Source organism: Sphingobacterium sp. B29, from assembly GCF_001952815.1.
Classification (GTDB): Bacteria; Bacteroidota; Bacteroidia; order Sphingobacteriales; family Sphingobacteriaceae; genus Sphingobacterium; species Sphingobacterium siyangense.
Map to the genome: position 1 here is coordinate 4,671,388 of NZ_CP019158.1, position 57,671 is coordinate 4,729,058.

Consider the following 57,671-nt stretch of genomic DNA (forward strand, 5'->3'; position numbering starts at 1 on the left):
CAAGTCCATTTCGCGCATGGTTATAACTCGTTCCAAGCTCTTCAATATTGGGGAATTTAGCCACTTTACTTCCATGGGTCAATGGCAGCCAGACATCCATATATAGATCTGTATCGCCATTGTTCATGGAGGCTAAGATCATATCTGGCGTAGCCCGCTGGACAATAACATGATATCCCTTTTCTTCCATAATAACTTTTGCGACCTCTGTCATTGCGACCCCTTCGGCCCAGCCATCGACCATACCGATATGAATAATATTTTTATTCCGACCTGTGCTGCATGACGCAAGCAACAACACCATCAGACACAATACCATACTTTTTATTTTCCTCATACTATGCTTTCTTTTTTACAAAGCCCTGCGTGATTCGATCCAAAATAATAGCGAGAATCACAACGGACAAACCACTTTCAAAACCAAGACCAATATCCAAGTTATTAATACCCTCAAGCACTTTTTCTCCCAAGCCACCAGCAGCAATCATTCCGGCAATAACAACCATAGATAAAGACAGTAATATGGTCTGATTGATCCCTGCTAAGATTGTTTTTGTAGCCAAGGGCAGTTCTACTTTAAATAAGATCTGACTATTGGTCGCGCCAAATGAACGTGCAGCTTCAACGATATCTTTTGGAACCGCATCAATCCCTAAAGTCGTCAAACGGACGGCAGGTGGCATAGCGAAAATAATGGTAGCAAAAGCTCCCGGGACTTTACCGATACTAAAAAATAACACCGCTGGAATCAAGTAAACAAAGGCAGGCATCGTCTGCATTAAATCAAGTAAGGGCCGAATGATTTTCGCTGCTAGTTTATTCTTCGCGGCCCACACACCCAAAGGAACTGATATAACCAATGCTGTTAGTGTAGCGACCAACACCAGGGCCAAAGTCTCCATCGTTGCAATCCAAAATCCCATCAGATAGATCAATGTTAATCCCACCAACGTTGTCAATGCAACCCCTTTCCCAGATTTCCACCAGGCTAAACCTGTAAATAATGCGATGATAATAAAAAAAGGTATCGTTGTTAGCACCCATTCCAGTCCAATAATGGATGCATTCCCCGTATTTTTTATCAAGTTAAAAAATGGTTCTAAATGATCTGTCAGCCAATTTACAGCTACAGCGATGTATTGTCCTATATCGATTACTTTATTCATTTCTACTGATTATTTGCTTTCTCTTTTAATTCAATAATTTCTTCTTCATTATACTTTGTCGCTTCGATAATCAACGATGTCTGTGTTACGATCCCCAACAAACGATTATGTTCATTCACCACAGCGATTGGCGACCGGATCTCCGATATCAGGGGCAACATTTCTTCAACGGTCACCTCTTTTGATACTGTTGGAACGGTAGTATGTATAATGGATTCTACGGTAGGTTCCCTACGCTTTGCAGATTGAATGACTTCATTCATGTGAACAAAACCAAGAAAAGTCTCATGAGCATCAACTACAGGGAGAATTTCAATTCCTGTCGACCGCATTTTCCGTAGAGCCCCCTCAGGGCCATCTTTTTTGAAACGTACAACAGTAGGTTTCTCAAACATCAGGGAACCTGCCGAAATGATAGACTTGCGATCCACTTTTTCAACGAAGGCTTTAACATAGTCACTTGCTGGATTTGTCAAGATATCTTCCGCGGTACCGATCTGTTCGATGACACCATCCTTCATAATAGCAATACGATCGCCCAATTTGATTGCTTCATCGAGATCATGGGTAATAAAAACGATCGTCTTTTGTAAATTATCCTGCAACTCCAATAGCTGATCTTGCATTTCGGTTTTAATCAGGGGATCTAGTGCTGAAAATGCCTCATCCATCAGCAATACTTCGGGATCATTGGCAAGTGCCCGAGCCAGTCCAACCCGCTGTTGCATACCACCAGATAACTGAGACGGTAACTGTTGCTCAAATCCACTCAGTCCTACTACATCCAGCGCTTTCTGAGCTTTAGATTCCCGTTTTTCCCGTTCTTCCCCTCTTAGTTCTAAACCAAAAGCGGCATTGCTTAATACGGTATGATGTGGCAACAGACCAAACTTTTGAAAGACCATACTCATTTCTGTCCTACGGACTTCAAGAAGATCTTTATTATTTTTCCCTGTAATATCCTCTCCATTGACAAATACCTTTCCCGATGTAGGTTCGTTCAATCGATTAAGACAACGGAGCAGCGTAGATTTCCCACTCCCTGATAGTCCCATTATAACAAAGAATTCACCCTCGAAGATTTCAAAATTAGCTTTGTTGATTCCGATCGTGCAATCTGTCTTTGCCAAGATTTCTTTTTTGGAGAAACCCTCATTTAGTAATTTCAAAGCTTGCTTCTTCTGTTTTCCGAAAACAAGTACCAAGTCTTCAACTTTTACTTTTACCTTACTAGTTTTATCCATTTTTTAATTTTTTTAAACATAAATAAACCATAAGGGCATGAGTGATCCACTAAGGCCATACGCCTACGCTATTTTCTTACAAATAAAAATATCCCTACAGTTGAGTTCGTTTGATCGAAATCTTACTCTTACAGTTCAATCAACTTATTAACTAACATACTTTACTCTCGGTTCGGTAAGAGCAATGATGAAAAAGAAACTAATCTTTTAAAGACGAAATGCTCCATTCAAAAAGCATCTCCAAAATATACTTCAACAAGTATAACGAACAACCTAGGCTGTGCCAAAGGCACAAAGCCATAGCGGAATAAACTCACGCCATTCTGTCTTTTGACAGTACAAAGGTACGAAAAATAAATTAAACGTCTTTTCCCCACCATATACAACTAAAATACAGATAGTTAAAAAAAACGTCGTTATGTTAAAAAAATACGATCAGCAGGCGAAGGGCTCGACCACTGATCGTATTTTCTAAGGGGTATTATTCTCCCCAGTTTGGATTTTGGATGAGGTTAGGATTTAACTGTCGTTCTTGAACAGGTATTGGATATAAATAGTCTTTCTTTTCATCGAAAACTTTTTTGATATGTGCGTTAATAATCACATTTCCTTTATTTCCATTTTCCAATAAGATTTCCGACCCTAATTTCAATAACTGAATGCCTGAAGCACTAGGCTTGTCACCTTCATAAATCCAAACGTCATCTTTACCATCATTATCTAGATCAAACTTACCTGTACCTGGAAAATACATCCCTTTAAATTGCCTTGTGACCAACTGCCCGCTTTTCCATCTTAAGATATCATCCCAACGGAAAGACTCCATAACCAATTCCACACGTCGTTCTCTTCTTATTTCCAATAGTACCCCCTTCATATCACCAACTACATTCGGATAATCTTTAGCTAAAAATGCATCTGGGTTTGATTTAGCCGCTTGCAGATTTAGATTTGGCATACCTACACGATCGCGTAACAACTTAATTGATTTGTCCAAATCAGCCTGGCTCAATGTACCTAACTCTGCTTTCGCTTCAGCATAATTCAATAAAACCTCGGCATACCTAAAAATAGGCATATCATTTTCAGAACGATTGTAATTATCATACTTTACATCACCTACAAATTTGATCAATTGATATCCCGTTACCGAATTCCCAAAGTTCGGTGCAACAACAGCAGCACCTCCTATACGCTTATAGCCTGGTGTACGTATCGTCTGGCTTAGGCGTGGATCACGACTTAGAACCTCTTCTTTAAACATCATTGTTTGGTAATTCGATTTATCGGTAAACCTCGTTCCATCTTTCATCAGATAAGAATCCACCAAATTTTTATCCAATCCAGGTTTCCCATAGGAAGCCGTGATCGTATAATAATTTACATTGTGCCAAATTTGCAAAGCATCCGAGAATTTCCGCGCTAAAATAACCTCTTGCGGCAAACTATTAACACTATAAAACAACGCACCATAAGAGTCTGTTCCCGCGGCATTGTATACACTGTATTGCGCTCCCTCCATAAGCTTACTGGCTGCATCGGCTGCCTTCTCTAACAAACCGTTTGCATCAGTTAGATTAAATTCTGTGTGATATTTACGAAATGTTCCTTCAAAAAGTGCGACTCGGGATTTTAAGGCCAATGCAGTCCATTTAGTCACTTTTTCATCACTTTTGGTAGCTGATAGATTAGCAATCGCATAGTCCAGATCAGCGAGAATATTTGATACAACCAAAGTTCTAGGATCCCTTGCCTTCTTAAGTTGTTCTTCGTCATTTTGGTCAATGACCTTGTCATACCAAGGCACATCTCCAAAACGTTTCAGTTTATCGAAATAAAAATATGCCCTAAAAAAACGCGCTTCGGCAGCATAAGGCGCAGCAGTTGTTTCTGAAACTGTATTAAAGCAATTTGCCAAAAAGTAATTGATATTACGAAGATTTGCCCAAGTCCATCCACCGCCACTTATCGGAACCTGTCTTTTTCCGGTCAATTCATCATCCAATGTTGTCTTAACGATATTATCGACCGATTCGTTATAAATACCTTCGGCCGAAGGCAGTGCGGCATCGTAAAATGACTTTGTAAATAGTGCCAAATCCTTTTCAGTTTTAAAGGAAGCCTCAGGAGTAACCGACGACTCAGGCAAACGCTCCAAATAATCTTTGCTACAAGCCATCATGCCGCAGCTCAACAATGCATATATATATACTATCTTTTTCATACTATTAAAATGTTAAATCTAGACCAAATGAAAATGTTTTAGAGATTGGATATGATCTTCCGTTGACCTCTTGAGCCGACTGTTCGGGATCGATATATTTGGAACGGAGCTTAGTCGCCGTCCAAATATTTTCACCTGACACATAAACCCGTGCATTGGCCAATTTCACGCGCTTCAGCAAGGCCTGAGGAACCGTATATCCTACGGTTAGATTTTTTAGTCTTATATAAGCTAAATCCTGTAAGTAACGATCCGATTTGACGTTCAAAGATCCACGATCATTTAAGGCAATATAACCTCGTAGCAGTGGATAATAGGCATTTGCATTTTCAGGCGTCCAAATATCTTGTTCAAAATCCTTCGGTACAAAAGAATAATAGGGTCTTGAGTATGGCCCCCAAAACTTATCTGCATTTGCTCCAGGCCACCAATGTTGTCGACCTATCCCCTGAAAGAAAGCCGAGATATCGAATCCTTGCCAATTTGCCCCCAAATTAAAACCAAATGTATAACGGGGTCTGTTATTCCCGATGATAACTTGATCCCCAGGGTTCATCAATGTATTGTCTCCAGCATCAACCTTTCCATCCGGAACTCCATCCTTTCCACCAATGTCAACAAATTTCAAATCTCCAGGATGAAGCTTAGACCAGTCTCCCGGTGCAGCCAACCGTTGTTTGTCCACATAATCCTGATTAACTTTCCAATTGTCAATTTCCGCCTGAGACTGAAAAAATCCATCGGTCCTATAACCCCAAATTTCGCCCAAAGTCTGGCCAACGTAATAGTTACTCAGCAACATTTCCTTATTGTCAAAACGCGTAATCTTCGCTTTGGAATCCGATAGTCCCAATCCAACATTATAGCCAAAAGGTTTTCCATCCAGCTCCAGTTGATCCCGCCAGGCCACAGAAAGCTCCCAGCCCTTATTCTGTAAGTCGCCTGCATTGGTCCGAGGTGAACCGGAACCAAAAACCGCTGGCAATGTCTTACCTGGGATCAACATATCCAACGTATTTCGAATAAAATAGTCAGCAGAAACACTCAAACGATTTCTAAAAAATTCAAGATCTGTTCCAAAATTTAACGTATTCGTCCTCTCCCAGGTTAAATCAGCTGAAATTGGTGTCGGAGCACTCAGGTATTGTGTTTTTGTACCATTGGTTATGTAATTGGACAACCCTGCATTCAACAATTGGATATAACCATACTCAGCAGCCTCTTGCGCATTACCCAATGCCCCATAAGAAACTCTAAATTTAGCTTCATTCAAAACAGGTTTCAGATTTGCCATAAAAGACTCCTCAGAGATCCGCCATCCACCCGAAAAAGACGGGAAAAATCCATACCGCTGATTGGACGGAAATTTAGAAGTTCCATCATAGCGACCATTAACTTCCAAAAGATATTTCCCTTTATAGTTGTAATTCAACCTTCCAAAGTATCCTCGTAGTGCCCATGTATTTGCATTTCCGAGTAGTTGCATCTGACCAGTCCCAAGAGCAAAGTCATTCAGATCCTCTGACAATAGGTTATTATGTGTTCCACCAATTCGTTTGTATCCGGTAGTCTCCTGGTTAAAACCCACCGTAGCCGCCAACTGATGGTCCCCTAACTGCTTGTTATAATTTGCAAAAAGGTTGAGTGAGTGTTTAGGTCGATTGATAATCGTTTCGGTAAACGTATCATTCCCTAGGTAATTGATCACTCCCGGGAAAACAGACCAAGGCGCTACAGTTCTCCTATTCCAATTGTGTATAGGGTTATAGGTAAAGGTGTAATTCCCCGTTAAGGTCAAGTTTGGCGCCAACTGAAATACCGTCTCAAACATATTGATAAACTCATATTTATCCTCGCCTCCTTTTGACTTTCCATGCAACAAATCTGCGTAAATACCATCACCAATATTATAATTGTTCAACTCGGTCCTATATGTTGCTGTACCATCTGGATTCATTGGCACATAAGATGGTAAAGCATGTACCGTTGTCGAAATAAAATTATTGTTATTATCTGGACTTGTCGCCCATCCCGGATAGGTATAATTCTGATAATTGAGCTGGGTATTTGCACTTACTTTCAACCAAGGGGTCACCTGCGCATTTATGCGCGATCGAACATTATATGCATCGAATTTATCTTGGTTAATTTTCATTAGCCCACCTTTTTCATAAAGACGCCCCGACACATAATAATCAATTTTTTCACTACCACCAGAGAAATTCAACGAATGTTCCATCGATGCCTGTGTTTTTCGATACATCTCATTCCACCAATCTGTATTGCCATAATATACATATTGATCTTTTCCATTTCTATTCTGAATCACTACGGAAGGCAGGCTCGGATCTGTTTTTCGTTTCAATAGTTCAGCATAGTCATCTTCTGTATATCCCGTATAACTATTACCAGTGGCACGAATAAAAGCTTCATCATTTAGTTTCGCGGCATCATATCCGCTCGTCATAAAATCTGTCCGCACAGTCAGTCCAGACCAACCAAAATTATTACTATAATTAATGTTCATTTTTCCGGCCTTTCCTTTTTTGGTTGTTACTAGCATAACACCGAATGCCCCTCGAGCTCCATAAATCGCTGCAGCAGAAGCATCTTTTAAAACGGATATCGATTCAATATCACGCGGATTGATAGTATTGATATTACCTGGGACACCATCAATGAGAATAAGAGGTTGTGCATTAGCTGAGTTTATCGAAGCAAAGCCCCGGATATTAACATTCCCTTCCCCTCCTGGCCTACCATTGGTAAATGTAATATTCAAATTTGGTATTGCTCCCTGCAAAGCCTGAGTAGCATTGGCAACTGGACGGTTTTCAAGTATCTTCGCATCAATCTGTGTAACAGCACCCGTTAAGTTTACCTTTTTTTGCTTACCATACCCGACAACAATTACTTCATCAAGCGATTGATCTGTAGAAACCAGCTGAATCGTTAAAGTTGTTGCCTCTACTTTTACTTGCTGTGTTTCAAAACCGATCATCGACAAGCGCAGTGTATGCCCGATTTTCCCTTCAATGACAAAATCGCCATGCTGGTCAGTCTGTGTAGTTTTACCAGTAGTTAAATTAAAAATTGATGCACCTAAGATAGGTTCACCGGTTGCTGTTTTTACAATGCCTCGGATAGGCCCCTGAAATTTGGCAGAAATTTCAACATCTGGAATAGATGTCAGAAAGACAGGTTTGCTCTTGGCCCACGCGCCGAAAGACATCCCAATCATTACAGGAAGTAATACGTGTTTCGTTTTCATGAATTTGGTTTTGTTTTTCTTCGGTTACAAAGAAAGGTTATTTAATATTTGTAAATTATTAATAAAGCATTACTAAACAATTAAACGACAATTGGTTAAATCAGTATTAAGATAATATAATTTTAACACGAAACAGAATGTCTTTTTTAATTTTTTAGCAAAACAAAGCGCCAATTAATTTCATTAAACTAATTAAATAGCTTAAAACCAAACAATTACACAAAAACAGACAAATAATATTTTAAAAAATACAATACGAAATAAAATGTAACATATTTGAAACAAAACAACATAAAAACAAAACAAGACACACCTATATTTAATCCATAAAACACACGAACAATTAGGCTAATTATTTCCTTAGTTTTAATTTAAAACTTCGTCATAAAAGTCATTTATACAAAAAATTCGTTTTCCATCGGTTTCAGCTAGGACCAAAACATACAATTAAAGGTTAAAATTCAGACTGCCGGAATACCGAAAATATCTGTATTTGTTAAGAGCTAGAACAAGAAAAGTATAGTCGGTATCCCTAGCTATCCACCCAATAGATTCCATAAATATCAGGCCTTTAACTCTAATAGAAAATTCTTGCTTCTATTTCTACAACTACGGTATTTCGAAACAAAGGTTCTTAAATCCAACTTTGGTGTTGATCAATTGACTGAAATACTCAAGAAATTATAAGGAATCGCCAGCCGGCAGCCGGTCTCGCAGCCCATATTGTACACATAATCCCTTTACCTTTTCCGCAAATGCCTGTCGATAATAGTTGGGAAGCTTACCGTCCGGACCAAACAATCGTTGGTATTTTTCCACGAACTGTGGATAGTGTTTTTCAACCGCGCGCATAACCAAAGTCCGATTATCACCAGGGTCAGAACCATATAACGCCAAGGTTGCTGGAAAAATATAATTTGCATCAACGGATCGAAAAGTCGAAAACATCTGATCAAGATGAGCTCCTGTATCTGAAATAAATGGTAACAAAGGCATTAAACTTACGCCACTACACAATCCCATCATTCGCGCCTGACTCAATGTACTCAAACGAAGCTCAGGCGATGGTGCACCCGGTTCAAATATTCTGGCAATTTCGGTATCGATTGTCGAAAATGAAAAGGTAATAAAAGCACGATGTGTTAATTTACCTTGCAGATCAAATGGAAGTATTGCTTCAGCATCAATCTGCTTCACCAAATCAAAATCTCTACTGACGAGATCCGATTTGGTGATAATATGCACTGGGAAACGATAATGTAATATAATTTCCAACAATTGCCGCGTCAGTAACTCCGTCTGTTCAAATTGCAGATAAGGATCCGTTGCAGACGACAGTACAATTATTCCATATTGTTTTTTACGGGCACGGAGCGCTAAAGCACGATCCAACAAATCAATCGCGTTCTGTTTGACACTTAGCTTTTCAGCCATATTTACCCCATATTTACTACCCCTGATATAACAATATAGACAGTTAAAAGAGCATCCGCTATAGGGATTTACAGTATAGTCATCAAGAAACCAAGGATCTCTCTGTTTTGTTTTGTTAAGAATGGATTTAGCAATTACACGCTGCATACGGAACTTTACGTTTAATGAAAATCTATCTTATAAAACAGATTTTAACATACTAAGTTAATTCAAAATTACGACTAAGAGACAAAAAATAATTCCATAAAATTATTCGTTTAAATAAATTTCACAAAACTCCTTTCGGCTACATATTCCCTCAATTTGGCGATTTTTATTAGACGCTCTTTATGGAAGTTTGTATTACAAATACAAAGAAATATGACACAAAATACGCAAAGTAAAATATGGTTTATCACGGGCAGTTCGCGCGGATTCGGGAAAATCTGGACAGAGGCAGCGCTCCAGCGAGGCGACAAAGTAATTGCTACCGCACGACGACTCTCTTCCATCGCCTATCTCAATGAGAAATATGGAGACAACGTATTGACACTGGAATTGGACGTTACCGATACAAAAAAAGTAAAAACTGTTGTACAACAGGCATATGATCACTTTGGCCAGTTAGACATTGTCCTTAACAATGCAGGTTACTCTCTGGTTGGAACTATTGAGGAAGCTAGCATGAACGATATTCGAAAACAATACGAAACAAATATCCTTGGACCGGTCGCTGTCATTCAAGCTGTTTTACCATTATTACGTCAGCAAGGATATGGCCACATCTTAGGTACATCAAGTAGCCTAGGCCACGTTACACTGCCTGTAATCGGATACTATTGTTCCTCAAAATGGGCATTTGAAGCAATACACGAAAGCTTAGCACTTGAGGTCAAAGCGTTTGGCATCAGAGTAACCATCATAGAACCCGGAGCCTATGCCACCGAATTTGGAAGTCAGGAATCTCTACAATTTGCTGAAACATTAGATCCCTACCAGGATTTTAAAGCCCAATTTTTTACTGATTTAGGAAAAATGGAGAAAGGTGATCCGAATGCGACCCCAGCTGCAATCTTCAGTATTGTTGACACAGAAAATCCTCCCTTGCGGTTTAATCTAGGAAATGGGAACCTATCTTGGGTAAGTAGTGTGTATGCCGAAAGGATTGCCACATGGAAAGAATGGGATACTGTTTCAGCCCAAGCTCAAGGCGCTTCCAAGTAATCCCTATGTCAATAATTCATTCTCGTTTACATTATCGACTATTGTAAACGAGAATTATGTAAATTCAAAAATGAAAAAAGAACAAAAAGCTCTTCCAAAGATGGAATCCCTATCGGATATTCACCGTGCTTTTGGCCTTCCAACACCGGTCCACCCCTTGGTTAGCATGGTGAATGGCAGCACTCATCAGATTATGCTCAACAATATTCCTCAACCGCATGTATTGAATTTCTACAAAATATCCTACAAACCGAGCATTAAAGGAAAACTCATCTATGGACAAGGTTACTATGACTTTGACGAAGGTGGACTTCTGTTTGCCGCTCCAAATCAAATTATAGGAAACCATGGCGCAAATGAAGGCGAAGTATGCTCACAATATACCCTTTTGATACATCCCGATTTCTTTTGGGGATATCCGCTAGCAAAAAAAATAAAACAGTACGGTTTTTTTTCTTATACCACAAATGAAGCCCTACATTTATCCGAAAAAGAAAAAGACCGAATTATTTCCATCTTCCGACACATCGATGAAGAATTAACTAGCCGAATCGATGACTTTAGTCAAGATGTGATTATTTCCCACATTGAATTACTTTTAAATTATGCCAACCGATTTTATAAAAGACAGTTTATCACACGAAAAGCGATTAATACAAACTTAATAGCCAAACTTGAGGAAATATTGGAAGCATATTTCGCTAACAATATTTCTACCAAACAAGGCATCCCAACGGTACAGTATCTTGCTGATCGCCTACACATTTCAGCTAGCTATTTAAGCGATATGCTCCGTTTGCAGACTGGTGAAAATACCCAGCATTTCATCCATGATAAAATAATTGACAAAGCAAAAGAAAAATTATCCATCACAAACCTATCCGTAAGCGAAGTTGCTTACGACTTGGGCTTTGGCCATCCCCAATCTTTTAACAAGTTATTCAAAGCGAAGACAAATATGTCGCCTTTGGCCTTCCGAAAATCTTTTCCCCAACCAAATAAGTAGGTAAATACGAGAAAAATAAGTGATATAGCACAAATAATTGCAAATATTTCATTTTCAATACCTAATAAAGGCATTTATTCATTACCTTTATACTATTGAAACAAAACTCAACCCCAGCCATGTTTATCGGCGCAGTCAAATGGTTCGACAATAACAAAGGATTTGGTACTCTTGCGTTACCTTCCGGAGAAGAACTCTTTGTGCATATACGCAGGTTTAAAGTTCCTCCAGAACATATTATTCAACCTGGAGAAGTTATTGTTGGCGATAAGAAACCCGACCCTAAAAGGAGCGGTTATCTCGCCCAGAACTGCAGGATTCTCAAAAGGCCCGAAGATTGGAAATTCGTCATCTCGCTCCTCGACAAAGAACACACCGTACTCCTCCCCGACAGCCACGGTCGAGAACAAAAGCATAACTTAACCTCATTAACAGCAAGACAACTTTTAAGAACCCAGCCCAGAGAACATATTGTGGCCATGCTGACCGCTAATTTTGATGTTCATTTTGATAGCTCAATTTTCATTTCCTATGCCGAATTGATCGACAAAAGCATTACTGGTGTTTTTGAGAAAGAAACCGCTTACGATATACTTTCCAAGGTGTTCGAATACTTTGGGAAACATGTCTCACATCAAATTCTATTTCGCGTATGGAAGGAAAGCATGTTTAGGTATATTGGCTATCCGGCGGAAGGCGACTACGAAATTCCTGAGCTTGTATTTAATCTGAATGCCACCGAAATCAATTGTGAGGATCTGGCGAGAATAAACACTTACAGCTTTGGCAAATCTTTTTGCACTGATTTTGTAAATGCTTTATTTGAAGACATAGAAACAATGGACAAAAAGGATATTGAACCATTGTTACCTTATATTGAGTTTTTGGAGAATGAGGATTCTATTGAAAAAATACAGACGCTGCTGCAAGAATAGCTGAAACTATTTAATGCTGTAAAATTAGCATGCAATCCGCCCCAATATAATAAGCGAGATCAGACAAAGAATCTGAACTATTGATTATCCTTCGTATGATAATAATTGAATATCTACGAAGGATAAGTTCTTCACCTAAAGTCCTCTTTATGCGCTATGCAGGTGGTTAAGAATGATTGATCCCCATTCCACCGTCCAAAACAAAATCAGCACCAGTGATGTAAGATGCATGATCACCACTCAAATAAACAACCATTTTAGCGACGTCTTCGGCTGTACCTATCTTTTTGAGTGGAGATTCTGCTGCCAACTTATTCCAAATATTTTCGACAGTCTGCTTGTCATAATTCTTGTTAAGCACATCTGTCCTAGTCGGACCCGGACTCACCGTGTTTACACGAATTTTACGGTTTGCAAGCTCCATTGCCGCTGTTTTGGCGAAGGAATTAACGGCCGCTTTACTCGCTTGGTAAATCGAACTCGCTGGCATATTTAAGGTAGCTACATTAGAAGAAAGAATAACGACAGACGCACCATCGCGAAGTAGAGGGATAAATCTGCTCAATGTAAAATATGAACCTTTTAAATTGATATCCATTACTGCATCAAAATTCGCTTCTGATGCTTCATCAATAAAACCTCCTTCACCTGTAATTCCGGCGTTTATAAATAGGACATCAATATATCCAAACCGATCTTTTATTTCCTGAGCAAGTTTTTCAATATCTTGCAGTATAGCCTGATCCGCCACGTAAGCTGTTGCTCCTATCCGCTCAGCAGCTTGATCAATAGCTTGCTTTCTTCTTCCTGTAATAATAACTTGTGCTCCATTTTTACTAAACTCCTTTGCTGTTGCGAAACCAATTCCACTATTCCCTCCCGTAACTAAGACGACTTTGTTTTCTAAATTTTCCATTGTTCTATTTTTTTGACAAATATATTGGGTATTTGATATACATTTGATACCAGTATAATAGAGTATACCAAAATTACCATGGAAAGAAATCAAGTAGAAGAACTAAGAGCATTACAAGACACCCTGTATTTTATAGGCGGAAAATGGCGTATTCCTATTATCAATTCACTATGCAACGGTAATAAACGGTTTCGAGAAATTGAACGAAGTATCACTGGTATCACTACACGTATGCTGTCCAAAGAATTGAAAGATATGGAACTCAACAAGCTTGTTAACAGAAAAGTCAATCCGGACAGCCCTGTGCTAATTGAATACCTACCGACTGCCTATTGCCGGACATTTGGTAATATCATCCAAGAAATGATTAACTGGGGCCGAGAGCACAGAAAGGTGATTATTGAAGAATCTGTAGAATAGACTTTTGAGCTCTATTCTACAGATTTAAATCGAAGTGCAGTAAGACTGAGTTTATCACCATCGCCCTCCACTAAAGAAACAGTAATTTTGTAACGTCCCGGAGCCTTAAATTTCATCCATCCCCAAGGGTACCAATTATACACAGAAGAGGCCGCTTGCTGATTCTGCACGATCTCCCCAGCCGAGTTTTCGATTTTCCACACCACTCTCCCCTGCCCCGTATAATTGAGATCAATTTGATAATAGCCTGGCTTAACAATGTCTATAGCATACGTTAGTTTACTTTCATCAGTCCATTGCCCTACTTGAACCACATGCTTCCATTCACCGAATTTTTCCATCCAGGATTTTCCAGTTTTATTACATCCTTCAACTTCAGCAAAATCAACAGGCACAATTGTCTCCATGGCCGGATCAACTCCCAACATTTTATCAATAACGGGCATTTCCCGCATAACGACCTCAATGACAGAAACCAATGGATCGGGGGCTACACCTGGCGTATTGATTTTTAACCATTTTCCATCGAACGTGTAATTCAAGGACTTTTTGCCGTTGGAAGTTAAAAGGCTAATCGACTTTATCCCTTTTGTTAGGCCCGGAACAAACAACTTTCCATTGGTCGGCCAATGATAGACCAACAATGAAATTTTACGTCCCTGCACAGTAGCATCTCCCCAGGGTAAGGCATGCCCCCAAGGTGACGCCTGTGCACCATAAACGGTCTCTGGATATTTTCGGATCCAGGCACCCGCACCGCGCAACGCTAAGCTCGCGGGCTCTGGAATAGTCCCGTCGGGCTTGGGGCCGACATTTAACATATAAGTCCCACCTCGACCAACCGTCGACAATGTACGCAATAGGATCTCGCGAGCACTCTTCCAATTATTGTCGTACCAAGCATAACCCCAAGAATCGTTGGTTACATCCACTGCTTCCCAAAGCCCTGGAACATTCTGCCGCGGTACTTCCATATCTCCTAAAGTAGAATAATCCCCGAGCCCATGCCCAACTCGCCCTGACACAAATGCTCCGGGTTGATTTTTATGAACCAATTCAACAAGCTTTTGTGCATATTTCTTGTCCATTCCCCCAGGAGTATCGAACCAGACCAATTCTATCGGTCCATATTGTGTCGTAATCTGATCCACCTCAGGATAACATTTTTCCCAAAAATAATCATCAAATGTTTTCGGCTGACCAGCTGCATTCACCTTGGGGCCTCCATTTCCGCCAGGATAAGTCCAATCCTGATTTTGCGAATAATAGAACCCAAAACCAATTCCCCCCTCTTTACAGGCTTTTGCGAGCTCAATCATTGGATCACGCTTAAAGTCAGTCGCCTCAACAATATTAAAAGAATTCACCTTAGAATGAAACATTGAAAATCCATCGTGATGTTTACTTGTGATCACGATGTAACGCATTCCGGCATCTTTTGCAAGCTGCACAATAGCTTTAGCATCAAAATGATCTGGATGGAAAGAACCCGCAGCAGCCATATAGTCCGCAACAGGGATATTGGCCATGCTCTTGTTCATGAGCCACTCCCCTATGCCATAAAACGTTTTTCCCTTCCAGGTATTTGCCAGCTGCGAATAGATTCCCCAATGGATAAACATCGCATATTTGCCTTCACGGAACAGTTTCCCTCTATTTTGGGCGATCGCTTTATTTCCCCCTTCACCATCCCACATGTGTTCCATCTGTTGCGCTGAAACCTGGTTCACAACCAACCCCGCCAGTACTAGACAAAACAATATCTTTTTAATACCTATTTTTAACATCTTAGACTTTGGGCAGGTTATAACCATTATGATAAACTTTCGCCAGGTACTGGTCGGCATCCTTATCATTGAAACTGCGCTTTTGTTTGTCCCAGAACAATTTCTTTTTGGCCCGATAAGCAATATTTCCCATTTGTGAGAATATCGCAATATGTGCCCCGGCTTCTATCGGAGCATGTAAACCCTCCACGGATTTCTTTCTAACTGCTTCAACAAAATTAACCATATGCTTGTCCAACCCATTATCTTGTGAACGTTGAAAAGAGACAGCATCCATTCGCCCTTTCTCCGGGATAACCTCCCAACCCTCACGATTGACCACCAAGGTACCATTATTGCCAATGAAAGCAACTCCGTGAGTCTTCTGGTAAGGACCCAAATCTATACCTGTTGCCTGCTCCCATTGAACATTAAATCCATCAAACTCGTATACCGTTGTTAAACTATCGGGTGTTTCAGCGGCATCGTCAGGATAAGCAAATTTACCTCCAGCAGCCATAACAGAAACAGGATCTGATACTTTCATTCCAATTAGCGCATAATCCAACATATGTACCCCCCAATCGGTCATCAAGCCACCCGCATAATCCCAATACCATCTAAAATTGAAGTGAAAACGATTGGGATTAAATGCACGTTTTGGTGCTGGCCCCAACCATTTATCATAATGTACTCCCGCAGGAACAGGAGCGTCTGCCTGAACCGGGATGCTCTTCATCCAACCTTGGTAAGCCCAAGCCTTAACAAGACGTATTTTCCCCAATTTTCCGCTATGAACAAAATCCATCGCATCTCTGAAATGTTGTTGGCTTCGTTGCCACTGCCCAACCTGTACAACGCGCTTATGCTTTTTAGCAGCTGCAACCATAATTTCACATTCCCGAATGGAGTTTCCAATCGGTTTTTCGACATACACATCTTTTCCGGCCGCAACAGCATCAACCATTTGCATACAATGCCAATGATCGGGGGTAGCGACAATAACAACATCAACGTCATTTGCTTTTAGGAGGTCTTTATAATCGATGTAAGTCTTCACATTGATATTGCGTTTCTTTAGTTCCTCAGCTCGATTCCCCAAAACATTTTCATCGACATCACATAATGCCGTACACTGCACTCCTGATACCTTCAAGATGGCGTTCAGATTGGACCAACCCATTCCGTTTGTACCGATCAGCCCTACACGAACCGTATCAGCTTGAAAACCGAATACTTTCGTCTGTGCAAAAAGTGCTGATGCAGCCAATAGGCTCGTATTTCGGATAAATTCTTTTCTCTTCATTGTTTAGTTTGGTTTATATTGATATTGTGTATTCATTACTAGGAAGACGATTATCTTGGGATCCCCCCTAGTGAGATTACTAATATAACATTTAGTCTTTAGGATGAAGAATATTAATCCAAACAAAATGGCTGAAATAAAGGACTTTGAATACCGTAGATAATTTCTATATTTGTTAAAAACAAGCATAAAACCATGGACCGAAGAACTTGTCTTTCTCCTCCAGCAAAATAATATAGCGCAATGTCAAACGAATAATGGCTTCCGATCAGGAGCAAATTCGGATGATATAAGGATTAACTATTTATTTAGCTTTTAAATTTCCCTTTATGGGAAAGACATTTCTCTTATGAAAAAATCATATTTAGTACTTCATACCGCAGTACTGCTCGCAGGCTTCACCGGTGTTTTCGGCAAGCTCATTACGCTCAATCAAATACCACTCGTCTGGTTTCGGGTCTTACTTTCAACAATCATCTTATTCATCGTTCTCAAATTATTCAAAATTGAGCGTTTAAAATCCACTAAAGATGCGTTTAAAATTGCGAAAGTCGGCGTACTAATCACTATCCACTGGATATTTTTTTATGGTAGCATCAAGTTTTCCAACATTTCCATTGGCGTTGTTTGCTATTGTCTGACCAGTTTCTTTACCGCTGTATTAGAGCCAATCATCAACAAGAAAAGATTTAGCGCAGTGCAGCTCATGTTAAGTATGCTGACATTGATCGGAATCAGTTTAATCTTTCATTTTGATAGCTCTTATCAACTTGGGATTATTTTGGGTGTAATTTCAACTATTTTTGCGGCTCTATATACCATTTACAACGAGCAATTAGTCAAACAATATGATAGTAAATTGCTCAATTTTTATCAGATGCTTAGTGGCACCATTGTATTGGGATTTGGACTGCCCATTTTCTATTATCTATTTCCTACCGAACGTTTTATACCGAGCTTTTCTGATGGGGTCTATTTAATCTTGCTGGCTTTATTTTGTACAGTTGGCCTTTATGTTCTTTTTGCTGAATCACTCAAGAAGTTATCTGCATTTACGGTCAATTTGAGTTTCAATCTCGAGCCCATCTATTCGATTATCATTGCTTTTTTATTCTTCAACGAAGGCAAACAAGTCAATGCTTCCTTCTATGTTGGACTCGCTCTTGTACTCGTTTCTGTTCTTCTCCAAACGATGCGCTCTATCAGAAAAAAAGCCTAATAATTCCTTATTCCATAGGCAAACATCGCATTGATTGCCTATGGAACCTCTATTTTAACATGAAGAAAAAAATTAATTTTCATCACATTTCTTAGACAGATGGTATCTTTGTCAGACTCGCAATATGTTGTCCGGCTTTCATGCCGGAGAAAATACATCCTCCCAAAAACGTGCCTTCCAGTGCCCGATAGCCGTGCATCCCGCCACCACCAAATCCCGCCACCTCACCCACAGCATACAAGCCCTTTATCACCTCGTCATCCTTTGTTAGTACTTGTGCTTGGAGATTCGTTTTAAGACCGCCTAAGGTTTTCCGGGTCAGTACATGGAGACGTACCGCAATGAGCGGTCCATTTTCTTGCGCCAGGATTTTATGAAGGGCTGCCACTCGGCCTAATTTATCACCACGGTAATTCCGTGTATTCCGGATATAATTCACTTGCGTGTCTTTTGAGAACTTATTATCTACTTCCCGGTCACGCGCTTCAATTTGCGATTTAATTGCTTCATAGTCCAATAAATCCTCCCCTGTCAAACGATTCATACGAGCTACCAGATCCTTTAGATTGTCCGAAACAATAAAATCAGATCCTTTTTCCTTAAAGGCCTCAACGGGCCCGGGAGCATTTTTCCCAAAAATGCGTTTCAAAAATAACCTATAATCCTTGTTGGTAATATCTGGATTCTGTTCTGAACCCGAAAGAGCAAACTCTTTTTTGATTATCTTCTGCGTCAGAATAAACCAGGAATAAGAAAAGCCTGTCTCTTGCAGATGCTTGAGTGTACCCAAGGTATCAAATCCAGGCAAATAAGGCGCAGGAAGTCTGGTACCGCGGGCATCAAACCACAGCGAAGAGGGCCCAGGCAAGATACGGATGCCGTGGTTAGGCCATATTGGATTCCAATTTTCAATCCCTTCCGTATAATGCCACATGCGATCGCGGTTTATCATATGAGCCCCAACCTCTTCCGCAATTCCGATCATTTTTCCATCGACATAGGCGGGAACACCTGAAATCATTTGTGCCGGTGCTTTCCCTAATCGTTCAGGCCAGTTTTCGCGTACCAATTGATGATTTGCGCCGATCCCTCCAGAAGCAATAACGACCTGATCTGCATAATATTCAAACGCTGCAAGAATAGTTCTGTTGGTTGCAACACCCCTTGCTTGGTGATCGTCTGCCAATATATCACCTCCAATTCCAATTACCGCACCATCTTGCGTTAGCAATTTTGTTACGCGATGTCGAAAGCGAAACTGCAGAAGACCTTTTTCCTGCGCAGCATAAGCTTTATCCACAAAAGGTTTCACAACTCCGGTTCCGGTCCCCCAACTGACATGAAATCTAGGAACGGAATTACCATGCCCCGAGGCCGAACCATCACCGCGCTCCGCCCAACCGACCATAAACATCAGCTTTATACCAAGCTTAGCGATGTAGGCAGACTTTTCTTCTGTTGCAAATTTCAAGTAGGCCTCAGCCCATTGTCGTGGCCAATAATCCTCCTCGCGGTCAAACCCGGCAGTCCCCATCCAATCCTGTCGGGCTAGTTCATAAGAATCCTTAATCCCCATGCGACGTTGTTGTGGCGAATTGATAAGAAAAAGTCCCCCGAAGGACCAATAGGCCTGTCCCCCTAGATTTTCTTCCGTTTCCTGATCTACAAGAAGCACTTTCTTACCAGCATTGGTGACTTCCATTGCTGTCGTAAGTCCTGCTAAACCCGATCCAATAATAATCACATCAGGTTTAAATTGTTCTACTTTTTGCATTGTTATTCTTTTACCGAACAGCTATCCCAATAAAAATGTGATTGCTCACAAGACCAACTGCCTTATATAAATTTACTAGTTTGGGCAGGATTGCACAAGAAAAACTTAACAGGAATCCCTTCGTTCTTTCCTTAAAAAAACACTTAATAATATATTATAAAAATAATAGAATAACACAATTTAAATTATTTTAATAATAAAAATCAGGATTATAACTTTGTGCTATCAATCATTCAAATAATAATAAGCGCCATTTCGAACAGATTTATTTGATAAAAAAGTGCATTAGCGTAATAAATAATTTTAACAAGAAATATAAAAAATAAAAAAAATGGAATACAGAAAATTAGGAAAAACAGATTTAGAATTATCAGCAATTACTTATGGAGCTTTCGCCATTGGCGGCAACATGTGGGGCGGAAATGAAAAGAAAGATTCTATTGATTCTGTAAAAGCATCGATCGACAATGGTGTCACTACATTGGATACAGCCCCTTTTTATGGATTTGGTTTAAGTGAAGAAATGATCGGTGCGGCAATACAGGGTTATGATCGGACCAAAATACAGCTATTGACCAAATTTGGTTTGGTATGGGACGGCAGTAACCAAGGAAAAGGTGAATTTTTCTTTGATGCAGAAGAAGCTGGTAAAACTATTCCAGTTTATAAATATTCGTCAAAGACCAGTGTAATTCATGAAGTAGAGAATAGCCTAAAACGCTTACGTACGGACTACATCGATCTACTTCAGATTCACTGGCCAGATAGCACGACCCCGATTTCGGAAACGATGGAAGCCTTGGATCTTCTTTTACAACAAGGTAAGATCCGTGCCGCCGGCGTCAGCAATTATAGTGTCGATCAAGTTTCAGAAGCAAGGAAGAACCTCAACATTGCGAGTAATCAAGTTGGTTACAGTATGCTAAACCGAGGTATCGAACAGGACCTTGTTCCTTATGCAAAGGAAAATGATCTAGGTATCATTGTATATAGCCCTATGGAACGAGGTTTATTAACCGGTAAATATTTTAATACAGGTAAATTAAAAGAAAACGACCACCGCAATGGTTATTTCCAACAATTTGATCTGGCCAAGGTAAAGACTTTCTTGGATACCATCAGTCCAATTGCCACTAACAAAGGTGTAACACTTTCTCAATTGGTATTACGCTGGACCAGTCTACAGCCTGCGATCACTGTGGTTTTGGCAGGTGCCCGAAATGCAGAACAGGCCATAGCAAATGCGCAAGCCATCGATATCACGCTTACCGCCGAAGAACTATCATTTATCAATCTTGCTTTAGCAAAAATTTAACATTCAGCGATGAACAAATTCAATCAGTTGACAGTACTCCTTATGGGTGTACTGTCACTCACAGCATTGCAAAGCAATGCGCAAAATAAAACACTGCTGGTAGAGCCAACAGATCGTACATGGTATCATGCTGCTTAGGATAAGAACGACGAAAACACTATGGTCTTATTGTCGAAAAGTTATCGATAATCTTCATCAGAACCAAGGCTTCCTCAATCGGAGATGGATTTGGCCCGATACCGCGGAAATAATCTACCGTACGCGAAATCATCGGCAATTGAATATTTTCAGGATGATCAAATATAAATTCCTTCTCTCCATCTCTTGTTTTGACAACAACTGAATTTCCAAAAATAGAAAAAGTAATATGCCCAAGGCTTCCTACAATTTCAACCTTATCTACCTGGTTTTCTTTGGCAACATTAAAACACCAACTTCCATTGAAGACAAGCTGATTTTCAAACAAAATGGTTCCTGTGGTCTGATCAGCTACAGCACTTTCTTTATCCTGAATCAAGCTAAAACCATCGTATGAAACCGGCATTCCAAAAAAATAGAGCATCAAATCCAATTGATGTGGGGCTAAATCAAAGAAATAACCTCCTCCCGAAACAGCAGGATCAGTACGCCAATCTCCGCCACCTTTTGTCACTAGGTCGGGCATTCTACTCTGCCATAAACGCAATTGTACCGTCCTTAACTCACCAATTTCACCATTTCCAACAAGCTCCTTAACCTTCAGAAACAAAGGCAATTGCCGCCTATAATGTGCAACTACCAACTTCCCGTCTCTTTCTTTTACTTCCTGCAATAATTTTTCTGCTTCTATCGCATTTAACGTAACGGGCTTTTCAACATAAACAGATTTCCCTCTACGCAGGGCAGATACTGCATACGCGAGATGAGATGACGGTGGCGTTGCTACATAAATCGCATTGAGATCGATATTATCGAGCAAATCGTCCGCGTCTGAATACCACAAGGGTACCTGATGTCGACTAGCATAATCAGCAGCTTTCGTCGCATCTCTTCGCATTACGGCCATTAGCTGACTATTATTTATGCGATTAAACGCTGGTCCGCTTTTTTTTTTCTGTGACATCACCACAGCCGATGATACCCCATACAATTTTAGGATTATCCATAAGTATATTCAAATTATTGCTAAGACTCTGACCAATAATCCCGATATCTGGCCAGCATTACAGTACATACATCGAAGTACTGGTCTGATTTCTTAGGGCTTTTCACGTCCCACAAATCGGTTTTTACCCAAAAGAAAACCGATTGCCCTTTCGATGTTTTTTCTTCGACTATCCGCAGTTTTTAAGGAAGAAATATAGCGGATAATTTCCTTTTGCTTTGATGGAGACAATCCATCGAATACCTGCAGAGCTTCCTTATTTAGTGCAAATGCTGCTTCGAGTTCGGGGTGAGGCAAAATAGTGCGGTCTTCCGGATCAAAAGCGATTGTTACGGCTAAGGTCTCACCGATTCGTTTCGGCGAATTCGACAATATAGCCGTGTTAATGTACAGTCTCCACTCCTCCTTAAACCGCAGCAACGTCTGAACATAATCCTTTTCATTCACTTTTCCTTTCACAGGAATATATCCCTTGTTTATTCCTGCATCCTTAAATAGGTTTTCAAGAATATCCGTAGGAACAAAAACAAAAGGATTGATACCAATAATTTCTAATTGTGCTTCAAAGGCAAACATGATATGATCAATTAGGTGATTAATTATGCTTCAGAATAGTATCGATATGCGTCAATTCATCCGTCGTAAAGTCCAACCTGTCCAGGGCCTTGAGGGAATCAACCAGCTGCTCACTATTTCTCGCCCCTACTAAAACCGAGCTTACGCGTTCATCTTTCAACAACCATGCAATTGCCATTTGTGCCAATGTTTGCCCTCTTTGTACCGCAAGATTATTCAACCGGTCGATCTTCTCCATTAATTCTGGAGTGATCATTTCACTTTTCAAAAAATGTTCTTTCGAAGCACGTGAATCCGCCGGAATGCCGCCGAGATATTTGTTGGTCAGCAGTCCCTGTGCCAAAGGAGAAAAAGCGATCGCTCCGATTCCTTCTGCCTGCAGCACATCCAAAAGTCCCTCCTCAGGTGTCCGCACCAGCATCGAATACTTAGGCTGATGAATAAGGCATGGTGTCCCCATAGCACGCAATAACGCAGCTGCTTTCTGAGCAAGATCAGGAGGATAATTGGACAAGCCTACATAGCAGGCCTTTCCTTGATGAACAATATCTCGCAATGCTGCCATTGTCTCTTCCAACGGTGTATTCGGATCAGGTCGATGATGGTAAAATATATCCACATAATCGAGACTCATCCGTTTTAAGCTCTGATGTAAACTGGCCATCAAATATTTACGGCTTCCCCAATCACCATACGGCCCCGGCCACATGGTATAACCCGCTTTAGTGGAAATTAAAAGTTCATCACGATAGCCCACAAAATCGGTACGCAATAGCTGTCCAAAGTTCTCTTCGGCACTTCCCGGAGGAGGACCATAATTATTGGCAAGGTCAAAATGGGTGATTCCACGATCAAAAGCGGTCAGCAAGGTTTTCCGGAATACAGCTTGAATATCGGTTTCGCCAAAATTTTGCCAAAGCCCCAATGATATGGCTGGCAAGAGAATACCACTCTTCCCACAGCGTCTGTAGGGCATATTCTGATATCGGTTTGGATTGAATGTCACGTTACAAAGTTTATACCTGCAAAATACAAAACTATTTCCAACAGTCCAGCGTATTTCCCGCTTTCGTCTTCTTTCGCAAACCTCTTTTTAACACTATATCATTTAACAGCAGGTCATGTTTCTAACACCAAATCGATTAGCAACAGGTCATGATAACCTTAGGAAAGCAGGCTTCGATGCATAATTCTTTTTGCATAGAAACGTATTTATATTGCATATAAAAAGCAATTTATCTAAGTTTGGTCTTATCCAAAAGCAAAGGGATTAATTAGACATAACATGATTGGCAGATTTTTCAGAAAATTCTATTTACATATTGTCATCTGGACCATATTACTGCTGTTGCCCTTTATAACGTATCTCTACCAGCCGGATAAGATCGCTGATTTCAAAGCCTATTCGGCGTTATCGCATTTAGTAAATATTGTATTCCTGGCTACTCATTTTTACTTGCATTGCTACGTTGTTGCGCCCACCTATTTTTTCGGTCGCAGAAAGATCTTTGTACTATTAATGGCACTTGGGTTTGCCACCTACGTAGCACTGAACTACAGCATAGTTTATTTTAATCCAGATGGAGAGCTTGCTCATCTGACGAAGGAAAATATTCTTTTCGTACGCTTGGTCATCGGCCCAGGCATTATTTACTCCCTTTGTATGATCACGTCTTCAATGATCTTCCTTTACGATGAGCAAGCGCGACAAAAGGAGCTCAACAAACAGATTGCGCTTGAAAAAACAACGGCAGAACTAACAATGTTAAAGCTACAGATCAGCCCGCATTTCCTATTCAATACACTGAACAATATCCGTTGGCTCATTCGTAAACAATCACCAGATTCCGAAGACACTATTGTTAAGTTATCCGAAATGCTACGCTATATACTTTACGAAGTAGACGGCCCCAAAGTCGAACTTTTTAAAGAGATTGACCATATGCGCAATTTTATTGCCTTACAGACCCTTCGTCTTCCTATCCAAGGAAATGTAACACTTGATATCGAAGACAAGGTCAAAAATAGAATGATCCCCCCATTACTCTTCATACATTTTGTGGAGAATGCATTCAAATATGGCGTAGATAGCAAAACAGCTCCACAGATACAGTTTCAATTTCAGGAAACTCCGGGTGGCATTATCTTTATATCCCGTAATAGAATCTTACAACATACAGAACCGCGTCCAAACGAAGGTATAGGACTGACCAATGTACGCAGACGATTACAATTATTGTATCCCAATCGACATGACCTCAGCATCAGAAAAACCGATGTTGGAGATTTCGAAGTCACCCTCAAACTGATGACCGATGAAGATTAAATGTATACTCATAGATGATGAACCCTTCGCACTCAATATTTTAGAAGACGACTTATTGAATTTTGAGCAAATCGAAGTCGTCCATAAATTTAATGCGACGGCCGAAGCGGAAGAATATTTAAAAAATCACGCTATCGATCTGATTTTTCTGGATATTGAAATGCCCGATCAATTGGGCACGCAGTTTATTCGCGAGCTCGCTCCCCGACCCTTGGTTATCTTCACCACGGCCTATCACCAATATGCTGTTGAAGGTTTCGAGCTAAATGCTATTGATTATCTGCTTAAGCCGATCTCAAAAGAACGACTCGCAGCTGCAGTCCGAAAAGTGGAAGAGGGTATGCTGCTCCGTGCAAAACAGCTCCCCGAACAGGATCATATTATCGTTAATGTAGAATATAAAAAGACGAAAATTTTTCTCCATGAAATCAGCTACATCGAAGGCTTGAAGGACTATGTAAAAATATACCTGGTGGACCGTGAATCGCCCCTTCTTACGCGCAGCAACCTCCGTGGAATGGAAAAAATATTACCTACAATAGACTTCCTACGCATACATAATTCTTTTATTGTCAATAAAAATCGTATTGAGCAGGTCGCCCAAAGCAAACTCACCCTACCTGAAACCGCCCTTCCTATCGGTAAAAAATATATCAAAAATATTGAACAGTTTATCTAATGCTACTGCCACAAATTGAATCGATGCAATTATCCGTTCGTCTACACATTGGCCGCTTCGGTCTACAGATGATTGCATAGCTAAAAAATCCTTTTCAAATTTGTGTACTATCGAACAGCCTAATCCGCGTAGCCGGTAGAATAGCAAAGAAAAAATGAAAAGATTTATAGCAATAGCGCTAATGGCAACTGCGGTTGCTTCCGTACACGCTCAAGCCCCTGCAGGTGGTCGTCCTGCTTTCGCCATGTCCGAAAGTCAGCTCTCGGGCCAAATTGTGGACAACAACGGGAAACCTATCTCACAAGCTTCCGTGAATTTATTGAAGGTTATCAAGGATCAAGCTACAGGTAAAGAAAGGGAAATCCTGGTAAAAAGTACCAGCTCTTCAGAAAATGGAAAGTTCAATTTCGCAGCCATTTCACCAAAAGAAAAATGGAAACTAAAAATTAGTTCTGTAGGCTATGCGCCGATAGATCTTGCTGTAGACTATAGCGATAGCAAAACAACAAACAAAGATCTAGGTGCGATCAAATTGGACGATGACAACCGTAAACTCGATGAAGTTACCGTGACTGGCCGCAAGGCACTACTCGAAATGGACATCGACAAAAAAGTCTTCAATGTAGAGAAGAATATCGTTGCAGCTGGCGGTACTGCGATCGATGTACTCCGCAATATGCCTTCTGTACAAGTAGATATCGACGGAAACGTAAAACTGAGAAATGCAGCCCCTACAATTTTTGTCGATGGAAAACCTACAACGCTCACCCCCGACCAGATTCCTGCCGATGTGATCGATAAAATCGAAATTATCACAAATCCATCTGCCAAATACGACGCTTCCGGAAGTATGACCGGTATCCTCAACATTATCCTGAAGAAAAATAAGAAAGCTGGATACAATGGTATGGTCACCTTAGGTGGAGACCGCTTTGGTGGAACCAACTTTATGGGTAGTTTAAATCTGCGTCGAAATAAATTCAATATCTCACTGACGGGAATGAATATGCGCATGCGGACCAACACCGAGGGCGACAGCCACCGTACAAGTACAATTAATGGCATAGAATCAACAGTAGATCAAGATATTGAAGGCAAAACAAAAGGTATGATTACTTTTGGCCGGCTCGGCGTAGATTACGACTTAAGTCCCAAAACAACGCTATCTGTAGCCGGCGTATTGGTTCAGGGTAAATTTAAGCCGAATGAGAACTCGTCGATCTTAACCACCTCTGGCAATAGCGAATCACGCAGCGATCGGATTTCCGAGTCCGAAAGAAGCTTTAAACCACGGGGGTTGCAGGCAGGTCTTGTTCAAAAATTCAAAACTGAAGGCGAGGAATTGTCTGTGGATTTCAATTATTTCGGCGGCAGCAACACATCCAATGGTTTATACACCACCAATTACCGCAATGCAAGCAGCGAAATCAGCGGAACTCAGATTCAAAAAAACATCGGTTCCGGTGATAATAAGTTCATGACTGTGCAGGCAGATTATGTCAAACCATTCAAAAATGGCATGAAACTCGAAACTGGTGTGCGTGCACAGATCAATAAACTCAAAAATCTCAACAATAATTCCTTAAAAGCAGTAGGCGAAGATGATTTTGAGAATATAACCGCAGCATCAGCTAACTATAACAATAAAAACAGCGTCTACGCAGCCTATGCCTCACTTGGAGGAAACCTCAAGGACTGGGTATCCTATAAAATTGGGCTGCGCGCAGAAAGTTCAACGTACGACGGTGAACTTTTGAATACAAACGAAAAGTTCCACAACAAGTATCCCCTGAGCTTATTTCCTTCTTTGTTCTTGAGCAAAAAGCTAACCGAAAAAGACCAAATACAGATGAGCGTAACCCGTCGTGTCAACCGTCCGAACTTCTTTCAACTCATCCCATTTGTTGATTACACGGATAGCTTGAATATTACACGCGGTAACCCTGACCTTGTTCCTGAATTCACAACATCCGGCGAACTTTCCTACAGCCGTACACATGGAAAAGGTACATTTTTGGCAACAGTATACTATAAACGCACAAACAATCTAATTACACGTTACCTGACACAGGAACTCAATCCGGTAACGAACAAAATGGATTTCATTAATACCTATATCAATGCCAATTCCAGCAAGAATTATGGGGCAGAATTTACTTATACCAATAATCTCAAAAAATGGTGGGATCTGACTGCAGACCTCAACTTCTACAATTCCAAAATTGAGGTGGATGAGAAAACGCCTTCGGAAGGTATGTGGACAGTATTTGGAAAACTGAACAATACATTCAACCTACAGAAAAACTGGAATCTACAGCTAGCCTTTGAATATCAAGGCAAAACAAATATGCCAGTGACACAGGGACAAACATTCGGTCCACCAATGAACCAGGCGCAAAGCTCTTCACAAGGCTATATCAAACCATTCTATGGTATCGACTTTGCCATCAAGAAAAGCTTCTTGAAAAATCAGGCTGCCTCAGCAACATTGGCCATCAACGATATCTTCAGAACACGTGGCAATACCATTGTTTCATCGGGTGAAGGGTTCTCTCAAACCTATTATCGACTTTCTAATCCACAGTTGATCAAATTGAATCTTTCCTACCGTTTTGGAAAAATGGATATGAATATGTTTAAGAAAAACAAAAACCAGAATTCAATGGAAGGCATACAAATGCAATAACATGTGGATCATATCACAATCAAAAGCGGGTATTTCTTGTAGGAAATACCCGCTTTTTTATTAAACTGCGTCAAAGACTAGACGACTGTATTGGATATATTCTTCTTTTCAAGTATTTCAACAATCTCCAGTAGATCATCAATCACATAATCTGGATTTGCCGATCTGAGTTGAGCCGCATCATGTGCACCTGTTGTTATACCAATACTCAAAGCACAACCCGCTTGTTGCCCCTCCTGTATATCGATGATGGAATCTCCAATTTTCATCACCACACTCGAATCGGTAATTTCAAATTTTTGCATGGCCATATCAATCATATCTGGATAAGGTCTGTTTCGAGGTACATCAGAAGCAGTAATTAACGCATCTACATCTTTGCCAACTTTCCAATTAAGCTTCTCCAAAAGTGACTCGGCTGTCTTACGATCATAGCCCGTATTGAGCACACGCAAGATATCCCGCTCTTTCAAGATTGCAAATAGTTCTTCCGCATTCGCATTAGGGTAAATTTCCTCGACTTCATAAGCGTGTTCCAAGTCTTTCAAAAACAAAGTAAACATCCGTTGAGCCAATTCATCATCATCAACATCCAAACTATTTTTGAGTACAGTCTTGATTGCCTGTAGCTTCTCCTTACCTGCAGCATGGGCCAATACCTCTGTTAATGTCAGTTCGTATCCCCCTACCGTATTTATTGCATTTCTAAGCGTCTTATAAACAATATTATTTTCGTTCACTGTCGTACCTGCCATATCAAATACGACCATCTTGATGGCTTCTTTCATTTTATTCAATCTAAAAGTTTAGCAAAAATAAAAAAATGTTAAATAAAACTAAACAACACTATGTTAATTTATTGCTATGCTTTGGTTAAGAAAACTACTTTAACGAACCACAAAATAATAGGTCCAGGCGATTAGCAAGATTTGAAACGGAATACGAAACCACAAATAGTTTGGACCGGCGCCATCAAAAGTAGCCGTCTCGTAATTGATACGCCTTAAGTTTGCCCGAATATTTGTAGGTAATACCAGTAGAAAGAAGACAATTAAAAGGATTCCCGTTATGCGGCTCACCTGCGGGACAAATAGCCCAATTGCAGCCATGAATTCCATTAAACCGGTTCCATAGATCATTTCTTTTTTACATGGAACAAAGTCGGGCAGCATCAACATCATTCCTTTGGTATAAAGTAGGTGTCCCAATGCAGTGAACAACAGCATCACCGCCAATCCAACTTTACCCGCTAAAAGAATATCCATCTCCCCCTTCAACAGCAATAGGATGAGATTGGAAATAATGCAAACGACAATTAAAACAAAAAATGGTTTCATCTTTTTTATAACAAAAATAGGTGCCCTTCCTTTTGTTATCAATGAACATTTGTTAATAAATTTCTTTCCTGATCCGGCTTAACGATTGCGGTCTAATACCAATATAAGAAGCCAGATATTTTAAGGGAATGTTGCGAATCAGTTCGGGTTGCTCACGCACCAAATTGATATACCTGGTTTTTGCCGAATCTTCAAGTAGCGTCAGTTCCCGTTTCATTTTTTTTAGAAAAATGTCCTCAACCGCTTTCCGACCAATTAGGTTCCCAACCGTTGTTGTTTGATATACCGCATGGAGATCCTCAAACGATATCCGCCATAAAATACAATCTGTTATTGCCTCGAGATGATACGATGAAGGCTGCTGCGTCAAGAAGGAATCGTACCCACTTACAAAAGAGTTTTCGAAAGCAAATCCAAAAGTAAAATCATAGTCCAGTTTTGGGATATTGAAACGTACAATTCCTTTTTCAATAAAAGATAAATACTGTTCAGTTTTTCCGATTTCCAAAATCAGTGATTTTTTTGGAAACTCCATCTTAACAAGCTTAGCGGAAAATACTTCCCAGTCCGTATCATTCATGACAACGAGCGATTCAAAATATTCTTTGATCTTGTCCATGATTCTTATTTTTTAAGAGCAAGATAAAAACTTCTGTTCAAATACATCGTAATGATTATTTACTATTTAATCGATTATTTATTTCAATAAACATACGATCTATTTTACCAAAAAATATTAACTTAAATACAGTAAACTTTAATTATGCATATTCTTAACGAAAACGCCCCAGAACGGTGGCCTGCCTTTAGAAAATTAGGTTTTCGATTTTCCTTTATTTTCATTTTGTCCTTTATTCTTGTTTTTAATAACGGTACTTATCCGTTATATGGATATATCAGCATCCCTCTTACTCATTTCATGCAAAGGTTGACTCCCTGGTTTGCAGAAAATATATTGGGCTATTCTTACGACCACAGCATCTTCATCAACGGAAGTGGAGATACCTCCTATGCCTGGATATCCTTATTGATCCTATTCCTGCTGGCATTAGTTGGGGCGGCTTTATGGTCCATATTGGATCGAAGAAGAGCCAGCTACACAATCCTTTTCTATTGGTTAACCACAGCAATTCGCTATTATGTTGCTTTTATGCTTATTAACTATGGACTGTACAAAGTCTTCTATATGCAAATGCAACCGCCGAGGTTAACACAACTTCTGCAGCCATTGGGCGAGTATTCCCCCATGGGCCTCGCATGGACCTATATCGGTTACTCTCAAGGCTACAATATACTTATTGGTTCAGTAGAAATATTATCGGGCTTATTGCTTTTCAGAAAAACGGTGGTTGCTGGTGCACTAATTACGGTTGCGACCAGTATCAATATTATGGCCGTCAACTATTTTTATGACGTCCCCGTTAAAATGGTCTCTACAGCACTCCTGCTACTTTCCATATTTCTACTGCTTCCCTACTTAAAAGCATTGTTCGCAATTTTTATTTCAGGAAAACCTGTACAGTTACTCCCTATCCAACAACACCTATTCAACAAAAGCTGGAAAAGAAAAAGCTTGTTTATCGCCAAATTGGTGGTGTTACTGCTCTTTATGGTGCAACAGGGCATGGGCATATTAAGTACAAAAAAAATGATAGCTGAGTACCTAACGAAGTCACCACTCTATGGAATCTACCGTATTGAACAAGCGGGAACACAAGGTAAATCAATCCCCGAAGATTGGCGACTTATTGTTTTCGAAATTGATAACAACAAGGTCTTAATACGTAACACAGACTATACCCCACAAAGGGAGAGCGTTGTTATTGATGCCCCCGGGAAGAAAATTACCCTAAACAATTATCAATTTGATTATCAGATCAACCCTGACGGAAATATTCTTCTGACAAAAACCTTTGATGACCATACAGCGCACATTAAACTTATTAAACAAGACGTGCAAGCGTTCGAATTAATACAGCGCAAGTTTCATTGGGTACAGGAATATCCCTATAATCGTTAAATAAGAATCGTAAAAACTCAATAAAACAAATCGTGCACTTAATACATCCTCAGACCAAAATAACTATGTTTAATGCTGCAAACATAACAACATGCGACGACGAGGTAGAGCATCTCGGTTTTTTATATCGCATGCGGAATATCAGGGTACACACCTACCATATGCTCAAAAGCAAAGAAGTGGTGACCCTTATCTTAATACATTCGAGCGGAGGTCGCCGTGAGATTGATCAGGGGCAACATAATATAATGGGTTATCAAATTCATCTAATGTTCCCCGGTCAGTCAAGTTCTTTCTATTTTTTCAAAGAAACCGCTGTTTATCATTTTAGAATTCCCTGGCAAAATTTTGAAAAATTATGTCATGCGCTTTCAATCAACATAAAACTCCTTAAAGATTATCCGATACTTCAGGTCACGCCATATAAATTTGAAACGCTCCGCTATGAATTCGATAAGATCCGTAATGAACTCTATTGCTATCAGCCACCATTATCACTCATTTTATCACGTTTGGCAACTAGCTTACTAGAGATTAACCACTCCTTAATCAACCACATCGATAATTTAGCACCATACGCTTATCCAGCTATCCTGAATCGTTTTCTTGAATTAGTAGAACTTCATTATAAACAAGAACACCATGTCGCTTATTACGCAAATTTACTGAATATAACTGCAAAAAGTCTTTGGATGCAAACACAGCAATACATGGAGACTAGCCCCCTCAAACTGATTCATAATCGTTTATTAAAGGAAGCTATGCACCTGCTGAGTTTGGGGCCCAATCCAATCAAGACTACCCTGATTGAATTGGGTTTTGAGGACTCCGCTACTTTCTCTCATTTCTTCAAAAAACAGACAAATATGTCACCTTCAGCATATCAAAAGAAACATTTACCACATAAAAAAACATAAAAATGGCTCCTACGTGATATACATGGAGCCAATATTTATTAAGAAAACCGCATTATAACTATCTTTTTTTCAACGTGATATTATCCAAAAATGCATTTCCTTTTCCTACATTGGTAAATCCGATCCGAACAATTTTGTTATTCGGATTAATCTCCTTGCCAGTAACAAAATCAAGCTCCTGCTTTCCACCTTTCTTTTCTAAATCAGGTATTAACGTCTTTAAATTCGACAACTTTCCTGTTACGACAGTGACATCATCGACTTCCACCTGCACTTTGTCTCCTTTACTCCAATAGACAAGTTTGAAGTCTTGTTGGGGATCCAAATAAACATATTGCTCTATTTTTTGACCCGGCGCAAGTACCACCGCTTTACTCCCCTTTTCGCCGCGCCCTTCTTCGATGACCGCTGCACCTTCCCAAGGTGCAAGACCAGATTTACGCTCAAAATCTGGATTAGGCAATTCATTACCATCTTTTAAAGGCCAGTTATACGCCCGAATATAATCGACCTCCATATTGACTCCGCCTTCAGATCCATAGGCTCCAAGAAATACGTTCAAAAAGTGGTTGGGTGAATAAATCTGATTTTTATTCGTATATTCTTTGATCAGATCTCCATTGATATAATGTTTAATACTTGTGGGTGTCCACAATACCCCATGTGTTACCCATTGTCCAACATGTTCATACCCCTCTGCAATATGTGTAGCAAGATTACGTTGAAATACCCCTTTTTGATCAACATGTCCATGTATCACAAACTGAGCCGTAATATATTCGAAAACGTCGATTTCAAAAAGCTGTCCCTTGGGGCGAATGCCTTTAATTCCGTCGACTTCGGATCCTTCTTGAAGATAATAACGAATATCTGGTCCAGGTGAATCAAACCAAAAAGCTGTATTTGTTCCCTTGGGATTCCCCTGTCGGTTACGTCTTACCTTAACTTCAAAGTACCCACCTTTGCTGTTGTCCAATAAATTTTCATTGGACTTCCAATCGTAGGTTTGGATGGATGAAATCTTCTGGTTGCCACCCGCTGTAAAAATCCGTTTGGGAATAGTATCATTGACATACAGATTGATCGCTGATCCATTTAAAGTATAAGCGGGTTGTGGCAAACGATCATGCAACATTTCATCCTTGGATTTTGCATTCAGATAATTCAAGGATGAAAAATAGTTGGTCGTCCATTTATTCCGATTAAGTAATTGATCGTTAAATTCATCCTGCCAATAAACTTCCATACCAACAGGAACTGCTCTTGAACTTGGATTCTTTCGCTCTTCATCGAGTTCAGTATTATCCAGCTGCCATCTCTTGCTCGTATACACTTTTCCATTTGCCAAGGATTTTCCTGTAGCAGATTCTACCCAGATATAATAGGTCGTTTCAGGCTCTACCTGCTGAATATAATAACGTTTGACACCTTCTGCCAATATCGCATTGGCTGTCTGCGGTTTCTTATTCGTTTTTGCCCAAAAGACTTTCGCTCCGGATATGTTCGGTTGATTATCCTTCATGTCTACACGGATCCAACTCCGGGTACCCAATAGCTGTAATGGTACATTTGAACTTGTCGTTTGAGCCGATAGCCCTAACGCTGACATTACCTGAATACCTGCAAGAAATAGATATTTTTTCACAATTTTCTTATTTTATAAACGAACAAACGATAGTCAATCTGCTTACGAACAGACTATAACCTTACGATAATAACGAGAATTATCAGCATTGGCAACTCTGATCAAAACGCAACCGTTTGTTCAATTTAGCGATTCCGAAAATTGGGACTTAAACAATGGATCAGACAACTCGAATTTTCCGCGCTAACGCGTTCTGCAGTATTGGTAAAGTCAAGAAAAAAGCCGCTTGGAAAATCCAAAACGGCTTGATATATAGCGTAAAAAAAGTTTCCATTTAGATTATTCATGCAAAACCAAAATCGCTTTAACTGATCGGTTCAAAACTTCATTCACCGTACTACTTGCAAATAAACGGTAAATCATATTATGGTTGCGTTTGACCAAACACAGAATATCGGTCTGATTGTTTTCAACAAAGTCAATGATCGCATGTGATGGCCGTGTATCATCCTCATCCACATAATTAAAGTTGATATCTACGTTAGGAAGCAACTGACGCATTTTTTTCTCCCCATTACGCACCAGCTTTTCGTCCAAATCCCTTTCTGAGACGTGTAGAATTTCCAACTTCTTGGGGTCTGAAAGTTTTAAAATACGATTGAGCGCTTTGACATCACGAACAGACAATTTTGTTGTTTTATAATCCGTTGCCAATGTAATGACTGGAATAACCGACAGATTACTTTCAGGAGGTACAATCAAGGTCGGAATACGCAATTTTGTCACAGCCATACTCGCATTACTACCGACAATTTCTTTAATGCCTGTCGCCCCGGTAATTCCCATCACCAAAAAAGAAACATCCGTATATTCAACATACTTTGTGACTACATTACGCAGATAACCTACTTCAACAACGGTTCGCACTTTGAGGTCATTGTATTTATTTTCCTGGACCACCTGATCAGTCCATTCTTGCAAAGCAGTACGTTTTCTAGCGTAATAATCTTCTATAAAGATCGCGTTATAAGTACTGTTGTTGATCCCTTCTGTCGGGTGTATGGCATGTACAACAGCAACTTCCATATTCAAACGAGAAGCCAAAGACAAGGCGTAACGCAAAGCATGACTTGCATTGATTGAAAAATCGGAGGCAACAAGAATTTGTTTCATTTTTTAAGTTTTTAATATTTACCTGTCAATAGCCATGTGTACAAATGCAATGGATGACAAAAACATTCAGATAACAATCAACTAAATAAAAAGATGGAAGAATACAAATAGTAATAATGCCAAGCCAATTGACACGGGTAAGGTAAGTACCCAGGCAAGACCGATACTTTTGAGTGTCCCTTTATTCAGATTGCTCTTTCCTCCAGAAGCGACCATTGAACCGGCAATACCACTTGAAAGCACATGCGTTGTACTAACCGGCAAACCCAATACGGTACTGATACCAATTGTCGAAGCAGCAACAATCTCGCTTGAGGCTCCTTGAGCATAACTTAAATGTTCATTTCCTATTTTTTCACCAATCGTTACTACAATACGTTTCCAACCGATCATTGTCCCAAGACCTAAGGCGATTGAAATAGTTAAGATCACCCAGATCGGTGCAAAGTCCGTAAGATGTTTCAATTCGCCCAACTTACGATTAAGCTCCAATCGATTTTCAGGATTGATATCGATCTGTTTACTGCTCTCTAATGTAGCAATGGATTTAACTAAACCTTCAACCTCTTTTCTGAATTTAAAAGTACCGGCTTTATCCGTTACACTTTTATCCATCAAATGCAACTTGACTTGCTCAATCTCCTGATTGACTTGCACAAACATCGTTCCCTGAGCGACATTACTGGAAGCAATTCTCTGTAACACGATTTCCGTTTGATCGAGCGTTTTAATGACAGCCGCATCTGGTACGGAATGGTTGATTGAAAAACGAGCAGGCAGAAATGCAATTAAGATCAACATAAACAGTCCTACACCTTTTTGTCCATCGTTGCTACCGTGAAAAAAACTGACCAATGTACAGGTCAGTATAAGAATACCGCGTACTAACAAGGGAGGTCTGTCATCTTCTCCCTGTGGGATGTGAAAAAGTGCTTTATAACGGACGACATGCTTTAAAAAGAGCATCAATAACACTGCTAAACCAAAACCAATCAAAGGTGAGAGAATCAAAGAAAGACCAATTTCCTCGGCCTTATGCCAATTGACACCACTGCCACCATAATACCAGGTGAAGCCTATACCAGCCCCGATAAGAGCACCAATCAAAGTATGTGAACTCGAACATGGAATACCAAAATACCAGGTCCCCAAATTCCAGATAATAGCCGCTAATAATACAGCAAGGACCAGGCAAGCGCCTACCGAAACAGGTAGTGCCATTAAGGTATCGAGAGGCACCAATTTAAGTATTCCCATAGCAACTGCGATCCCACCTGCAAAAACACCTAGAAAATTCCAAAAGCCAGACCAAGGAATGGCTACAATTGGTTTAAGTGCTTTGGTATAAATTACCGTTGCAACAGCATTCGCGGTATCATGAAAGCCATTGACAAATTCAAAGGCCACAACGGCAAATAAACAAAGGGCAAAAACAATAAGAAGTCCAGTACTAAGATCGGTTTCCCCTAAGAGAGGAATCATGTTGCAGAAAATTTGCATATTATTCTTTCATAAGATTTATGGTTGTCCTTGCTGAGTTTTTCTTACTTGCTGAGTTTTCCTTAAGGAAAACTACCAAAGGAACAATCGCTTCATTCAGCTCAAAAATAATTTTCAGATGTTAACTTTTGATAAAGGATATATTACGTTATACAACACGAAAGAAAAACTTAAAACACTGTTAACGAATCTTATTCCATCGCTATTTTATTTCCCACAAACTTTCTTAATTTTCAGGGAGCTAATACGGACTTTATAGGGACCTCATTCGGACTTCATTCGGATGAAAGCGAATAAAGACCGAATAAGTTCCGTAGAAATAACGATTATAAAACGGATCAAAAGTAAATTTGATCGCTAGTTTCTACCCACAAAATATAGCGCCCCCGTATAAAACCAACTGTGAAGCAAGAGCCGTATAAGACCAACCGTAAAGTAAGAGCTGTATTAGACCTTTTGTAAACTTTTTTCAGGAATGGACATAGTGTATCTGCGAAATGCCAAGCAGAGGATTCGAGAGAATTTTAGTCCGCCATTTACAACGAAAATAGTACGATTTACCGATTCAAATCCACAGTCTACCGAAAAACGCACACTTTTTAGAATTAAACCCATTACTTTAGACAAAAGTAATTTAACACCGAATTAATTATACCTAAAACTTATCCATTAGACTATTCCTTGACGAACTATTCTCCCTTACAGCGGATTACATTTAGTACGCTAACTTTTCTCATCGCCATTTATTGCGTTCTTTTTGCACAGCATACAAAAGCGCAATCTTTAGACTGGTCTACAAAAGATATTGTATTTAAGAGTGAGGGTATTAACCTGGCAGGAACCATACTTCAGCCTCGGCGTGCCCATGCTGCCATTGTCCTCATACATGGTTCTGGACAAGAGAAAAGAATGATGGATTTTGCCTCATATTTAGCCCAAAACGGTATTGCCGTATTTACTTATGACAAGCGCGGAGTAGGAAAATCTGAGGGGACCTATGCTGGCCCTGAGGTCGGTACCAATAATATCGATTCTGCCAACCTCCACCTGCTCGCTAAAGATGCACAAGCGGCAGTAAAAGCATTCCATCAACAACTAGGGAAAACGAACATTCCTGTAGGGCTATTGGGATTCAGTCAAGCGGGATGGATCATTCCCTTAGCGACTAACCAAAATCCTTTGGTCGACTTTTTTGTATTGTACAGTGGAGCAGTTATCCCTGCCCGTGAGCAGCTCCGCTTCCAGTTCTTTACAAATGGAAAAAAAGATTTTTGGGATAAACATACGGAAGCCGATGCCCGACAACATGTAGCGAATGATCCAGATCGCTATCAGTTTACAAATACCGATCCGATGACATCACTTAAAACGATAACAACTCCAGGACTCTGGCTTTTTGGATCCAAAGATATCCAAATACCTGTAGGCTTATCGATTGAACATATCAATGCACTGAAAGCACAGGGAAAGCCCTTCGAATATTGCTTATTTCCTTTATTAGATCACAATACAAGCCTTTCGGCATCGCGTGAACCAAGTGCTATTGCATTGAATTGGATCAAAAATCAACGTAAAAAAAAAGTCATAAAAAAATGCCTCCTGACAACGATTCATCTGCATAAAATCAAGCATTAAAAAGCTAAGTTTTTTACTTAGGCCTTTTTAATGCTTGATTTGAACTCGCTAGATTAATGCAAATCCGTACGAAGTACTTTACTTTTGTTCAATGCTCGATTGGAATAAATGATATACACGGTGCCAATGATAGTTGGCATAATCCAAACCAGCGTTGACCCAAGCTGAATCCCAGCAACTAAAAATGCAGTCACCGACGCAATCAATGCGCCTACCATACGGCCCAAGTGACTGACCAGCCAGGCATTTTTCTTTTCTTTGAAACTTTTAAACAGCTGAAAATCCCGAATACTCATAAATGCACCAAAACCACCAAAAAAGACATATAAAACAGAATTTGCCACCTGTTGTACCAATCCAATTAAACCAAGACATAACATACCGACCGATACAAGTAGCATCGTGGCGGAAATCAGTTTGTCTTTCCAATCGGCCTGTTGTTTAATTTTACTGCGTAAAGTCAATGCGCGATTACCAGCTAGAATGAGATAGATGGTAAAGATACCGATCAAAAATAAAAATGTGTTTTCGTGGCCCGGCATCCTCGCAATAACGAGTGAAATTAAAGAACTAATCACCATCGCATAGGAAAATATAATCCCCATTTTCTTGTGCCCTGCTCCCCCCTTTTTTACAGCCACACTTATCAGGCCGGTAATCAATCCTATCCCACCAAAAAATGCGTGAACGTAGATCAATGTCTTAATTGTTTCTTCCATAGTTCTTCTTTAATAATTGTTTATAGCTAATAATGGTATTGAAGCAAAAAGGCTAATGGTTATGCCACATTTAAAATAGATAGACAAAAAACAACACTATAATGCCGTTTGCGACAATTGGCCAAATGTAAAAAATATCCTTTAATTATCTATTTGTTTAAATAAAAATTACTCTTTTTCCTCACGGACGAGAAAATCATAAGAGTACCAGAATTTCAGGTGCCCATGGGAATTAAGGCCTCCTAGACTATAGCTAATGGGATAATCAAAGCTATTCTGTTGCAGTTCAAGTTCATTTTTATAATCAATGACAAGTTTTTTAATTTCATCCAGACCTGTCGCGCGTCTAATAAAACTTGTTTGACGTCCACCGCGCAGATAAACCAATACGTCGGACCCTTTTAATACCGTTTCGTCGGTTTTCGTCAGAAATTGATTGTACAGCAATTTTTCCAATACATTTTTAAGATCACCTCGTGGAAAATCACTTTCTCCCATCATGATTGAGTGTGTACCATAGTTGACTGAGGAAACATAGTAGGGATTATAACCTGTATTTTTTAACTTCCCAAGTGCATCCCTATTAAAAGCCTGTTCATAGTCTTTCAGATCCGCATGGAGACTAAATGTAATATGTTCTCGACGCAACAACAGGCTATTAGCTCTTTTTATCGTGGTGGAATCATGGTGACGGACCAATTTGAGTACACTATCTACGTCAGGGCTATTATTAAGATGGTAACGTATTGCCCTATAATCGAAAAATGCCCCTACCGATGATTGCTTCAAAACAGCCGGTTCCCCCTTGCTTTTCTTCGCGAAAGCTCGCACAGCATCAAATCCAGGAATAATATGAATGGGAGATAAAGTGGGTTGTGTAGAAGAAATTGTGCTTTTGAAAGGTTTATAATAGTTACGAAGGGAAGTTAGTTTTAGTTGCGGTGTGGTATCTTTTAATCCCCAAACTGTCCCCAAATAGAAGTTTTTATTTGTGGTACCATCCACGTAAATCTGGCTAACCGAAAACCCGACGGAACGCCCTTCAAATTGATACCTTTTAGCCATTGTTCCACCACCGACCTCCGTGGAGTCAAAGTCAATATCTTCTTTGTCACAGCTGGACAAAAAACAAATGCTTAGTAACAACAGGAAAAGATATTTCATAATTTAAAAAATTAATCGTCAGCTCTGGTGCAGCACTTCGATCTCATCTACCCGTCGGACAATGGCCTTTAGATTCTTTTCAAATATATACAAAATTCCTAATCCAATATACATAAAAATAAGAATAACAACACGATACAAAGCTAAAGGTATATAATTAACGATCCATTCAGAAGAAACCAACCCGATGATCAAAACCATAATCGGTATCGTTAAACCTAGATAATTGCGATAAACGCAGTATTTGCTCCCTCTAGGCCGATGCCGCAATAAGTATACTGGAATATAAAAAACGAGTGTACCGATCATCCCTAATTTTAATCCGGTCCAAAAAGCATCTGCATCGAGCGGCACAAAATAATAGAACAATGTGAAGTACACGATATAAATTGCACTATGCCAATGCTTGACGAATTGTAAAAAATCAGCAGGAAATTTATTGATCTGTTTACGTTGCAGATTCAATTCATAGCTAGCGGCAATGTTTCCAAAACCTGCCGCTCCAAAACTGGCATAAGCGAGATCAATGGCTCGATTGAAATATATACCGGCATCTGAAGACATGAGTTCCTCTACCTTACAAGCAAAGTGATCCAGAATTTCAAGTTGAACATCAACATAACGATATCCTTTAGAACGAATAAAATCCATCAGAATACCTAATTCCGCTTTGGTCAATTTCTTTTCTGTCATGATACAATTGGTTTAGTGTTCAAGATAACCTGTAACTTCTCCACAAAGGTCAACGCATCTTTCATTTTACTTACCTGAGCTTTTTTTCCCTTCACTGTCAGGGAGTAATATTTTCTTGCTCTTCCATCGACTACTTCTATTGCTGTATCCAGGAGTCCTTCCGCTTCTAGCTTATGTAATGCAGGGTAGAGCGCTCCCTCAGTCAGAATAAACTCTCCTCCGGTTAAGAGTTTTACTTGTTGAGTCATTTCATAGCCATACATTCTTTTCGTTCCAGACAATAGCTTTAGAATAATCGTTTGTAAAGTGCCTTTTAATAACTTCGTATCTTTCATTCGTTCATCTTAAACAATTAATTAAATATACCTAATTTTCTTATATATACAAAAATATAAGAAAACTATGATACAGCAGCTTGCATTTTAACCGCCGCCATTAGTTATGGCCCTTGCACTGCCTTTTGACTGGACTGCTTCGGCCCTGCTTTTGCAATTAACCAATCAAATTCCTATGAATCGCCTAGTGTTTACCTCGTGAACCAGATAAACATTAGGTCTCAGGTAGGCGTTTACGAGGAACAAGAGTGAACAAAGGCACTGGCAAGAGCAAACAATGGCAACGGCAGGGATACAGGGAAAAAGCCGCTAGAGCTGGGAACTCCAAACGGCTTTGCATTAACAATTATATATAGAATGATATGATTATCCCGCTTTCAGGAGATCAACAATAAGACGATCTCTATTTTCATTCAATGAGGGATAAAATTGATTTAAATCAACCAATATGATCGGCATACCCCTATTTTCGGGTTTATACAAGACATTATCTACCAAGTCCCGACAGAAAACTAACGATTCATTATCCGTGAATACTTCTTTTGACCTTTTGAGGAAACTATCAAAAAAACGTCTTGGATTATTGATGATTTTAAGATGTTCCTGGTTTGGAAAAACCGTACTGGAGAGATCTAGCCTTCGAGAAAATATAACGTCCTTCAATTCCGCATGACCGAAATTTATCAAGGGAGTTTTTAATGGTTTGGCTTTTTTGAGAATAAAAAGATTGGTAGAGTATAAATCTTCTGTAAAAGGAATTCCATAAAACCATGAAGAACTGATCTTTCCTTTAAAAACCACATGAACCAAATTTGTCCCATCGAAAGTTGTTTTGTCAAATGTATTGTAAAGAAAGGAGGACTTTTCAATTTTTAAATTTCCAATAATGGCTTTCGAAAAATCGTTCGCTTCGAATGTACTTTCCATCCAAAGCCCAGATTCCTGAAAAACAACAGACTGAAAGTTACAGTCTATAAAGGTACAGCGAATGAACTTACAATCACGAAACATGGAGTTCATGAAGCTTTTCCCTTTTATCGTACAATCGATAAATGAACAGTTTTTTAAAACTTTGTGATTGAATTCAAAACTTTCAATCTCACTTTGTTGGAATATTTTATTAGTCAGTGCCATGCTAAAAATGATTAATAGGCTAAAATTTCATAGTAGTTGCATTGTAAATGGATTTTTAACGGCCAAAATCTCCATTTATACAATGATGACAACGGGAAAGACAAAACGTCCTAAAGAAATTTTGACTTTTTTTTTTTATCCTAGCCTAAAACAGCCAAGAAATATAAGATCTCCTAGCAAACTGACTATAGGACTACGCTAGCCAGCGATTCTTATAACTGGCCAATAGACACAAAAAAGCCGCAAGAACGGGGAGTCCTTTACGGCTTACTACCTATGAAAAACATTCACCTTAAGTATAAGGCACTATCTACTATGACAATTAAAATTAAAATGGCACACATAAACCTACAGCACAATGAATTAGCGAATTAAGATCTTTTCACTCCCTACTTCAAAAAAAACTCCAATCTATGTTCTTGGCATTTCTTGGAACCAAATATAAAGTGCTCGGTCAGAGATTCTCCCCCCCGTTTACAATTCGCCAAAAATGATTTACGATTCGTCTGTTGTACTATTTGAATCGACCGGTTAATCAGCCCTTTACTGCTAAAAGAAAAAAAAGTATATTGGTGAACACAATTAAAACTGTTTATGAAATTGATAAAAAATATTTTGGCGGTGCTCGTACCACTTACCTTATTCAGTGGCACAGCCTTTTCCCAAACCAAAGAGGAGCTTAAAAAAAAAATATGAAAACAGCATACCAATTCCTATTATGTATTGGACTCAGCCGTCAATGATTTCCATTCTATTTCCATTGATATTATTGTACAAGATGAAATCCCAGACCACTATTCATTTTACATTTCACCCTTTAATATATCCCTAAACAATATGCCTTTATATTGTGGTATTCAATCTGCCGGTGGCGGTATCAGTGTTAAGACTGGTAAAGAAGAAGATATCAAATTTAATGGCATCTTTTCACGTTGGTTTGAACGAACAAAAAAGGCTTTAAAAACTACAGGATATTATGCCAGTTCAGATGCGGAGGGTGATTTTATCAGTGTCCGCAATACCGTAGGCTGGCACAAAGGTTCTTATCGCATCACACTAAAAAAAGAAGGCTATATCGCAGGCAAAGCCGTTCCAGACACTATTAATCCCAAAGAAACCTATTTCAGCTGGGGCGATTATGAACATTCCTGGGTCACGATGTATGTCGAAGATTTAAGCACTAAAAGAGTGGTCAATGTAGGGTCCCTAGCCTTCCCGGGTAAAAAGATCCAGATGAAAAAACACATCACATCGTTCTTGGAGCAATACAAGTATTTTATTGATTTCGCCCAAAGACAGCGGGACCTCGAAGGGTTGAATGTCATCCGATACGATAAATTGCCTAAAGTAACCGTTGTTCAAAAAAAATCTACGCATCAATGGTAAATTGGTCAAGCTTGAAAAAGTGCCGACTTACCATAACCGTACACATAATCCCGAACAAAGTAAAGTAGCCGGTGAAATCCCTATCCTATCCAAGGATAGTTATAATGCTGCAACTGGTGAACTTACACTTGAAACGGGCGTGTTTGTAAAATGGCCGGAGAAAAAAGACGTTAAGTAAAAAGAACCTTTTTAATTAAGTCCAAAACTGACAATAAACGAGTTTTCTTCTTTTGCGATCCTATCTGACTTATTCTTAAAAGGCTCTCCAATGGAAGCGCCATTCTTCGCAACAGCACAAAAAATTGCTCCATATTGAATAACGTATAGCATGGCTTATCCCATTGCGTAAACGACGACAAACCTGATCGGAAAAGACACATGTGGTGAACTCTTGTCAATCAGATAAAGTCGCACACAAAATAACATGTAAGTCAAGTCCAAAAAAGAGTCTTCTCATCATTGTGATGAGAAGACTCTTTAAAAAATTGAAGTCTTGATCCGAAATGTTTGCCGAGCGGCTTACTTAATGACGAACCAAGTTTGACTTTTTGCCGGTATATTGACCTCAAAGATCGCTTCTGAGGCTGCATTTAATGGTATTATGCTGCTGTTCTGATCTTGCTCAACCACTTGTGCATTTCCTGTCAGTCCGGTATAGTATAAGTTGACCTTAATTTTTCGTTTTATCGCTTCGTCCAATGGATTATAGATCATTAGTAATCCTTTTTCTTTCCCCGCCGGATTCACGTGCAAAATAGCATCATAATCCATCCCGTCAGGACGTCTTACATGGATAATATCACTGTCCAAAACTTCGCGGTGTTTCTTGTAAAAATTCACCCATTTGGCCACTACATTTTTTGTTTCTGGGGAGTCATAAAGCTGTGGCCCACGATAACAGGCCTGTACACCTGCGCCAAATAGATTGGCCAAGCGTTGCTCGTAATGCGGTAGGTGATCCTTCAAAGGCTCGATCGTTGCCTCTTTGCCTCCACCTTGATATTCTACCAAAGGAACAAACATCCAGCCCATAGACGGCGCCTTTGCCCAGGTACCATCAAAAATATTCTGTCTTTCCACAATCTCCTGTTGTGCCCTCGGAAGCGACCAGTTCGCCTCACGGTAGCCCATCCCGACTTTGTTTCCGCCATTCAAGAAATACATATCCGGAATATTCAGGTAGATTCCCTTTTCACGGCACCATTTGTAAAAATCAGTGATCCGTTTAAACTGATTCCATTGTGAGTCTTTTTCATTATGATGCCCGGGGTGATCGGTGGAATAGCACCAATCTCCAGGATAAGATCCATCGTGCTCAAATACGCCCAATCCCGAACTTTCATACAGGTTATACAGCTTTTTGAAGTAAGCCTGGCCCCATTCACTCTCAATACAGGGTGAACTTCCAAAGCGAGGATGCATGCCTTCAGGTAGCACAACGTCATTTTTAGCATCAATATGCCGACTAGCCAGGAGCGAATAGCCTCCAAGTTCAATTCCTTTGCTATGCGCATAGTCAGCAAGCTCCTTCATACGCTTGAGATTTTCGGGAGAATCATCTTCGGCATTGAATCCAGACCAAAAGGTCATAATCACCATTTCAAAACCAACTTCCGATGCTTGATCAATTGCCTTTTTTACCGACTCGTTGTCCGAACTCCGTACATGCATCAATATTGGATTTTCAGTTGCCCATGGCGCCATGGAGCGCAGCATTTTTCGATATCCAAGGCTCTTACGTTCGCGTTCCCAGCTATCGTTCAACAGCTCCCAAACCCGATAGCTTGCAAATTCTCCACCGGCAGCAACCTGTTGTTCAGGTCCCATTTTAGGTGCAACTTCCAACAGACAGGGTGTCTCCCGGTCGTAGTGGACCTGTGTCGTATATAGCGGGTCTTTTTTCCACTCCAGACTCGAGGAATAAACGATTTCATCGCTCATACCGCCAAATGTATAATCTGTTTCCACCGTGATATTAGGGTATAACCAACGGCTTCTATGATCTACCGAACTTTCGGGCTCAAATACAGCCAATTGCTCACTCTTAAAGCTATTAACCACAATTTCCCGGTCCGACTGATTCTGCACGGTAATCCACTTACTAAAGATCGGCATGTCATCATAAAGATCATAATGAACCTGTACCGTAATGTTTTTCATATAAGCAAGTTTACTGGATAGATCGCCTGCAAATTGGGATGGAAAATCACCGTATGCCCAAAAACCTTCTATTTTGGAGCGCCCTTCCTTTGTCGAAGCCTTACCATCCTTATTCCCGCCGTTTGGATCCATTTTTCCTACACGAACCAGTTGTATCTTGTCACCCGACTTTAGTGGAAGATGACCAACAGTACGCCATTGCTGTCCGTCCAAAGAGGCTTGTGCCAATAATTCTTTATCGGCTATTTCATATCTAAACCATAGCTGATCTACTTTACCAACTTCGAAAGTTCCGTTATCGCGTTTGCCATCAAAAAAAACAACCTTGCCTTCGCTTGCTCTCCAATAAAGTCTGGGATTACTATTCGTTAGGCTTAGTCCAAAACCCAATCCCCAATCGTTGGATTGATCAGTACCTTTATTCATCTTGGCTACGAGTACCTTTACCTCTTGAGGAACTGTTCTTTCAGCGAACACAGCAGCATTTTCAAGTGCCATAATTTCGCCCACTTTTCCTTCATTGACAAAGGAATTACGCTCATGTGATTTTGAAACCATCAACTTCCATCCGGAATCTAGATGCTGAAATTTATCTTCCAACAGCAATGCCCTGTTTTGGTCACTTTTATTCTTTGCGGCAAGCGCATCGATCACCTGCTGATCCAATGTATAGGTAAATGTCAGCTCTTTGCCCGGGACAGGCCAAGGCATATCTTTAGGCATCCAGTTTGGTCTCTTTTTCCAACCAAAACGGGGTTTTGTATCTTCAATTTTATAGTCATGGAATTTAAAAGCCATGGGGTTTGCCTTTAAACTCGGGATCCATTCTTTCAGTAAATAATTATGTACTTTCTGTCCTTCCAATCCGCCGACATCAAAGGTAAACCCATCGATTGTTACGCTGGCTTCAGGTCGAATCGACCGTAGAAATGCTGTATTTCCAGTCAATTCATCCAAACCAATACTGGCTACATTTGGAAAAGTCGTAAATGTACGGCTGACCAAACCATTGGAAAAGACCAAATGACCTTCTTTCGTCTTGAAAAGTCCTGCTTTCGCCTGGGGAGTTCCTATTAGCCAGTCTCCAGACAGGCTGTTGCTTTCTTTGCTAAATAGCGGCAGCTGCTGACTATAGCTCTGCTTTGCCTGGCCCAACAAGCCCAATAGACACAGGATATAGAGTTGTTTTTTAAAGTAATTCATCTTTTTATTTTGCCAAAACATTTACTGATGCGACTTTCAGATACTTGCTTAAAACTTTGATTTTATTTGCTTTCAACAATTTTACTGAGCCCCCCATTCTTTATTCTGTTCTTTACCCATAAATAGCACCAAGGTTCCGCCTCGCATAATTTCATTGTGATCTATAAAACAGTTATTATAAGAGATGCCATTAAGTTCAGCCTTTTGGATGTAGCGATTTTCAGGCGAGTTATTTTCTGTTTTGATTACAAACTGTGTCCGAGGATAATATTTGGGATCAAGTTTAAAGGTGATCGTATCAAACACAGGACTTGTAATCTCATAGCGTGTGTCACCCGGACAAATAGGGTGTAATCCAGATGCCGCCAATACATACCATGCTGACATTTGCCCCACATCTTCATTACCTATCAGACCATAAACTGAATTATGATAGGCACGTGAACAAATTTCACGCGTCCATTTTTGCGTGAGCCATGGCGCTCCTAAACGATTAAACAAAAAGGGTGCATGGTGTACCGGTTCATTGGCATGGTTATAATAATTATTCCACATCATATCTTGCGGAGCGAGTTCAAAAAAACTATTGAGATCCGCGATGGTTTTTTGCTTACCACCCAAAAGGCCTGCAAGTCCATCCACATCATGAGGGACAAACCATCCCTGCTGATAAGGGTTGCTCTCAACACAGCCATAATTTTGGGTTAAGCGGCCCGTTTCTGGCCATTTACTCCATGTACCATCCTGTTCTTTCGGTCGAAACCAGCCGACTGTGGGATCAAATAGGTTTCTATAACTTTGCGCACGATGAGCATTTAAATCCACATCAGCCGTTTTATTTAATCGTTTTGCTAATTGAGACAGGCACCATTCTGTATAAGCGTATTCCAATGTCGTTGAAATTTCTCCTGTAGTTCCCTTTTCTCCATTTCCAAATTTTTCAACAGTCTGTCGCGCATATTTATAAGCTTTTTCTACATCAAAGTTGGATATCCCTTTCATATAGGCGTCCGTAATAACTGATACGGCAGGGTTTCCGATCATACAGCCACTATACGCATTCAAAAATTCCCAACGTTCTAAATAATCCTGTTTACTTTCTTCGGCCAATGTCACCAAAGAATTGATCATATCATTTACGATAGTCGGATTAATAATCGTTTGCAAAGGAAACTGACTTCGAAAAACATCCCAGCCGCTAAATACTGTTCGCTTGGTAAAATCTTTCGTTTGGTGAATATGTCCGTCACCGCCAACGTATTTTCCATCTACATCCGAGAAATCTCGCGGATCGATCATCGAATGATACAAAGCTGTGTAAAAAACAGTTTTCTCGTCTTCTGTCCCACCGTGAACCTCGATTTTCCCTAATGCATCATCCCATCGTTTCTGCATTTGCTTCAATACATTGTTAAAGTTCCAATCTTTGATTTCTGTTTCAAGGTTATTTTTGGCTCCCTCCATACTGACAAATGAAATTCCAGCTTTCATTAAGACCTGCTCATTTGCTTGTGTAGGGAATTCGGTATAAAACCCCAAATGTTTACCTTCCATAATGCCGATATTTTTTGTGACGACAGATTTGGAAACCATCTCTTGATAACTGGCACTTGTGACATCTTCCAATTTCCGTTTTTGCCCCTCTGGAAGGGCACAACTCCATACTCCTGTATCGGTAAAAGGCTTACTAAATTGGGCATAAAAATAGACCGTATAATTTGCCTTCCCATCACCATTTCCCCAACCTCCACCTTCGGGCGTGCACTTCATCCATCCTTGGATGGTATGGTTGTCCACCACTTTCACATATTGTTCCGTAGATGTACCACCTACTCGCCGCGCTAAGTCGATCTGAATCCGCGACTTTTTATGTTTGGGAAAAGTAAACCGAAGCATACCGCTATGCGGCGTAGCGGTCATTTCAGCTTTTATATGATAATCTGAAAGCACCACTTCATAATAACCGGCACCTGCTTTCTCATCTTTTTTGGAAAAACGAGAGCGGTAGCCTTTTTCCGGATGTTCGGCACTGCCTGCCGAAGTTTTCAGCTCTCCTGTGGTCGGCATGACTAAAAAATTACCTAGATCACCGTACCAGCCTATACCACTCATTTGTGTAAAGGCAAATCCTTCGATGGAGGTATGCTCGTAGTTGTATCCAGAACCATTATCTCCACCAGTGATCGTGTTGGGGCTAACCTGTGTTAAGCCAAATGGAGTTGCTGCCCCTGGAAAAGTTTTACCGAAACCATGCCCACCGGTTTCGGCTTTTTCACCACTGGTAACCGCACCGATAAACGGATTGACGTATTTAGATTGCGAATAGCAATTAAAATAGATAAAAAATAGAACAACACTAAATTGAATACGGGATATCATAAAAAATGGTTTAGATTACTTTGTCAAGTCTACGGAATCCGATAAGATACAGACAATTGGTTATGTTCGACCAAAAGTTTGCCAAAGACTATAAAACTGGAACAATATAATCAATCTCATTCTTTTTGTCTTCCCAAATCAAATTTCCTTAAAATCTCAAATACCCGTTCTTTACGCAATAACCACATGCCTAACTTTTCTTCGGCAACACCATCCAAAAGTCGGTACGTAAAGACAATCCCCTCCTGTTCATCCAACTGAACCTCTAAATATTTCATCGCAATACCATCTTTATACAGTATGGGGCAAATTTCTGTAATATGTGAGGACAATAAGAATACACTGTTCTTATATCCTTTCAAACAGTTAACTAATTCCTGGGTTGCTTCACTAGCATCACTATGGTTTGTCCCCTTGAATAGCTCATCCATGAGAATAAACATTTGCTTACCGGATGCCAGTAACTCCGCCAAATGTTTAACCCGTAATACTTCGTTAAAAAAGTGACTTGCACCTGCATTTATATTATCACCTAAATTTATGGTCGCCGATATTCCATCAAAAAGCACTGTTTTCATCGCATCTGCTGGAACCGGAAAACCAAGATGTGCCAGATAAACACAGCTTCCAATTGTCTTCAACAAGGTAGATTTTCCTGTCATATTTGCTCCAGTCAAATACCAAAGGTTATTTTCTTTATTGATTTCGACATCATTTTTAATGGCATCTTCGATAAATAAATTATAAGCTCCACGTATGGTGATCATATCCTCTCCCCCTGTCTTTTCCTCAATCTGAGGAAATACAAGATTCTTTCCTTTGATACTTTTTGCTACACTGAACAAGGCATCCAAATGATACAAAACATCGAAAATCTCACGTATTGCATTTCGTTTTATATTTCTAAAAAGATAATCGTATTTGATCATCAGCTCTTTAGAAAATTTGTTATTCAGCAACTGTATAAATTCATCCCGATCGATATCTTCCAAAACATAATCTATGTGTTTACTATACTCTTTGAGAATAGCTAAAGTATGACCTTCTGATTTTACATATTCTAATAAAATAGCAAGACCATCCGTAATCTTTGCTATTTCGTGAATAGATCGCTTTACAAGTATCTCGCGTTTTTTAAAATCCAAAGACAAAAAATTCGTTGACACCATTTCCAGGTAATAAGTAGTCCGAGAAGGTGAATAGGGTTCCTGTGGCAGAGACAAATATTGCTCAAGATCCTGCATCATATACTTATCCAATAGATCCGAAATCTCAACTTTTTGCATAAAAAGAATTAAATGCTGTCTGCTTTCTATTTCCAATTTAGAGGAAAGAGGTTTAAGAAAATAACTATACAACATGTCCCGCCCACCTACGGTAACTGTACAATCGAAAAAATCAATCATATCCTTATACCTGCTATTGGTAACATTTAAATCTGCTAAAGTCTGTTTGTCAACGATGGACATAATTTATTTACTGTGGCTCTTTCCCTAAACTTACTCAAAGTCATTATAATTAGCAACACTGTAGCAGAATCGTTATACAGCGAAATAAATTTTCATAATCATGAGATTACTAGCGATTATTCTAGAATATTAAAACTGAAATATATACCTAATGAGTCAATCAGGCAAGATATAGGTTCTTAAGCATTTAAATTTAGTTGAACATATCCAAGGAAATAACGGAAGGGTAAAAAACAAAAAAAACACCCGAAAGCATGGGGTACTCCGGGTGTTTTAGCCATATTATTAACCTATTTTATGAAAAGTGCCCTTGAATGGGCAACACTAAAATAGAAAATAACTTTGTATAAACAAAATAAAATCAAAAAAAAATCATTTTTTCTAAATCACTAAACCGGTTAAACATGGAAATTTAGCAGCGCGGCTAAAGTATTTCAAGGTCCTTTTTTGTTTGGGCACAAGTTAAAATCTAATTGATATTATCTTAATATATTGCAGGGGTATAACAAAGGGTTAGCAGGGGTATATCCCCTACTAATCCCTTGTTACCCCCCTATAAAAGTAGTGTTATTCCTTTCTTAATTTTGAATCTGAGGAGAACTTGATGCAGGCCTTCGCTATCATTGTGAGATTTTGTTTAATTTTAAATCGATCAAGTAACTGTTAGCTATGACCGAGCGTGAAATTCTGAGACAACATATCGACAAAACCGTCCAGTTAAACGACGAACAATTCGACTACTTCTTTTCTTTTTTTAAACCGATCTCCTTTAAAAAGAAACAAATGATTATCCGTCAAGGAGACCTTGTGGAACAAGAGTATTTTGTGCTAAATGGATGTTTAAAGACCTATTTCACCAACGATGAACAAAAGATGCATATCTTACAGTTCGCAACAAAAACCTGGTGGGCTTCCGATTATAATGCATTGCATAACCAAGGCCCAGCTACGGTCAATTTAGATTGTGTCAGCGATGCAGACACTCTTTGCTTATCGAACGAAGACCGTGAAAAAGTATGTAAGGAAATTCACGAAGTTGAAACCTTTTTTAGATGGCGTTCCAATAAAGGATATATTGGGCTGCAAAAAAGAATAATGTCACTGCTGAACAACGATGCTCGAAGCCGCTACGAGGAACTCATGCAGCAATATCCCGAACTCTATAATCTCATTCCCAAACATTTGATTGCAGCATATCTGGGTGTTTCCCGCGAAACACTGAGCAGGCTATACCAAGCCAAATAATGTGATCTATATCACAAAAGCAAAACCATTCGCTAAATTGTGATGTATATCACATAGGCTCTGGCAATTTATCCCCTACTTTGTACTATCGTTTTAAACATATAATTTTTTAACAGACTTGGTTATTTAATATGAAAAAAGACAAATTAAAAGTATTGGTTGTATTGACATCACATGACCAATTGGGAGATACGGGAGAAAAAACAGGTTTTTGGATTGAGGAATTTGCAGCACCTTACTATGTTTTACAAGATGCAGGAGTGGACGTCACAATCGCATCGCCTAAAGGTGGTCAGCCACCGATAGACCCTAAAAGTGCACTCCCGGATTTTCAAACCGAAGCAACCAAACGTTTTGATGCCGATAAGGAACTTCAAACAAAATTGGCAAATAGCATTCCTTTGGATCATATCAATGAGCAGGATTATGATGCTGTTTTCTATCCTGGGGGCCATGGACCTTTGTGGGATTTAACCAACGATAAGACATCCATTGCATTGATCGAATCATTTTGGGCCCACAACAAACCTGTCGCTGCCGTATGCCATGCCCCAGCTGTATTTCGCTATGTCAAGGATAGTAATGGTCAGCCACTAGTCAAAGGCAAAAAAGTTGCCGGATTTTCAAATAGCGAGGAAGAAGCGGTTCAACTAACGGATGTTGTTCCCTTTTTAGTGGAAGATGAACTCGTAAAATTGGGTGGTCAGTACAGCAAAGGGGAAGATTGGCATAGTTATGTAGTCAAAGATGGTCATCTCATTACCGGGCAAAACCCTGGGTCTTCGGAAGAAACTGCTAAAGCTTTGTTTACTCTATTGAGCAAGATATAATAAACAATTAGCTAAAAATCAACAAGGTTATTTCCTTGAAAGGAAATAACCTTGTTGATTTTTATATAGGTAGCAGCAAAGTACAAACTGGCTTTGGCCGATTTATATTTTTTGTGAGCAATATATAAAACCGTAATTTTTCCAATAGTGGAATGGACATCCTATAAGATTTTGGCATAAAAAAAGCACCGGAGTTTTCCGGTGCTTTTTTAGTTCAGAAGTTCAATAAAGACAAGTGAGTTAATTATTTTATGCTATAGGTTACGTTTGCCATTGTCAACCAAGGCGAGGTAAATCGTATATTAATTGTATCGCCCGATTTGCCCAAAGCCTGAACATACACGATCATTTTTCCATGATAAACGCGCTGTTTATTATCGGTATAGTCGCCCATATCTGCATTGTTCCCCGCTTCCATACCCAGTAATCGCGCATGTCCAGCAATATCACAGGTGATTTCATCTTCCGAAAGGACCACAGGAAGTCCCTTGTTATCCACCACTTGCAAGGCGACCTGCAAAATGCCACCGCCTTCAATCGCTTTCCCTCCTATCACCGTCGCCTGAATCGCCGCCGGACGTTCACTGGATTCGATAGTGTGCCGAACTACTTCTTTTTTATTCGTGTCCAGACCAACAACCTCTAGTTTACCAGCTGCATAGGGAATATCCCAAAAGATGATACCTGTCTTCTCATCGTAATTTTTCTCTTCGCCAACAACCTTACCATTGAGCTCCAATCGCGCCTGAGGGCTATTGGTGTAACAGACCACCCTGATTTGCTGTCCCTCCTGATAGTTCCAAATTGGCCAGGCATCCATGGAGGGCGCTTCATTTTTCCGTTGTCCTTGCTCGGATTCCAACGCAGACCAAACATCGGTAGTCGTTGCTGCGCCCTTCAATGGATAGGTTCCCAAATAAGCCATTGGTTTATCGGACCACAGCGATTGGCGGTAATAACCCCTCGGTTTAATAAAACCTGCGAAATCCAGCAGTCCCGAATAAAATCCACGTGAAGGCCAACGCCCCGACTCTCCGAGATAGTCAATACCCGTCCACAAGAACTGGCCAAATATATGCTTGTTGTCGCGTACGGCAAGCCATGCCGGAAGATCGTGCCGATTCTCACTTCCGAAAATCACGCGTGCTGGATAGCGCTGATGATCCAGTTGATAACGACTTTCGGTATAATTGTACCCTGCAATGTCGAGTGCCCCCGGATAGGCCGTTTCGTTGGACATAGCCACACCTGCAAGCCCTGCTGTAACAGCTCTGCTTTTATCATATTTTTTCACAACCGCAACCAAGCGTTTCGCTATATCACCCAATCGCATCGCATCTGGTGCATCCTTTTTGTATCCGCCATACGAAGCCTGTGTAAAACCACCCTCCTTCTTCTCGCCGTTAAGGACAGGATGTGAATAAGGGTCATTTGGATAATCCACTTCATTCCCTATACTCCAGGCGAAAATCGAGAGGTGATTGCGATCCCGTTTGACCATATCTGCAAGATCTTGCTCTCCCCAGCTTTCAAAAAAGTCATACGATCCCTCAAAACCGGGCGTTCCGACATTCCAGCCCTGCAGCCATTTCCGTTTTGGAAATTCCCATTCATCAAATGCCTCATCCATAACCAACAGCCCCAACTCGTCACATAAGGTGTAAAGCGAGGATGCTTGCGGATTATGACTGGTTCGAATGGCATTGACACCCAAAGATTTCAATGTCTGCAGCCGCCGACGCCATACCTCGGTATACATTTCAGCACCCAGCACACCGGCATCGTGATGTAGGCATACGCCTTTGACTTTCATCCATTCGCCGTTTAAAGCAAAGCCCTTGTTTGGATCAAATGTAAAAGTTCGGAAGCCCGTTTTGATTGCCGACTGATCAATTTGCTTTCCATTTTGCAATACGCTTGTCCGCAAGGTATATTGATTGGGTTGATCCAAGCTCCACAATTTAGGGTTTGCAACCGTCAATTGCTGCTGTATCGTCGCTTTAGCGGTAGCATCAATCTTTACTTTCTCCGATTTATTAGCGACAACCTTCCCTGCGGCATCAATCAACTCCTGCACAACGGTAAGCGCACTGCCGTTGGACGTACTATTGACAACGGTCACTTCGGTATTTAACATTCCTTTCCCTTGCTTTAGCTCGGGATAGGCATATACTCCCCATTGATCAATATGCAAGGGATTGGCCTTTACAAGCCAAACGTCACGATAAATGCCCGATCCCGTGTACCATCTTGAATCGGCACTTTTACTGTGGTCGACCTTAACAGCGATGGTATTTTCTTTTCCAAACTCAATATATGACGTGATATCATAAGAAAAGGATATATAGCCGTTGGGGCGTTTTCCAACAGATTTGCCATTGACAAACACCTCGCTTCGGTTGTATACCCCCTCAAAATAGATAAATATTTTTTTGCCCTGATCTGCCATAGGTATCAGGAGCTGTTTTTGATACCAGCCAATACCACCCGGTAAATAGCCTGTCGCGCTGGCTAAACTTGGACTGAGGGGGTATTTTACGCCCCAATCATGGGGCAAACGGACCTGCTGCCAAGCTCCACGCTTCGTTTCTGCGCTGGCCTGCCCCTCGATATCACCCAAATGGAAACGCCAGTCTGAATTGATCGCTTCGGCTTCACCAAATCCTGCCTGTGCGTATAGGCCACTGATGCCCATACCAATAGAAACAGCTAAGACGGATAGTTTTTTTATGAGATTATTCATTTTACTTTTTTGCATTAGGTTCAAGTGATTAAAGCGTTGGAACAACAGGCAACACATTGCCCTGATCATCAAAATACAAACGATCCATGCATACCTCCCGGTTAAATCCTGCTGCGTCGCCCATATCAATACCTTTGGGATAATTGAATCGATGGTAAACAATATACCATTCGTCTTTACCGGGAATCTGCAAAATCGAATTATGCCCAGTGCCATAGATCCCTTTCGCAGAATCTTTTTGTAAGACTAAATTATTAGCTGGAACAGTGATCGGTCCATCAGGGGAAGTTGCAGTTCCATAGCGTACCCGATAATTTTCACTCCGGGTATCGTCTTCTGACCAAAAGAAATAATAGCGTCCTTTGCGGTAGACAACATAGGCACCTTCGCGGAATGTCTTATCGGGAGTGAGTACCTTTACTGTATTTTTTTTGATGGAAACCATATCTTTGTTGAGTTCAGCAACAGCCAGATAGCCATTTCCCCAATACAGATAGCTTTTTCCAGATTTGGGATCGTTAAACACCGCCGGATCAATCTCCTGCCCGCCATTGACACCCTCAGGCTTAAAATCGATCAGCGGTTTTCCCGCGTCCTTAAAAGGCCCGGTAGGTAAATCAGCCACCGCAACACCGATCTTTTGCGCTGCTGTAAAATAATAATAGTACTTATAATCGTTCTTGACTTTCTTTTCCGTAATTGTAGGTGCCCATGCATTGCGAGGTCCCCAGGCAACATCTTTTTTCAGGTCCAAAATCACCCCTTCATCTTTCCACTGATTGAGATCGGAAGACGAGAAGGTCTTGAAATAATAGCCCCCCCAGCCATCAAAACCATCACTCGTTGGATAGATATAGTATTTTTTTGTTTTATTGGAATAGAGTACATCTGGATCGGCATAAAAGCCATCCAAAACGGGATTCTTTCTGAATGCGAATTCTATATCTTTGGGTTTCCCCCATTTGGAGGTCAAGTCCAAAAGTTCTTGTCTTGAAATAGGAATAATGGTCCCATGACGTGGATGGAAATCCATGTCAATTTGATGGTCGATTACTTTAAAACGATCAAGGTCTTCAGAGATGCAGAATTGGTACTTCCCTTTACCATAGACATCATACATCAGGATATATTTATCCGACTGATTGAGTTTAAAGACACTGGATCCTTCCACAGCATCATTGGTCTGCTGTTTATACCCCGGCTGTTCAATCCATTTTCCCGAAGTCAGAGAATCGGTTATCGCCAGCTTAATGCCATTTCCATGTCCTTCAGTTTTGTAAAAAAGGTAGAACAAGCCATTCTTTGCAATAATATCGCCATCGATACAGGATTTACCATTTTTTGGAAGAAACAGCACTTTAGGTTCGCTTTCAAAATCTGTAAACTCCTTATTAGCATAAGCATAGTAGATGATATCCGGGCCATTTCCGTGCT

General features: G+C 40.1%; 46 protein-coding genes (2 of these 46 only partly in view). 17 read left to right on the plus strand and 29 right to left on the minus strand.

Translation table 11 applies throughout. The features are described 5' to 3' along the window. From BV902_RS20180 to BV902_RS20205, 6 genes are all read right to left on the minus strand, one after another. Window positions 1–337: the start of a glycine betaine ABC transporter substrate-binding protein gene (locus BV902_RS20180; protein ID WP_075993478.1), read on the minus strand. It extends 503 nt beyond the left edge of the window; the window shows 337 of its 840 coding nt (coding positions 1–337); it begins with the start codon at window positions 335–337; the stop codon falls past the left edge of the window. A 1-nt stretch (window position 338) separates the two neighbouring features. Further along, window positions 339–1,166 (minus strand): ABC transporter permease, encoded by an 828-nt coding sequence (locus tag BV902_RS20185; protein ID WP_075993479.1) that lies wholly within the window; start codon window positions 1,164–1,166, stop codon window positions 339–341. Window positions 1,167–1,168: 2 nt separating this feature from the next. Then, window positions 1,169–2,410, minus strand: a complete 1,242-nt coding sequence (locus BV902_RS20190; RefSeq protein ID WP_075993480.1) for a quaternary amine ABC transporter ATP-binding protein — start codon at window positions 2,408–2,410, stop codon at window positions 1,169–1,171. A gap of 481 nt (window positions 2,411–2,891) precedes the next feature. After that, window positions 2,892–4,634, minus strand: coding sequence for a RagB/SusD family nutrient uptake outer membrane protein (locus tag BV902_RS20195; RefSeq protein WP_075993481.1), 1,743 nt, complete (start codon window positions 4,632–4,634; stop codon window positions 2,892–2,894). Between the two features lie 4 nt (window positions 4,635–4,638). Beyond that, the gene (locus tag BV902_RS20200) at window positions 4,639–7,905 is read right to left on the minus strand and encodes a SusC/RagA family TonB-linked outer membrane protein (RefSeq protein WP_075993482.1); all 3,267 of its coding nucleotides are present in this window, start codon (window positions 7,903–7,905) and stop codon (window positions 4,639–4,641) included. A gap of 681 nt (window positions 7,906–8,586) precedes the next feature. Beyond that, the gene (locus BV902_RS20205; RefSeq protein WP_075993483.1) at window positions 8,587–9,486 is read right to left on the minus strand and encodes an SPL family radical SAM protein; all 900 of its coding nucleotides are present in this window, start codon (window positions 9,484–9,486) and stop codon (window positions 8,587–8,589) included. A 213-nt stretch (window positions 9,487–9,699) separates the two neighbouring features. On the opposite strand from BV902_RS20205, the gene BV902_RS20210 reads away from it, so the two are divergent. From BV902_RS20210 to BV902_RS20220, 3 genes are all read left to right on the plus strand, one after another. Beyond that, a complete protein-coding gene (locus tag BV902_RS20210; protein ID WP_075993484.1) occupies window positions 9,700–10,542 on the plus strand; it encodes an SDR family NAD(P)-dependent oxidoreductase in 843 nt (280 codons plus the stop codon). 70 nt (window positions 10,543–10,612) lie between these two features. Continuing rightward, entirely contained in the window at window positions 10,613–11,548 is a 936-nt protein-coding gene (locus BV902_RS20215) for a helix-turn-helix domain-containing protein (RefSeq protein ID WP_075993485.1), read from the plus strand. Window positions 11,549–11,643: 95 nt separating this feature from the next. After that, on the plus strand, window positions 11,644–12,483 hold the full coding sequence (locus BV902_RS20220) for a cold-shock protein (RefSeq protein WP_145327869.1): 840 nt from the start codon (window positions 11,644–11,646) through the stop codon (window positions 12,481–12,483). A 166-nt stretch (window positions 12,484–12,649) separates the two neighbouring features. Here the strand turns inward: BV902_RS20220 and BV902_RS20225 are convergent, their stop codons facing one another. Then, on the minus strand, window positions 12,650–13,399 hold the full coding sequence (locus BV902_RS20225; RefSeq protein WP_075993487.1) for an SDR family oxidoreductase: 750 nt from the start codon (window positions 13,397–13,399) through the stop codon (window positions 12,650–12,652). Window positions 13,400–13,477: 78 nt separating this feature from the next. Between BV902_RS20225 and BV902_RS20230 the strand changes: the two genes are divergently transcribed. Beyond that, window positions 13,478–13,819 (plus strand): winged helix-turn-helix transcriptional regulator, encoded by a 342-nt coding sequence (locus tag BV902_RS20230; protein ID WP_075993488.1) that lies wholly within the window; start codon window positions 13,478–13,480, stop codon window positions 13,817–13,819. Window positions 13,820–13,830: 11 nt separating this feature from the next. Here BV902_RS20230 and BV902_RS20235 read toward each other — a convergent pair whose 3' ends face one another. Together BV902_RS20235 and BV902_RS20240 are read right to left on the minus strand one after the other, a co-directional pair. Then, window positions 13,831–15,606: an alpha-L-fucosidase gene (locus BV902_RS20235; RefSeq protein ID WP_075993489.1), complete on the minus strand. Its 1,776-nt coding sequence runs from the start codon at window positions 15,604–15,606 to the stop codon at window positions 13,831–13,833. A 1-nt stretch (window position 15,607) separates the two neighbouring features. Further along, window positions 15,608–16,891, minus strand: a complete 1,284-nt coding sequence (locus BV902_RS20240) for a Gfo/Idh/MocA family protein (RefSeq protein ID WP_075993490.1) — start codon at window positions 16,889–16,891, stop codon at window positions 15,608–15,610. Between the two features lie 349 nt (window positions 16,892–17,240). Here BV902_RS20240 and BV902_RS20245 point away from each other — a divergent pair, with 349 nt between their 5' ends. Beyond that, window positions 17,241–18,110 carry a DMT family transporter gene (locus BV902_RS20245; protein WP_075993491.1) on the plus strand — a complete coding sequence of 290 codons (870 nt, stop codon included), beginning with the start codon at window positions 17,241–17,243 and terminating at the stop codon, window positions 18,108–18,110. A 91-nt stretch (window positions 18,111–18,201) separates the two neighbouring features. Here BV902_RS20245 and BV902_RS20250 read toward each other — a convergent pair whose 3' ends face one another. Beyond that, window positions 18,202–19,884: an FAD-binding dehydrogenase gene (locus BV902_RS20250; RefSeq protein WP_075993492.1), complete on the minus strand. Its 1,683-nt coding sequence runs from the start codon at window positions 19,882–19,884 to the stop codon at window positions 18,202–18,204. Window positions 19,885–20,215: 331 nt separating this feature from the next. Here BV902_RS20250 and BV902_RS20255 point away from each other — a divergent pair, with 331 nt between their 5' ends. Together BV902_RS20255 and BV902_RS28485 are read left to right on the plus strand one after the other, a co-directional pair. Further along, window positions 20,216–21,199 (plus strand): aldo/keto reductase, encoded by a 984-nt coding sequence (locus tag BV902_RS20255; protein ID WP_075993493.1) that lies wholly within the window; start codon window positions 20,216–20,218, stop codon window positions 21,197–21,199. A gap of 9 nt (window positions 21,200–21,208) precedes the next feature. After that, window positions 21,209–21,337 (plus strand): hypothetical protein, encoded by a 129-nt coding sequence (locus tag BV902_RS28485; protein WP_257786999.1) that lies wholly within the window; start codon window positions 21,209–21,211, stop codon window positions 21,335–21,337. A 19-nt stretch (window positions 21,338–21,356) separates the two neighbouring features. Here BV902_RS28485 and BV902_RS20260 read toward each other — a convergent pair whose 3' ends face one another. The 3 genes from BV902_RS20260 to mgrA form a co-directional block, all read right to left on the minus strand. Next, window positions 21,357–22,301: a Gfo/Idh/MocA family protein gene (locus BV902_RS20260; RefSeq protein WP_237241748.1), complete on the minus strand. Its 945-nt coding sequence runs from the start codon at window positions 22,299–22,301 to the stop codon at window positions 21,357–21,359. 135 nt (window positions 22,302–22,436) lie between these two features. Beyond that, complete coding sequence (locus BV902_RS20265) at window positions 22,437–22,919, minus strand: YdeI/OmpD-associated family protein (protein ID WP_075993494.1); 483 nt, start codon at window positions 22,917–22,919, stop codon at window positions 22,437–22,439. Between the two features lie 19 nt (window positions 22,920–22,938). Further along, window positions 22,939–23,925: an L-glyceraldehyde 3-phosphate reductase gene (gene mgrA / locus BV902_RS20270; protein WP_075993495.1), complete on the minus strand. Its 987-nt coding sequence runs from the start codon at window positions 23,923–23,925 to the stop codon at window positions 22,939–22,941. 279 nt (window positions 23,926–24,204) lie between these two features. Between mgrA and BV902_RS20275 the strand changes: the two genes are divergently transcribed. The 3 genes from BV902_RS20275 (at window position 24,205) to BV902_RS20285 (ending at window position 28,610) form a co-directional block, all read left to right on the plus strand. Then, on the plus strand, window positions 24,205–25,245 hold the full coding sequence (locus BV902_RS20275) for a sensor histidine kinase (protein WP_075993496.1): 1,041 nt from the start codon (window positions 24,205–24,207) through the stop codon (window positions 25,243–25,245). Beyond that, complete coding sequence (locus BV902_RS20280; RefSeq protein ID WP_075993497.1) at window positions 25,235–25,924, plus strand: LytR/AlgR family response regulator transcription factor; 690 nt, start codon at window positions 25,235–25,237, stop codon at window positions 25,922–25,924. The genes BV902_RS20275 and BV902_RS20280 overlap by 11 nt, the downstream gene beginning before the upstream one ends. A 154-nt stretch (window positions 25,925–26,078) precedes the next feature. Next, window positions 26,079–28,610 carry an outer membrane beta-barrel family protein gene (locus tag BV902_RS20285; protein WP_075993498.1) on the plus strand — a complete coding sequence of 844 codons (2,532 nt, stop codon included), beginning with the start codon at window positions 26,079–26,081 and terminating at the stop codon, window positions 28,608–28,610. A gap of 77 nt (window positions 28,611–28,687) precedes the next feature. Here BV902_RS20285 and BV902_RS20290 read toward each other — a convergent pair whose 3' ends face one another. The 3 genes from BV902_RS20290 to BV902_RS20300 form a co-directional block, all read right to left on the minus strand. Beyond that, a complete protein-coding gene (locus BV902_RS20290) occupies window positions 28,688–29,398 on the minus strand; it encodes an HAD family hydrolase (RefSeq protein WP_075993499.1) in 711 nt (236 codons plus the stop codon). A gap of 99 nt (window positions 29,399–29,497) precedes the next feature. Next, entirely contained in the window at window positions 29,498–29,947 is a 450-nt protein-coding gene (locus tag BV902_RS20295) for a DoxX family protein (RefSeq protein ID WP_075993500.1), read from the minus strand. Window positions 29,948–29,999: 52 nt separating this feature from the next. Beyond that, complete coding sequence (locus tag BV902_RS20300; protein WP_075993501.1) at window positions 30,000–30,566, minus strand: Crp/Fnr family transcriptional regulator; 567 nt, start codon at window positions 30,564–30,566, stop codon at window positions 30,000–30,002. Between the two features lie 300 nt (window positions 30,567–30,866). Between BV902_RS20300 and BV902_RS20305 the strand changes: the two genes are divergently transcribed. After that, window positions 30,867–31,967 (plus strand): hypothetical protein, encoded by a 1,101-nt coding sequence (locus BV902_RS20305; RefSeq protein WP_157626144.1) that lies wholly within the window; start codon window positions 30,867–30,869, stop codon window positions 31,965–31,967. A gap of 65 nt (window positions 31,968–32,032) precedes the next feature. Beyond that, on the plus strand, window positions 32,033–32,884 hold the full coding sequence (locus BV902_RS20310) for a helix-turn-helix domain-containing protein (RefSeq protein ID WP_075993503.1): 852 nt from the start codon (window positions 32,033–32,035) through the stop codon (window positions 32,882–32,884). 58 nt (window positions 32,885–32,942) lie between these two features. Here BV902_RS20310 and BV902_RS20315 read toward each other — a convergent pair whose 3' ends face one another. The 3 genes from BV902_RS20315 to BV902_RS20325 form a co-directional block, all read right to left on the minus strand. Next, window positions 32,943–34,529: a glycoside hydrolase family 16 protein gene (locus BV902_RS20315; protein WP_075993504.1), complete on the minus strand. Its 1,587-nt coding sequence runs from the start codon at window positions 34,527–34,529 to the stop codon at window positions 32,943–32,945. A 279-nt stretch (window positions 34,530–34,808) separates the two neighbouring features. Continuing rightward, entirely contained in the window at window positions 34,809–35,642 is an 834-nt protein-coding gene (locus BV902_RS20320; protein WP_075993505.1) for a universal stress protein, read from the minus strand. A gap of 81 nt (window positions 35,643–35,723) precedes the next feature. Further along, entirely contained in the window at window positions 35,724–37,124 is a 1,401-nt protein-coding gene (locus BV902_RS20325) for an inorganic phosphate transporter (protein ID WP_075993506.1), read from the minus strand. 699 nt (window positions 37,125–37,823) lie between these two features. Between BV902_RS20325 and BV902_RS20330 the strand changes: the two genes are divergently transcribed. Beyond that, entirely contained in the window at window positions 37,824–38,777 is a 954-nt protein-coding gene (locus tag BV902_RS20330) for an alpha/beta hydrolase family protein (protein WP_216640379.1), read from the plus strand. Between the two features lie 53 nt (window positions 38,778–38,830). Here BV902_RS20330 and BV902_RS20335 read toward each other — a convergent pair whose 3' ends face one another. The 5 genes from BV902_RS20335 to BV902_RS20355 all read right to left on the minus strand — a co-directional run bounded on the left by BV902_RS20335 (window position 38,831) and on the right by BV902_RS20355 (window position 42,822). Beyond that, window positions 38,831–39,496, minus strand: a complete 666-nt coding sequence (locus BV902_RS20335) for a hypothetical protein (protein WP_075993507.1) — start codon at window positions 39,494–39,496, stop codon at window positions 38,831–38,833. Window positions 39,497–39,664: 168 nt separating this feature from the next. Continuing rightward, entirely contained in the window at window positions 39,665–40,660 is a 996-nt protein-coding gene (locus BV902_RS20340; RefSeq protein WP_075993508.1) for a hypothetical protein, read from the minus strand. Between the two features lie 18 nt (window positions 40,661–40,678). Next, window positions 40,679–41,353 carry a hypothetical protein gene (locus BV902_RS20345; RefSeq protein WP_075993509.1) on the minus strand — a complete coding sequence of 225 codons (675 nt, stop codon included), beginning with the start codon at window positions 41,351–41,353 and terminating at the stop codon, window positions 40,679–40,681. Then, a complete protein-coding gene (locus tag BV902_RS20350) occupies window positions 41,350–41,688 on the minus strand; it encodes a PadR family transcriptional regulator (protein ID WP_075993510.1) in 339 nt (112 codons plus the stop codon). Before BV902_RS20350 ends, BV902_RS20345 begins: the two co-directional genes overlap by 4 nt. A gap of 366 nt (window positions 41,689–42,054) precedes the next feature. Further along, entirely contained in the window at window positions 42,055–42,822 is a 768-nt protein-coding gene (locus tag BV902_RS20355) for a pentapeptide repeat-containing protein (protein ID WP_075993511.1), read from the minus strand. Window positions 42,823–43,659: 837 nt separating this feature from the next. Here BV902_RS20355 and BV902_RS27435 point away from each other — a divergent pair. Both BV902_RS27435 and BV902_RS27440 read left to right on the plus strand, forming a co-directional pair. Continuing rightward, the gene (locus BV902_RS27435) at window positions 43,660–44,208 is read left to right on the plus strand and encodes a hypothetical protein (RefSeq protein ID WP_075993513.1); all 549 of its coding nucleotides are present in this window, start codon (window positions 43,660–43,662) and stop codon (window positions 44,206–44,208) included. Continuing rightward, on the plus strand, window positions 44,177–44,386 hold the full coding sequence (locus BV902_RS27440) for a hypothetical protein (protein ID WP_075993514.1): 210 nt from the start codon (window positions 44,177–44,179) through the stop codon (window positions 44,384–44,386). Before BV902_RS27435 ends, BV902_RS27440 begins: the two co-directional genes overlap by 32 nt. A 341-nt stretch (window positions 44,387–44,727) precedes the next feature. Here BV902_RS27440 and BV902_RS20375 read toward each other — a convergent pair whose 3' ends face one another. The 3 genes from BV902_RS20375 to BV902_RS20385 all read right to left on the minus strand — a co-directional run bounded on the left by BV902_RS20375 (window position 44,728) and on the right by BV902_RS20385 (window position 51,419). Then, a complete protein-coding gene (locus tag BV902_RS20375; protein WP_157626146.1) occupies window positions 44,728–47,571 on the minus strand; it encodes a hypothetical protein in 2,844 nt (947 codons plus the stop codon). Window positions 47,572–47,652: 81 nt separating this feature from the next. After that, a complete protein-coding gene (locus BV902_RS20380) occupies window positions 47,653–49,950 on the minus strand; it encodes a GH92 family glycosyl hydrolase (RefSeq protein ID WP_075993516.1) in 2,298 nt (765 codons plus the stop codon). 116 nt (window positions 49,951–50,066) lie between these two features. Then, complete coding sequence (locus tag BV902_RS20385; RefSeq protein WP_075993517.1) at window positions 50,067–51,419, minus strand: MutS-related protein; 1,353 nt, start codon at window positions 51,417–51,419, stop codon at window positions 50,067–50,069. 669 nt (window positions 51,420–52,088) lie between these two features. On the opposite strand from BV902_RS20385, the gene BV902_RS20390 reads away from it, so the two are divergent. Next, the gene (locus tag BV902_RS20390) at window positions 52,089–52,664 is read left to right on the plus strand and encodes a Crp/Fnr family transcriptional regulator (RefSeq protein ID WP_075993518.1); all 576 of its coding nucleotides are present in this window, start codon (window positions 52,089–52,091) and stop codon (window positions 52,662–52,664) included. 131 nt (window positions 52,665–52,795) lie between these two features. After that, a complete protein-coding gene (locus tag BV902_RS20395) occupies window positions 52,796–53,494 on the plus strand; it encodes a type 1 glutamine amidotransferase domain-containing protein (protein WP_075993519.1) in 699 nt (232 codons plus the stop codon). 244 nt (window positions 53,495–53,738) lie between these two features. On the opposite strand, the gene BV902_RS20400 is transcribed toward BV902_RS20395, so the two are convergent. Both BV902_RS20400 and BV902_RS20405 read right to left on the minus strand, forming a co-directional pair. Further along, a complete protein-coding gene (locus BV902_RS20400) occupies window positions 53,739–56,237 on the minus strand; it encodes a sugar-binding domain-containing protein (RefSeq protein WP_083663834.1) in 2,499 nt (832 codons plus the stop codon). Window positions 56,238–56,265: 28 nt separating this feature from the next. Next, on the minus strand, window positions 56,266–57,671 hold the 3' portion of the coding sequence (locus BV902_RS20405) for a family 43 glycosylhydrolase (RefSeq protein ID WP_075993520.1). Its footprint extends 508 nt past the window's final position; only the last 1,406 of its 1,914 coding nucleotides appear in the window; its start codon lies off the right edge, out of view; its stop codon occupies window positions 56,266–56,268.

Bases quoted from the DNA above. Each gene is read 5' to 3' on its own strand.
- BV902_RS20185 (WP_075993479.1), bottom strand. From the start codon at position 1,166: ATGAATAAAGTAATCGATATAGGACAATACATCGCTGTAGCTGTAAAT.
- BV902_RS20190 (WP_075993480.1), bottom strand. From the start codon at position 2,410: ATGGATAAAACTAGTAAGGTAAAAGTAAAAGTTGAAGACTTGGTACTT.
- BV902_RS20195 (WP_075993481.1), bottom strand. From the start codon at position 4,634: ATGAAAAAGATAGTATATATATATGCATTGTTGAGCTGCGGCATGATG.
- BV902_RS20200 (WP_075993482.1), bottom strand. From the start codon at position 7,905: ATGAAAACGAAACACGTATTACTTCCTGTAATGATTGGGATGTCTTTC.
- BV902_RS20205 (WP_075993483.1), bottom strand. From the start codon at position 9,486: ATGCAGCGTGTAATTGCTAAATCCATTCTTAACAAAACAAAACAGAGA.
- BV902_RS20210 (WP_075993484.1), top strand. From the start codon at position 9,700: ATGACACAAAATACGCAAAGTAAAATATGGTTTATCACGGGCAGTTCG.
- BV902_RS20215 (WP_075993485.1), top strand. From the start codon at position 10,613: ATGAAAAAAGAACAAAAAGCTCTTCCAAAGATGGAATCCCTATCGGAT.
- BV902_RS20225 (WP_075993487.1), bottom strand. From the start codon at position 13,399: ATGGAAAATTTAGAAAACAAAGTCGTCTTAGTTACGGGAGGGAATAGT.
- BV902_RS20230 (WP_075993488.1), top strand. From the start codon at position 13,478: ATGGAAAGAAATCAAGTAGAAGAACTAAGAGCATTACAAGACACCCTG.
- BV902_RS20235 (WP_075993489.1), bottom strand. From the start codon at position 15,606: ATGTTAAAAATAGGTATTAAAAAGATATTGTTTTGTCTAGTACTGGCG.
- BV902_RS20240 (WP_075993490.1), bottom strand. From the start codon at position 16,891: ATGAAGAGAAAAGAATTTATCCGAAATACGAGCCTATTGGCTGCATCA.
- BV902_RS20245 (WP_075993491.1), top strand. From the start codon at position 17,241: ATGAAAAAATCATATTTAGTACTTCATACCGCAGTACTGCTCGCAGGC.
- BV902_RS20250 (WP_075993492.1), bottom strand. From the start codon at position 19,884: ATGCAAAAAGTAGAACAATTTAAACCTGATGTGATTATTATTGGATCG.
- BV902_RS20255 (WP_075993493.1), top strand. From the start codon at position 20,216: ATGGAATACAGAAAATTAGGAAAAACAGATTTAGAATTATCAGCAATT.
- BV902_RS28485 (WP_257786999.1), top strand. From the start codon at position 21,209: ATGAACAAATTCAATCAGTTGACAGTACTCCTTATGGGTGTACTGTCA.
- BV902_RS20260 (WP_237241748.1), bottom strand. From the start codon at position 22,301: ATGTCACAGAAAAAAAAAAGCGGACCAGCGTTTAATCGCATAAATAAT.
- BV902_RS20265 (WP_075993494.1), bottom strand. From the start codon at position 22,919: ATGTTTGCCTTTGAAGCACAATTAGAAATTATTGGTATCAATCCTTTT.
- BV902_RS20275 (WP_075993496.1), top strand. From the start codon at position 24,205: ATGATTGGCAGATTTTTCAGAAAATTCTATTTACATATTGTCATCTGG.
- BV902_RS20280 (WP_075993497.1), top strand. From the start codon at position 25,235: ATGAAGATTAAATGTATACTCATAGATGATGAACCCTTCGCACTCAAT.
- BV902_RS20285 (WP_075993498.1), top strand. From the start codon at position 26,079: ATGAAAAGATTTATAGCAATAGCGCTAATGGCAACTGCGGTTGCTTCC.
- BV902_RS20290 (WP_075993499.1), bottom strand. From the start codon at position 29,398: ATGAAAGAAGCCATCAAGATGGTCGTATTTGATATGGCAGGTACGACA.
- BV902_RS20295 (WP_075993500.1), bottom strand. From the start codon at position 29,947: ATGAAACCATTTTTTGTTTTAATTGTCGTTTGCATTATTTCCAATCTC.
- BV902_RS20300 (WP_075993501.1), bottom strand. From the start codon at position 30,566: ATGGACAAGATCAAAGAATATTTTGAATCGCTCGTTGTCATGAATGAT.
- BV902_RS20305 (WP_157626144.1), top strand. From the start codon at position 30,867: ATGCAAAGGTTGACTCCCTGGTTTGCAGAAAATATATTGGGCTATTCT.
- BV902_RS20310 (WP_075993503.1), top strand. From the start codon at position 32,033: ATGTTTAATGCTGCAAACATAACAACATGCGACGACGAGGTAGAGCAT.
- BV902_RS20320 (WP_075993505.1), bottom strand. From the start codon at position 35,642: ATGAAACAAATTCTTGTTGCCTCCGATTTTTCAATCAATGCAAGTCAT.
- BV902_RS20325 (WP_075993506.1), bottom strand. From the start codon at position 37,124: ATGATTCCTCTCTTAGGGGAAACCGATCTTAGTACTGGACTTCTTATT.
- BV902_RS20335 (WP_075993507.1), bottom strand. From the start codon at position 39,496: ATGGAAGAAACAATTAAGACATTGATCTACGTTCACGCATTTTTTGGT.
- BV902_RS20340 (WP_075993508.1), bottom strand. From the start codon at position 40,660: ATGAAATATCTTTTCCTGTTGTTACTAAGCATTTGTTTTTTGTCCAGC.
- BV902_RS20345 (WP_075993509.1), bottom strand. From the start codon at position 41,353: ATGACAGAAAAGAAATTGACCAAAGCGGAATTAGGTATTCTGATGGAT.
- BV902_RS20350 (WP_075993510.1), bottom strand. From the start codon at position 41,688: ATGAAAGATACGAAGTTATTAAAAGGCACTTTACAAACGATTATTCTA.
- BV902_RS20355 (WP_075993511.1), bottom strand. From the start codon at position 42,822: ATGGCACTGACTAATAAAATATTCCAACAAAGTGAGATTGAAAGTTTT.
- BV902_RS27435 (WP_075993513.1), top strand. From the start codon at position 43,660: ATGCCTTTATATTGTGGTATTCAATCTGCCGGTGGCGGTATCAGTGTT.
- BV902_RS20375 (WP_157626146.1), bottom strand. From the start codon at position 47,571: ATGAATTACTTTAAAAAACAACTCTATATCCTGTGTCTATTGGGCTTG.
- BV902_RS20380 (WP_075993516.1), bottom strand. From the start codon at position 49,950: ATGATATCCCGTATTCAATTTAGTGTTGTTCTATTTTTTATCTATTTT.
- BV902_RS20385 (WP_075993517.1), bottom strand. From the start codon at position 51,419: ATGTCCATCGTTGACAAACAGACTTTAGCAGATTTAAATGTTACCAAT.
- BV902_RS20390 (WP_075993518.1), top strand. From the start codon at position 52,089: ATGACCGAGCGTGAAATTCTGAGACAACATATCGACAAAACCGTCCAG.
- BV902_RS20395 (WP_075993519.1), top strand. From the start codon at position 52,796: ATGAAAAAAGACAAATTAAAAGTATTGGTTGTATTGACATCACATGAC.
- BV902_RS20400 (WP_083663834.1), bottom strand. From the start codon at position 56,237: ATGAATAATCTCATAAAAAAACTATCCGTCTTAGCTGTTTCTATTGGT.